The 45,638-nt window shown below is 71.8% G+C and carries 42 protein-coding genes and 1 tRNA gene; 18 read left to right on the forward strand and 25 right to left on the reverse strand.

Annotated elements, in window-relative coordinates:
- Window positions 1–202: 202 nt before the first annotated feature.
- Both ACFVDP_RS31095 and ACFVDP_RS31100 read right to left on the reverse strand, forming a co-directional pair.
- On the reverse strand, window positions 203–499 hold the full coding sequence (locus tag ACFVDP_RS31095; RefSeq protein ID WP_383496971.1) for a hypothetical protein: 297 nt from the start codon (window positions 497–499) through the stop codon (window positions 203–205).
- A gap of 17 nt (window positions 500–516) precedes the next feature.
- Window positions 517–2,202 (reverse strand): sodium:solute symporter family protein, encoded by a 1,686-nt coding sequence (locus ACFVDP_RS31100; RefSeq protein WP_383496974.1) that lies wholly within the window; start codon window positions 2,200–2,202, stop codon window positions 517–519.
- A 230-nt stretch (window positions 2,203–2,432) separates the two neighbouring features.
- On the opposite strand from ACFVDP_RS31100, the gene galT reads away from it, so the two are divergent.
- Genes galT through galK form a run of 3 tightly spaced genes read left to right on the forward strand, consistent with a single transcriptional unit; the run spans window position 2,433 to window position 5,663 of the window.
- Entirely contained in the window at window positions 2,433–3,506 is a 1,074-nt protein-coding gene (galT, locus tag ACFVDP_RS31105; protein WP_383496977.1) for a galactose-1-phosphate uridylyltransferase, read from the forward strand.
- Window positions 3,506–4,486 carry a UDP-glucose 4-epimerase GalE gene (gene galE / locus ACFVDP_RS31110; RefSeq protein ID WP_383496980.1) on the forward strand — a complete coding sequence of 327 codons (981 nt, stop codon included), beginning with the start codon at window positions 3,506–3,508 and terminating at the stop codon, window positions 4,484–4,486. Before galT ends, galE begins: the two co-directional genes overlap by 1 nt.
- A gap of 13 nt (window positions 4,487–4,499) precedes the next feature.
- Window positions 4,500–5,663, forward strand: coding sequence for a galactokinase (gene galK, locus ACFVDP_RS31115; protein ID WP_383496984.1), 1,164 nt, complete (start codon window positions 4,500–4,502; stop codon window positions 5,661–5,663).
- A 97-nt stretch (window positions 5,664–5,760) separates the two neighbouring features.
- On the opposite strand, the gene ACFVDP_RS31120 is transcribed toward galK, so the two are convergent.
- The gene (locus tag ACFVDP_RS31120; protein WP_383496988.1) at window positions 5,761–6,207 is read right to left on the reverse strand and encodes a GNAT family N-acetyltransferase; all 447 of its coding nucleotides are present in this window, start codon (window positions 6,205–6,207) and stop codon (window positions 5,761–5,763) included.
- 299 nt (window positions 6,208–6,506) lie between these two features.
- Between ACFVDP_RS31120 and ACFVDP_RS31125 the strand changes: the two genes are divergently transcribed.
- Complete coding sequence (locus ACFVDP_RS31125; protein ID WP_111665963.1) at window positions 6,507–7,256, forward strand: response regulator transcription factor; 750 nt, start codon at window positions 6,507–6,509, stop codon at window positions 7,254–7,256.
- Between the two features lie 290 nt (window positions 7,257–7,546).
- On the opposite strand, the gene ACFVDP_RS31130 is transcribed toward ACFVDP_RS31125, so the two are convergent.
- Window positions 7,547–8,044, reverse strand: coding sequence for a MarR family winged helix-turn-helix transcriptional regulator (locus ACFVDP_RS31130; RefSeq protein ID WP_383496991.1), 498 nt, complete (start codon window positions 8,042–8,044; stop codon window positions 7,547–7,549).
- 89 nt (window positions 8,045–8,133) lie between these two features.
- Between ACFVDP_RS31130 and ACFVDP_RS31135 the strand changes: the two genes are divergently transcribed.
- Both ACFVDP_RS31135 and ACFVDP_RS31140 read left to right on the forward strand, forming a co-directional pair.
- Window positions 8,134–8,949: a trans-aconitate 2-methyltransferase gene (locus ACFVDP_RS31135; protein WP_383496995.1), complete on the forward strand. Its 816-nt coding sequence runs from the start codon at window positions 8,134–8,136 to the stop codon at window positions 8,947–8,949.
- Window positions 8,946–9,305: a glyoxalase gene (locus tag ACFVDP_RS31140; protein ID WP_383496998.1), complete on the forward strand. Its 360-nt coding sequence runs from the start codon at window positions 8,946–8,948 to the stop codon at window positions 9,303–9,305. The genes ACFVDP_RS31135 and ACFVDP_RS31140 overlap by 4 nt, the downstream gene beginning before the upstream one ends.
- 123 nt (window positions 9,306–9,428) lie before the next feature.
- Here the strand turns inward: ACFVDP_RS31140 and ACFVDP_RS31145 are convergent, their stop codons facing one another.
- Entirely contained in the window at window positions 9,429–10,112 is a 684-nt protein-coding gene (locus ACFVDP_RS31145) for a TetR family transcriptional regulator (RefSeq protein WP_383497001.1), read from the reverse strand.
- Between the two features lie 12 nt (window positions 10,113–10,124).
- Window positions 10,125–11,114: an acyl-CoA desaturase gene (locus ACFVDP_RS31150; protein WP_383497004.1), complete on the reverse strand. Its 990-nt coding sequence runs from the start codon at window positions 11,112–11,114 to the stop codon at window positions 10,125–10,127.
- Window positions 11,115–11,473: 359 nt separating this feature from the next.
- Here ACFVDP_RS31150 and ppc point away from each other — a divergent pair, with 359 nt between their 5' ends.
- On the forward strand, window positions 11,474–14,212 hold the full coding sequence (ppc, locus tag ACFVDP_RS31155) for a phosphoenolpyruvate carboxylase (RefSeq protein ID WP_383497007.1): 2,739 nt from the start codon (window positions 11,474–11,476) through the stop codon (window positions 14,210–14,212).
- A gap of 15 nt (window positions 14,213–14,227) precedes the next feature.
- On the opposite strand, the gene ACFVDP_RS31160 is transcribed toward ppc, so the two are convergent.
- The 6 genes from ACFVDP_RS31160 to ACFVDP_RS31185 all read right to left on the reverse strand — a co-directional run bounded on the left by ACFVDP_RS31160 (window position 14,228) and on the right by ACFVDP_RS31185 (window position 18,913).
- The gene (locus tag ACFVDP_RS31160) at window positions 14,228–14,692 is read right to left on the reverse strand and encodes a hypothetical protein (RefSeq protein ID WP_383497011.1); all 465 of its coding nucleotides are present in this window, start codon (window positions 14,690–14,692) and stop codon (window positions 14,228–14,230) included.
- A gap of 33 nt (window positions 14,693–14,725) precedes the next feature.
- Entirely contained in the window at window positions 14,726–15,319 is a 594-nt protein-coding gene (gene pth, locus ACFVDP_RS31165; protein ID WP_383497014.1) for an aminoacyl-tRNA hydrolase, read from the reverse strand.
- A gap of 84 nt (window positions 15,320–15,403) precedes the next feature.
- Window positions 15,404–15,988: a 50S ribosomal protein L25/general stress protein Ctc gene (locus ACFVDP_RS31170; RefSeq protein WP_383497017.1), complete on the reverse strand. Its 585-nt coding sequence runs from the start codon at window positions 15,986–15,988 to the stop codon at window positions 15,404–15,406.
- Between the two features lie 177 nt (window positions 15,989–16,165).
- A complete protein-coding gene (locus tag ACFVDP_RS31175) occupies window positions 16,166–17,143 on the reverse strand; it encodes a ribose-phosphate diphosphokinase (RefSeq protein WP_164301432.1) in 978 nt (325 codons plus the stop codon).
- A gap of 120 nt (window positions 17,144–17,263) precedes the next feature.
- On the reverse strand, window positions 17,264–18,721 hold the full coding sequence (glmU, locus tag ACFVDP_RS31180; RefSeq protein ID WP_383497021.1) for a bifunctional UDP-N-acetylglucosamine diphosphorylase/glucosamine-1-phosphate N-acetyltransferase GlmU: 1,458 nt from the start codon (window positions 18,719–18,721) through the stop codon (window positions 17,264–17,266).
- Window positions 18,722–18,841: 120 nt separating this feature from the next.
- A tRNA-Gln gene (locus ACFVDP_RS31185) sits at window positions 18,842–18,913 on the reverse strand.
- A 216-nt stretch (window positions 18,914–19,129) separates the two neighbouring features.
- On the opposite strand from ACFVDP_RS31185, the gene ACFVDP_RS31190 reads away from it, so the two are divergent.
- A complete protein-coding gene (locus tag ACFVDP_RS31190; protein WP_383497024.1) occupies window positions 19,130–20,467 on the forward strand; it encodes a sensor histidine kinase in 1,338 nt (445 codons plus the stop codon).
- A gap of 442 nt (window positions 20,468–20,909) precedes the next feature.
- Here ACFVDP_RS31190 and ACFVDP_RS31195 read toward each other — a convergent pair whose 3' ends face one another.
- Complete coding sequence (locus tag ACFVDP_RS31195) at window positions 20,910–21,395, reverse strand: SUKH-3 domain-containing protein (protein ID WP_383497027.1); 486 nt, start codon at window positions 21,393–21,395, stop codon at window positions 20,910–20,912.
- Window positions 21,395–21,943 (reverse strand): YwqJ-related putative deaminase, encoded by a 549-nt coding sequence (locus ACFVDP_RS31200; RefSeq protein ID WP_383497030.1) that lies wholly within the window; start codon window positions 21,941–21,943, stop codon window positions 21,395–21,397. The genes ACFVDP_RS31195 and ACFVDP_RS31200 overlap by 1 nt, the downstream gene beginning before the upstream one ends.
- A gap of 243 nt (window positions 21,944–22,186) precedes the next feature.
- Between ACFVDP_RS31200 and ACFVDP_RS31205 the strand changes: the two genes are divergently transcribed.
- The 9 genes from ACFVDP_RS31205 to def all read left to right on the forward strand — a co-directional run bounded on the left by ACFVDP_RS31205 (window position 22,187) and on the right by def (window position 32,962).
- Entirely contained in the window at window positions 22,187–23,185 is a 999-nt protein-coding gene (locus ACFVDP_RS31205) for an SMI1/KNR4 family protein (protein WP_383497033.1), read from the forward strand.
- 7 nt (window positions 23,186–23,192) lie between these two features.
- A complete protein-coding gene (locus ACFVDP_RS31210; RefSeq protein ID WP_383497036.1) occupies window positions 23,193–25,625 on the forward strand; it encodes an SUKH-4 family immunity protein in 2,433 nt (810 codons plus the stop codon).
- 237 nt (window positions 25,626–25,862) lie between these two features.
- Window positions 25,863–26,801: an LCP family protein gene (locus ACFVDP_RS31215; RefSeq protein WP_383497115.1), complete on the forward strand. Its 939-nt coding sequence runs from the start codon at window positions 25,863–25,865 to the stop codon at window positions 26,799–26,801.
- 157 nt (window positions 26,802–26,958) lie between these two features.
- On the forward strand, window positions 26,959–27,891 hold the full coding sequence (locus tag ACFVDP_RS31220) for a cellulose-binding protein (protein ID WP_383497039.1): 933 nt from the start codon (window positions 26,959–26,961) through the stop codon (window positions 27,889–27,891).
- 110 nt (window positions 27,892–28,001) lie between these two features.
- Window positions 28,002–28,652, forward strand: a complete 651-nt coding sequence (locus ACFVDP_RS31225; protein ID WP_383497042.1) for a response regulator — start codon at window positions 28,002–28,004, stop codon at window positions 28,650–28,652.
- Complete coding sequence (locus tag ACFVDP_RS31230; protein ID WP_383497045.1) at window positions 28,649–29,758, forward strand: sensor histidine kinase; 1,110 nt, start codon at window positions 28,649–28,651, stop codon at window positions 29,756–29,758. Before ACFVDP_RS31225 ends, ACFVDP_RS31230 begins: the two co-directional genes overlap by 4 nt.
- Window positions 29,759–29,859: 101 nt before the next feature.
- Window positions 29,860–30,744, forward strand: coding sequence for an ABC transporter ATP-binding protein (locus ACFVDP_RS31235; RefSeq protein WP_383497048.1), 885 nt, complete (start codon window positions 29,860–29,862; stop codon window positions 30,742–30,744).
- The gene (locus ACFVDP_RS31240) at window positions 30,741–32,354 is read left to right on the forward strand and encodes a hypothetical protein (protein ID WP_383497050.1); all 1,614 of its coding nucleotides are present in this window, start codon (window positions 30,741–30,743) and stop codon (window positions 32,352–32,354) included. The genes ACFVDP_RS31235 and ACFVDP_RS31240 overlap by 4 nt, the downstream gene beginning before the upstream one ends.
- Before the next feature lie 5 nt (window positions 32,355–32,359).
- Window positions 32,360–32,962, forward strand: a complete 603-nt coding sequence (gene def, locus ACFVDP_RS31245) for a peptide deformylase (protein ID WP_383497053.1) — start codon at window positions 32,360–32,362, stop codon at window positions 32,960–32,962.
- Window positions 32,963–33,008: 46 nt separating this feature from the next.
- Here the strand turns inward: def and ACFVDP_RS31250 are convergent, their stop codons facing one another.
- Together ACFVDP_RS31250 and ACFVDP_RS31255 are read right to left on the reverse strand one after the other, a co-directional pair.
- Window positions 33,009–35,555, reverse strand: a complete 2,547-nt coding sequence (locus tag ACFVDP_RS31250) for an FtsX-like permease family protein (protein ID WP_383497056.1) — start codon at window positions 35,553–35,555, stop codon at window positions 33,009–33,011.
- Window positions 35,552–36,439: an ABC transporter ATP-binding protein gene (locus ACFVDP_RS31255; protein ID WP_383497059.1), complete on the reverse strand. Its 888-nt coding sequence runs from the start codon at window positions 36,437–36,439 to the stop codon at window positions 35,552–35,554. Before ACFVDP_RS31255 ends, ACFVDP_RS31250 begins: the two co-directional genes overlap by 4 nt.
- 210 nt (window positions 36,440–36,649) lie before the next feature.
- Between ACFVDP_RS31255 and ACFVDP_RS31260 the strand changes: the two genes are divergently transcribed.
- Complete coding sequence (locus tag ACFVDP_RS31260) at window positions 36,650–37,171, forward strand: CAP domain-containing protein (RefSeq protein WP_383497062.1); 522 nt, start codon at window positions 36,650–36,652, stop codon at window positions 37,169–37,171.
- A gap of 7 nt (window positions 37,172–37,178) precedes the next feature.
- Here ACFVDP_RS31260 and ACFVDP_RS31265 read toward each other — a convergent pair whose 3' ends face one another.
- From ACFVDP_RS31265 to ACFVDP_RS31305, 9 genes are all read right to left on the reverse strand, one after another.
- On the reverse strand, window positions 37,179–37,904 hold the full coding sequence (locus ACFVDP_RS31265) for a phosphotransferase family protein (RefSeq protein WP_383497065.1): 726 nt from the start codon (window positions 37,902–37,904) through the stop codon (window positions 37,179–37,181).
- A gap of 5 nt (window positions 37,905–37,909) precedes the next feature.
- Window positions 37,910–38,350, reverse strand: coding sequence for a hypothetical protein (locus ACFVDP_RS31270; protein WP_383497068.1), 441 nt, complete (start codon window positions 38,348–38,350; stop codon window positions 37,910–37,912).
- Between the two features lie 104 nt (window positions 38,351–38,454).
- Window positions 38,455–40,242, reverse strand: a complete 1,788-nt coding sequence (locus ACFVDP_RS31275; protein WP_383497071.1) for a WD40 repeat domain-containing protein — start codon at window positions 40,240–40,242, stop codon at window positions 38,455–38,457.
- Window positions 40,239–41,066, reverse strand: coding sequence for a nucleic acid/nucleotide deaminase domain-containing protein (locus ACFVDP_RS31280; protein WP_383497074.1), 828 nt, complete (start codon window positions 41,064–41,066; stop codon window positions 40,239–40,241). The genes ACFVDP_RS31275 and ACFVDP_RS31280 overlap by 4 nt, the downstream gene beginning before the upstream one ends.
- A 14-nt stretch (window positions 41,067–41,080) precedes the next feature.
- On the reverse strand, window positions 41,081–41,602 hold the full coding sequence (locus ACFVDP_RS31285) for an SUKH-4 family immunity protein (protein ID WP_383497077.1): 522 nt from the start codon (window positions 41,600–41,602) through the stop codon (window positions 41,081–41,083).
- Window positions 41,603–41,641: 39 nt separating this feature from the next.
- Entirely contained in the window at window positions 41,642–42,472 is an 831-nt protein-coding gene (locus tag ACFVDP_RS31290; RefSeq protein ID WP_383497080.1) for a nucleic acid/nucleotide deaminase domain-containing protein, read from the reverse strand.
- On the reverse strand, window positions 42,469–43,131 hold the full coding sequence (locus ACFVDP_RS31295; protein ID WP_383497084.1) for a hypothetical protein: 663 nt from the start codon (window positions 43,129–43,131) through the stop codon (window positions 42,469–42,471). Before ACFVDP_RS31295 ends, ACFVDP_RS31290 begins: the two co-directional genes overlap by 4 nt.
- 204 nt (window positions 43,132–43,335) lie before the next feature.
- The gene (locus tag ACFVDP_RS31300) at window positions 43,336–44,940 is read right to left on the reverse strand and encodes a cation acetate symporter (RefSeq protein ID WP_383497118.1); all 1,605 of its coding nucleotides are present in this window, start codon (window positions 44,938–44,940) and stop codon (window positions 43,336–43,338) included.
- 29 nt (window positions 44,941–44,969) lie between these two features.
- Window positions 44,970–45,320: a DUF485 domain-containing protein gene (locus tag ACFVDP_RS31305; protein WP_383497087.1), complete on the reverse strand. Its 351-nt coding sequence runs from the start codon at window positions 45,318–45,320 to the stop codon at window positions 44,970–44,972.
- Window positions 45,321–45,638: the final 318 nt, after the last annotated feature.

Below are 45,638 nucleotides of genomic sequence, written 5' to 3' on the forward strand. Positions count from 1 at the left end.
GTACGGGGGGGTGGGGGGGGGGGGAGGGGAGGGGGTGTTGGGGGTGTTGGAGGGGGAAGGAGGGGAGGTGGGGGAAGAGGGAGGCGGGGGGCGGAGAGGTAGAGGAAGCGTGGGGGGGGGGGAGAGGGGAGGGGGGGATGCCCCCCCCCTCGGGGTTTTCCCCCCCGGCCCGTTCCGGTTGCGCGGTGACGCGGTTACCCGGTCACGCGTCGTCGTCCTGCGCCGGCGTCGGCGGCGCCGTGGGGCGCAGCTTCAGCCAGATCAGGAAGAAGAGGCCGAGGGCCAGCATGCCGATGCCCGCCCACAGGTTGATGTTGATGTCCTGGGCCTTCTTGAGGTCCGCGTCGGATGCCGTGATGCCCGCGATCGTGACGATGATCCCGTACACCACGAAGAGTCCGCCGATGATGCGGCGCACGTCGAAGAGGTGGGCGGCCGTCGCCGACTTGGCCTCCAGCTCCTTCACCTCGTCCACGTGGCTGTTCGTGTGGTCGCTCATGTCGTGTACCTCGGACCTCAGAAGGAGAACGGGATGTAGCAGATGGCGGCGAGGACGATCGCGCCCCAGCCCAGCAGGGCCGGCTTGCGGTACCAGGCGTCGTCACCCTCGGCGGGCGGCTCTTCCATGCCCGGGGACTTGGTGCCGTAGACGAGACCGGCCAGTTCCTCGGCGGGCTTGGACTTGGTGAACATCGTGACCACGAACATCACGACTCCGCCGACCACGAACGCGACGATCGAGGAGACGAAGTTGGCGCCCTGGTCCGAGGGGATCGAGATGACGCCCTGCTTGTAGAACCAGAAGTAGTTGACCATCGCGGCCACCGTGCCGGACAGCAGGCCCCAGAAACCGGCCGCGGCCGTGGTGCGCTTCCAGAACATGCCGATGATGAAGACCACGAACAGCGGCACGTTGAAGAACGAGAACAGCGTCTGCAGGTAGTTCATGATGTTGCTGAAGCTGCCCGCGATGAACGCCGTGCCCATGCCGATGAACACGCCGACCGCGGTCACGACCCGGCCGGTCTTCAGGTAATACCCGTCGCTGCGGCCCTTCTTGACGTACGCGCCCCAGATGTCGTTCGTGAACACCGTGTTGAACGAGGAGACGTTGGCCGCCATACCGGCCATGAACGCGGCCAGCAGACCGGTCACCGCGATGCCGAGGACACCGTTGGGCAGCAGGTCGCGCATGAGGACCGGGATCGCGTCGTTGTACTGGAGCCCGTCCTTGCCGCCCTTGCCGAGCGAGGGCTCCATCACCAGGGCGATCAGGCCGGGGACGACCACGACCATCGGGATGAGGATCTTCGGGAACGCGGCGATCAGCGGCGTGCGCTTGGCGGCGGAGAGGTTCTTCGCGGACAGGGCGCGCTGCACCTCGGCGAAGTTGGTCGTCCAGTAGCCGAAGCTCATCACGAAGCCGAGGCCGAGCACGATGGTCAGCCAGTTCGCGCCGAGCGGGTTCGAGGAACCGATGCCGGTGCCCTGCCACGCCGTCATGAACGAGTCGCCCTGCGAGTGCGACAGGGAATCGGTGATGCCGTCCCAGCCGCCGACGCGCTTGAGGCCCACGATGGTCAGCGGGATGAGCGCGGCGAGGATGACGAAGAACTGAAGGACCTCGTTGTAGATCGCCGAGGACAGGCCGCCGATCGTGATGTACGCGAGGACGAACAGACCCGCGATGACGATGGCGAGCCACTGCGGCCAGCCGAGCAGCGCCTGGAGCACCAGGGCCATCGCGTACAGGTTGACGCCCGCGATCAGCACCGAGGACACGGCGAAGATGATCGAGGACAGCAGGTGGGAGGAGGGCCCGAAGCGGTGCAGCAGGAACTCGGGGACCGAGCGGACCTTCGACATGTAATAGAAGGGCATCATGACCAGGCCCAGGAAGACCATGGCCGGGATGGCGCCGATCCAGTACCAGTGGACGGTGTAGACGCCGTACTGCGCGCCGTTGGCCGCCATGCCGAGGATCTCGGTGGCGCCCAGGTTGGCGGAGACGAAGGCGAGACCCGTGACCCAGGCGGGCAGGGAGCGCCCGGAGAGGAAGAAGTCGAGGCTGGTCTTCACCGAGCGCCGGGCCGCGAAGCCGATGCCGAGGACGACGACGAAGTAGATCGCGAGGATCGCGTAGTCGAGCCCGTTGGTCGGCAGCCGTAGCTCTGCCGCGAGCGTGTTTGTGGGGGACAGCATGAGTACTCGCTTCGTTGCGCGAACTGAAACAGTCCGGAACCTACGCCTCCGCCTTCAATAAGTGAACACTTATCGTGATGTTCTTTGTTGGATTGTGATCGAGGCCTCTGGACTGTGCGGGATCCTGCGGGTTCCCGCTTGATCGCGTTGCATGCCTTGACGCCTGTGTTGCCTTATGCTTTGTTGTGTTTGGTTATGTTTGTTTGTTGGTGTGATGAGGAGCATCGGACGTGAAGAAGACGTCGACCCGGCTCGCCGACGGTCGTGAACTGATCTATTACGACTCTCGGGACGACGTCGTGCGCGATGCCGTGGACCGGCGTCCCCTCGATCCCACGGTCACCACCTCCGAGATCCGCCGGGACCCGCTGCTCGGCGACGCGATCGCCGTCGCCTCGCACCGGCAGGGCCGCACCTACCACCCGCCGGCCGACGAGTGCCCGCTGTGCCCCTCCCAGGGCGAGCGGCTCTCCGAGGTCCCCGACTCGTCGTACGACGTCGTCGTCTTCGAGAACCGGTTCCCCTCGCTGGCCGGGGACGCGGGCCGCTGCGAGGTGGTCTGCTTCACCTCGGACCACGACAAGTCCTTCGCCGACCTCAGCGAGGAGCAGGCCGGGCTCGTCCTGGAGGCGTGGACCGACCGCACGGCGGAGCTGTCCCACCTCGACTCCGTCGAACAGGTCTTCTGTTTCGAGAACCGCGGCGCCGAGATCGGCGTCACCCTCGGCCACCCGCACGGACAGATCTACGGCTACCCCTTCACCACTCCGCGCACCGCGCTGATGCTGCGCTCCGCGGCCCAGCACAAGGAGCAGACCGGCGGGCGGAACCTCTTCGCCGACGTCGTCGAGAAGGAGATCGAGGACGGCAGCCGGATCGTCCTGGAGGGCGAGCACTGGGTGGCCTTCGTGCCCTACGCCGCCCACTGGCCCTACGAGGTCCACCTCTACCCCAAGCGCCAGGTCCCGGACCTGCTCGCGCTGGACGACGCCGCGCGCACAGAGTTCCCCAAGATTTATCTGGAACTGTTGAGGCGCTTCGACCGGATCTTCGGTGAGGACCAGCCGGTGACGCCGTACATCGCCGCGTGGCACCAGGCGCCGTTCGGCTCGCTGGACGAATTCGACGGGGGCGCTGCCGTCACCCGTGACGACTTCGCGCTGCACCTGGAGCTTTTCACCATCCGCCGCACTTCCGGCAAGCTGAAGTTCCTCGCGGGCTCCGAGTCCGGCATGAGCGTGTTCATCAACGACGTGCCGCCGGAGTCCGCGGCCGAGCGACTGCGAGAGGTAGCGAGCAAGTAATGGGCAAGGCCGAATCTCGGAAGTACATGGTCACGGGCGGCGCCGGATACGTCGGCAGCGTCGTCGCGCAGCACCTGCTGGAGGCGGGCCACGAGGTCACCGTCCTCGACAACCTCTCCACCGGCTTCCGCGAGGGCGTCCCCGCCGGGGCGGCCTTCGTCGAGGGCGACATCCGCGACGCGCACAAGTGGCTGGACTCCACCTACGACGCCGTGCTGCACTTCGCCGCCTTCTCGCAGGTCGGCGAGTCCGTCGTGAAGCCCGAGAAGTACTGGGACAACAACGTCGGCGGCACCATGGCCCTGCTCGCCGCGATGCGCTCGGCCGGCGTGAAGAAGCTCGTCTTCTCCTCCACCGCCGCCACCTACGGCGAGCCGGTCAGCACCCCCATCACCGAGACCGACCCGACGGCGCCCACCTCCCCCTACGGCGCCTCCAAGCTCGCCGTCGACCACATGATCAGCGGAGAGGCGACGGCCCACGGTCTCGCGGCCGTCTCCCTTCGATACTTCAACGTGGCGGGCGCGTACGGCAGTTGCGGCGAGCGGCACGATCCCGAGTCGCACCTCATCCCGCTCGTCCTCCAGGTCGCACAGGGCCGCCGCGAGGCCATCTCCGTCTACGGCGACGACTACCCCACCCCCGACGGCACCTGTGTACGCGACTACATCCACGTCGCCGACCTCGCCGAGGCCCACCTGCTGGCCGTCGAGGCCGCCCGCCCCGGCGAGCACCTCATCTGCAACCTCGGCAACGGGAACGGCTTCTCGGTCCGCGAGGTCATCGAGACCGTCCGCCAGGTCACCGGCCACCCGATCCCCGAGGTCGGCGCCGCGCGCCGGGGCGGCGACCCGGCCGTCCTGGTCGCCTCCGCGGCCACCGCGCGCGAGCGCCTCGGCTGGAACCCGTCCCGCGCGGACCTCGCGGGAATCGTCGCCGACGCCTGGGAGTTCGCCCAGGCGCGCCAGCAGGAGAAGTAGGGGGCCCCGCGCCATGTCCATCGCCGCGCAGTTCAGTGATCTGTACGGGTACGAACCCGCCGGGGTGTGGGCGGCCCCCGGCCGCGTGAACCTCATCGGTGAGTACACCGACTTCAACGAGGGCTTCGTGCTGCCCCTCGCGCTGCCGCACACCGCGGTGGCGGCCGTGGCCAAGCGGGACGACGGCGTGCTGCGGCTGCACTCCGCCGACATCGACGCCCCCGTCGCCGAACTGCGCGTCGACGAGCTGACCCCGCTCAGCAAGTACGGGCAGGGCGGCTGGGCCGCGTACCCGGCCGGAGTGGTCTGGGCGCTGCGCGAGGCGGGCCACACCGTCACCGGCGCGGACCTGCACCTCGCCTCCACGGTGCCGACCGGGGCGGGCCTGTCCTCCTCCGCGGCCCTGGAGGTCGTCACGGCGTACGCGCTCAACGAGCTCTTCGGGTTCGGCCTCACCACGCCCGAGCTGGCCGTCCTCGCGCAGCGCGCCGAGAACGTGTTCGTCGGCGTGCCCTGCGGGGTCATGGACCAGATGGCGTCGGCGTGCGCGCAGGAGGGGCACGCGCTGCACCTCGACTGCCGCGACCTGTCGATCCGGCAGGTCCCGTTCGACCTGACCGACCACGGGCTCCAGCTCCTCGTCGTCGACACCCGCGTCAAGCACGAGCTGGGCGACGGGGCGTACGCGGAGCGGCGGGCCGGCTGCGAGGAGGGCGCCCGGGTGCTCGGCGTCTCGCACCTGCGCGACGTCCCGTTCGCCGGGCTCGACGACGCCATCGCCACGCTGGAGCGGGCCGGGGTCGACGAGAAGGTCGTCCGCTACGTCCGGCACATCGTCAGCGACGACCACCGGGTGGAGCGGGTCATCGAGCTGCTCGACGCCGGTGACGTACGCGGGATCGGGCCCGTCCTCGACGAGGGGCACGTCTCGCTCCGCGACGATCTGCGGATCTCCTGCCCGGAGCTGGACCTGGTCGTCGGTACCGCGGTCGCCGCCGGTGCGGTGGGGGCGCGGATGACCGGGGGCGGGTTCGGTGGGTCGGCCGTGGTGCTGGTCGAGGCCGGGGACGTGGAGGCTGTGACCAAGTCTGTGCTGGGTGCCTTTGAGGGGGCCGGGTTTACGGCGCCGCGGGTGTTCCCTGCGGTTCCCTCTGCGGGGGCGCGGCGGGTGGGGTGAGGTTGGTGTGGGGTGCGCGGCTGCCGGGTTCGTCGTGGCTGGTCGCGCAGTTCCCCGCGCCCCTGGCGGGGCGCAGATGCTCCCCGTGATCGAAAGGTCAGGCCAGTTTCTTGGTGAGGGTGAACTCCTTTGCTCCCGGGGGGTAGTCCGGGATGACTGATACGACCTCGTAGCCGTGCTGGCGGTAGAAGCCCGGGGCCTGGAAGTCCCAGGTTTCCAGGCGGGAATTGGCGCATCCGTGGTGTTCGACCGCGAGATTTTCGGCCTCGGTGAGCAGGTGGGAGCCGAGGCCCGCGCCGCGGTGACGGTCCGCGACCCACAGCAGGTCGACGTGGAGCCAGGTGGCCCAGACGTGGGCGTCGAGACCGCCGGCCAGTGAGCCGTCGGCGGGATCGAACGCCCATACCTGCAAAGGCAGTTCGCGCTCGTCGGAGGTGCCGCGCAGGGCCCGGATCGCAGGTGATGCCGCGGTGTTGGTCTCCCTCAGCAGCGAGCGGAGCAGAAGGGCGCGCTCTTTGTCGACTTCTGTCTCGAAACGAAACATGTGCCCCACGATAAACGCGCTGGACAGTCGCCGGTCAGTCAACTGGGAACCAGTTCTGTGAATTGCCTTCCCCTCGGGGCGCGCAGCCCTAGTCTGATGGACAGCACCGGTGGGGGCCGGTGTTGATCAGGGGGCGAGACAGCCGGGTACGACGCCCGGAGTGGGGGTAGCGGTTCCAGCGCGGCGGCGGCCGTGCGGCTGCGGTGACCCGAAGCTCCGGGCGCCGTACCTGCGTTGGTCATCCTCCGGCCATGGGGCATCCCCTGCTCTCTATGAAGAGCTTGGGGAAGGGGGTTTCAGTGGTACGTATTCGGGTTCTGGTCGTCGACGACCATCGCATCTTCGCCGAGTCCCTCGCAGCGGCGCTCGCCGCCGAGCCGGACGTCGACGTGTCGGCCGCGGGCAGCGGTCCCGCCGCTCTGCGCTCGCTGGAGCGGGCGGCCGCCGAGGGGCGCAGGTTCGACGTGCTGCTCGTCGACGCCGACCTGGGGGCCGCGTCCTTGCAGGGCATGCGGCCGCCGACCGTGGTGCCCGAGGGTGGTGCGCAGGACGGGCTCGTGGACGGTATCTCCCTTGTCGCGGGCGTCCGTTCGGGGCAGCCCGCGGTGCGGACGGTGGTGCTCGCCGAGCGGGACGATCCGCGTCGGGCCGCGCTTGCCCTGCAGGCCGGCGCTTCCGGGTGGGTGGCCAAGGACTGTTCGCTGTCGCGGCTGCTGAACGTCATCCGGGGTGTCCTGCGCGACGAGACGCATCTGCCTCCGGCGCTGCTGACCGGGGTGCTGCGGGAGCTGACCGCGGCCCGTAAGCACCGCACCGAGTCGGAGCGGCTGGTGGAGTCGCTCACTCCCCGGGAGCGGGAGGTGTTGCGGTGCATGGTCGCCGGGCTCGGGCGCAAGGCCGTTGCCGAGCGGCTGTTCTTGTCGCCGCACACCGTTCGTACTCATATGCAGAATGTGCTCGGGAAGCTGGGGGTGCACTCGACGCTTGCCGCGGTGGCGCTCGCGCGGCGGGCCGGGGTCGGGCCTGTGGACCTTGAGGCCGCCAGCTGAATCGCCGGGTGACGCTTTCGCCGGGGCTGGTCGCGCAGTTCCCCGCGCCCCTTATCGGGTTGTCGTTCGTCTGACGGCCGGTGGCCGCTTCTCGCGCAGTTCCCCGCGCCCCTGGAGTGCGCACTTCGTGCGGCATCTCCATCAGGAGGCGCGGCGGAGCCGCAGCCTCAAGGGGAGGCTGCGCGCAGCGCACGCCTCAGGGGCGCGGGGAACTGCGCGAGAAGCGGCCACCGGCCCGCACCCGACCGACTACCCAGGGGCGCGCCACGACGAAAGCGGTACTCGACCGACTACCCCGGGATGTTGTCGAAGGGGGCCGTCAGCTGGCGGAGCAGGGAGGCCAGTTCGGCCCGGTCGCCTCGGGAGAGCTCGGCGAGGATGGCGCGCTCCTGGGCGAGGAGGCCGGCCAGCGCCTGGTCGGCCCGGTCCCGGCCCACGGCGGTGAGCCGGACCAGAACGCCACGGCGGTCACTGGGATCGGGCAGCCGCTCGACGAGGCTCTTCTTCGTGAGCCGGTCGATGCGATTGGTCATCGTGCCCGACGTCACCAGCGTCTGCGTGAGCAACTGCCCGGGCGAGAGCTGATACGGCGCACCGGCCCGCCGCAACGACGTCAGGACGTCGAACTCCCACGGCTCCAACTGATGCTCGGCGAAAGCCAGCCGGCGGGCCCGGTCGAGATGGCGCGCAAGCCTGCTGACCCGACTGAGCACCTCCAGGGGCTCCACGTCGAGGTCGGGGCGCTCCCGGCGCCACGCTGCGACCAGACGGTCGACCTCGTCCTCCATGGCGATCAGTGTAGAGGGTGTGTCGACATGAAGTCTCTTGAAGTCGAGTCTCTTGACATCAAGATACATTCGGCGAGAGCCTGGACGGCATGACGACGAGCTCACCCACCTGGGACCCGCAGCAGTACCTCCGCCACGCGGACCACCGCGGCCGCCCCTTCGCGGACCTCCTCGCCCGCGTCCCGGACCTGCCCCGCACCCCGCCCCGCGTCGCCGACCTGGGCTGTGGTCCCGGCAATGTCACCACCCTGCTCGCCGACCGCTGGCCCGACGCGCACATCACGGGCTTCGACAACTCACCGGACATGCTCGCCAGGGCCGAGGAGCACGCCGGCCCCACCGCGGGCGGCGGCCGCATCGACTTCGCGCACGCCGACGCCGCGCACTGGGCGCCCACGGAGCCGTACGACCTGATCGCCTCGAACGCGACCCTGCAATGGGTCCCCGGCCACGTCGACGCCTTCCCGCGCTGGCTGGACGCCCTCGCCCCCGGCGGCACCCTGGCCTTCCAGGTGCCCGGCAACTTCGACGCCCCCAGCCACGCCCTGATGCGGGAACTCGCCGGTTCCGCGCGCTGGAAGGACCGGCTCGGCGGAGTGCTGCGGCACGGCGACGCGGTGCTCGACCCCGCCGGATACCTGGAGCGGCTCGCCGGGCTCGGCTGCGAGGTGGACGCCTGGGAGACCACGTATCTGCATCTGCTGGAGGGCGCGGACCCGGTGCTCGACTGGGTGAAGGGAACCGGGCTGCGGCCCGTGCTCACCGCGCTCGCCGACGACCCCGAGGAGCGGGACGCGTTCGTCGCCGCGTACCGGGACCTGCTGCGGGACGCCTATCCGGCGACCTCGTACGGCACCGTGCTGCCGTTCCGCCGGATCTTCGTGGTGGCGGTGAAGCCCGCGTGATCGAGGCCCTCGACCATGTGCAGCTCGCCGCGCCCGAGGGCAGCGAGGCGCTGCTGCGGGCCTTCTACGTGGATGTCCTCGGGATGACCGAGATCGCCAAGCCGCCGGGGCTCGCCGCTCGCGGGGGGTGCTGGTTCGTGGCCGGGGGCGTTCAGCTCCATCTGGGGATCGAGCGCGATTTCCGTCCGGCCCGGAAGGCGCATCCCGGGCTGCGGGTGCGGGGCATCTCCGAGTTCGCTCGGGGGTTGTCCGCGTGGGGCGCCGAGGTCGTCTGGGACGACGGTCTCCCTGGCCATCGCCGTTTCTACAGCACCGATCCCGTGGGCAACCGCCTCGAGTTCCTGGAGCCCCGATAGGGGCGCGGGGAACTGCGCGAGCAACCACGACGAAAGCCGCAGACGCGTCTGCTCGGTGCATGAGCAGATGCGTCCGCGGCTTTTCTATGGCTGAGCGCGCAGTTCCCCGCGCCCCTGGCGGGGCTAACTCTTCCGGTGCCCTATCAAGCGGGGCTTCGGCTCCAGCCCGTCCAGGCCGTGCCAGGCCAGATTGACCAGGTGGGCGGCCACCTCGGCCTTCTTCGGCTTGCGGGCGTCCAGCCACCACTGGCCGGTCAGCGCCACCATGCCGACCAGCGCCTGCGCGTACATCGGCGCCAGCTTCGGGTCGAAACCCCGGGCCTTGAACTCGCGGCCCAGGATGTCCTCCACCTGCGTGGCGATGTCCGAGATGAGGGAGGCGAAGGAACCCGTGGACTGGGGGATGGGGGAGTCGCGGACCAGGATGCGGAAACCGTCCGTGTACTCCTCGATGTAGTCGAGGAGCGCGAACGCCGCCTGCTCGCACAGCTCGCGCGGATGCCCGGCCGTCAGGGAACTGGTCACCATGTCGAGGAGCTGGCGCATCTCACGGTCCACGACGACCGCGTACAGGCCCTCCTTGCCGCCGAAGTGCTCGTACACCACCGGCTTGGAGACCCCGGCCTTCGCCGCGATCTCCTCCACCGACGTGCCCTCGAACCCCTTCGCGGCGAACACGGTGCGGCCGATCTCCAGCAACTGCTGACGGCGCTCCGCCCCCGTCATCCGCGTACGGCGCGCACGCCGTGGCTTCTCGGGCCTGTCACTGCTCGGGGTGCTTGAGTCGGTCGCCACGTCATCCATCATGCCGTGCCGGGGTCACGCGGCGTCGGCGGCATCGACCTTGCGGCGCGAGGCGATCCGGTCCTTGGACGGCCAGCGCACGTCGTACGCCCAGCCCGCCCGCTCGAACCAGCGGATCAGCCGGGCCGAGGAGTCGACCTGGCCGCGCATCACCCCGTGCCGCGCCGACGTCGGGTCCGCGTGGTGCAGGTTGTGCCAGGACTCGCCGCAGGACAGCACGGCCAGCCACCACACGTTGCCCGAGCGGTCGCGGGACTTGAAGGGGCGCTTGCCGACCGCGTGGCAGATCGAGTTGATCGACCAGGTCACGTGGTGCAGCAGCGCCACCCGCACCAGCGAGCCCCAGAAGAACGCCGTGAACGCGCCCCACCAGGACATTGTCACCAGACCGCCGATCAGCGCGGGCAGGAACAGCGAGACGAGCGTCCACATGATGAACTGGCGCGAGATCGCCCGGATCGCCGGATCCTTGATCAGGTCGGGCGCGTACTTCTCCTGCGGCGTCTGCTCCTCGTCGAACATCCAGGCGATGTGCGCCCACCACAGGCCCTTCATCAGGGCCGGCACCGTCTCCCCGAACCGCCACGGCGAGTGCGGGTCGCCCTCCGCGTCGGAGAACTTGTGGTGCTTGCGGTGGTCCGCGACCCAGCGGACCAGCGGACCCTCCACCGCCAGCGACCCCATGACCGCCAGCGCGATCCGCAGCGGCCGCTTCGCCTTGAAGGAGCCGTGCGTGAAGTACCGGTGGAAGCCGATCGTGATGCCGTGGCAGCCGATGTAGTAGAAGACCACCAGCAGGCTCAGATCCAGCCAGCTGACACCCCAGCCCCAGGCCAGCGGCACCGCCGCGACCAGGGCCAGGAACGGCACGGTGATGAACAGGAGCAGCGTGATCTGCTCCAGCGACCGCTTCTGCTCACCGCCCAGCGTCGCCGACGGCAGCCCGGCGGCATCGGAGGACGTCTGTCGGGGGGCGTCGTCGATCACATCGGAACTTGTGGCCATGGGGGCGTCCCTGAAGGTCGAGGGGTGAGATGAATCGTCGAGGGGTGAGATAAATCAAGGATTGAGAAGGTCCTGGACGGGTCAGGAGATCCTCCGGGGTCCCACGGGATCCGCGGGAGCCACCGAGACCGCCGACGGCGCGTCGATGCCATGCCTACGGGTCCGTAACCTACGGCGTCGTAAGTATGGCAGCGCGCTGACAGGCGGCAAGAGGCCCCGGCCCGCGCCATGAGCACGGGCACATATCCTGGGGAACGGTCGGACAGCGCGGTCCGCTTCGAATCTCCACCCCGGACTAGTACCCGGTTCAGGGGATCCTTCCCTCCAGACGTGCTTCACCACTGCAAGGAGCCGCACCTGTGAGCAGTGCCGACGATCAGACGACTGCGACGAGCACCAGCCCCGAGCTGCGCGCCGACATCCGCCGCCTCGGAGACCTCCTGGGCGAGACGCTCGTCCGCCAGGAGGGGCCCGAGCTCCTCGATCTCGTCGAGAAGGTCCGCCGCCTGACGCGTGAGGACGGCGAGGCCGCCGCCGAACTGCTGCGAGGCACCGAACTGGAGACCGCGGCCAAGCTGGTCCGCGCCTTCTCCACGTACTTCCACCTGGCCAACGTAACGGAGCAGGTGCACCGTGGCCGTGAGCTGCGCGCCAAGCGCGCCGCCGAGGGCGGACTGCTCGCCCGCACCGCGGACCGGCTCAAGGACGCCGACCCGGACCACCTGCGCGCCACCGTGCAGAACCTGAACGTGCGCCCGGTCTTCACCGCCCACCCCACCGAAGCCGCCCGGCGCAGCGTCCTCAACAAGCTCCGCCGGATCGCCGAGCTCCTGGAGACGCCGGTCCTGGAGACCGACCGCCGCCGCTACGACACCCGCCTCGCCGAGAACATCGACCTGGTGTGGCAGACGGACGAGCTGCGCGTCGTACGCCCCGAGGTCACCGACGAGTCGCGCAACGCGATCTACTACCTCGACGAGCTGCACGCCGGCGCCGTCGGCGACGTCCTGGAGGACCTCACCGCCGAGCTGGAGCGCGTCGGCGTCAGCCTCCCCGACGACACCCGCCCGCTCACCTTCGGCACCTGGATCGGCGGCGACCGCGACGGCAACCCGAACGTCACCCCCGCGGTGACCTGGGACGTCCTGATCCTCCAGCACGAGCACGGCATCAACGACGCGCTCGACATGATCGACGAGCTGCGCGGCTTCCTCTCCAACTCCATCCGCTACACGGGCGCGACCGAGGAACTGCTCACCTCCCTCCAGGCCGACCTGGAGCGCCTCCCGGAGATCAGCCCCCGCTACAAGCGGCTCAACGCCGAGGAGCCCTACCGGCTCAAGGCCACCGCGATCCGGCAGAAGCTGGAGAACACCAAGGAGCGGCTCGCGCGGAACACTCCGCACGTCGACGGCCGCGACTACCTCGGCACCGCCGAGCTGCTGCACGACCTCACCCTCATCCAGACCTCGCTGCGCGAGCACCGCGGCGGCCTCTTCGCCGAGGGCCGGATGAACCGCACGATCCGGACCCTGTCCGCGTTCGGCCTCCAGCTCGCCACGATGGACGTCCGCGAGCACGCCGACGCCCACCACCACGCCCTCGGCCAGCTCTTCGACCGGCTCGGCGAGGAGTCCTGGCGCTACGCCGACATGCCCCGCGACTACCGCGGCAAGCTGCTCGCCAAGGAGCTGCGGTCCCGGCGTCCGCTGGCCCCGACCCCGGCGCCGCTGGACGCCGCCGGCGAGAAGACCCTCGGTGTCTTCCACACCATCACGCGGGCGCTCGACGTGTTCGGGCCCGAGGTCATCGAGTCGTACATCATCTCGATGTGCCAGGGCGCCGACGACGTCTTCGCCGCTGCCGTGCTGGCCCGCGAGGCCGGACTCATCGACCTGCACGCGGGCTGGGCGAAGATCGGCATCGTGCCGCTCCTGGAGACGACGGACGAGCTCAAGGCCGCCGACACGATCCTGGAGGACATGCTCTCCGACCCGTCCTACCGGCGCCTCGTCGCGCTCAACGGGGACGTGCAGGAGGTCATGCTCGGCTACTCCGACTCCTCCAAGTTCGGCGGCATCACCACCTCCCAGTGGGAGATCCACCGCGCCCAGCGCCGGCTGCGTGACGTCGCCCACCGCTACGGCGTCCGCCTGCGCCTCTTCCACGGCCGCGGCGGCACCGTCGGCCGCGGTGGCGGCCCCTCGCACGACGCGATCCTCGCCCAGCCCTGGGGCACCCTGGAGGGCGAGATCAAGGTCACCGAGCAGGGCGAGGTGATCAGCGACAAGTACCTGGTGCCGTCCCTGGCCCGCGAGAACCTCGAACTGACCGTCGCCGCGACCCTCCAGGCCTCCGCGCTGCACACCGCGCCGCGCCAGTCCGACGAGGCCCTCGCCCGCTGGGACGCCGCCATGGACGTGGTCAGCGACGCGGCGCACGCCGCCTACCGCGGGCTCGTCGAGGACCCGGACCTGCCCACCTACTTCGTCGCGTCGACGCCCGTCGACCAGCTCGCCGACCTGCACCTGGGCTCCCGGCCCTCGCGCCGCCCCGGCTCCGGCGTCTCGCTCGACGGCCTGCGCGCCATCCCGTGGGTGTTCGGCTGGACCCAGTCGCGGCAGATCGTGCCCGGCTGGTTCGGTGTCGGCTCCGGCCTGAAGGCGCTGCGCGAGGCGGGCCTGGACACCATGCTCGACGAGATGCACGAGCAGTGGCACTTCTTCCGCAACTTCATCTCCAACGTCGAGATGACGCTCGCGAAGACGGACCTGCGCATCGCCCGCCACTACGTCGACACGCTCGTCCCGGACAACCTGAAGCACGTCTTCGACGTCATCGAGGCCGAGCACGCGCTGACCGTGGCCGAGGTCCTGCGCATCACCGGAGGCGCCGAGCTCCTCGACACCCAGCCGGTGCTCAAGCAGACGTTCGCCATCCGCGACGCCTACCTCGACCCGATCTCGTACCTCCAGGTCGCCCTGCTCAAGCGACAGCGCGAGGACGCCGAGGCGGGCCAGGAGCCGGACCCGACACTGGCCCGCGCCCTGCTGCTCACCGTCAACGGAGTCGCGGCCGGCCTGCGCAACACCGGCTGATCCTCGACACAAGCCCTAGAAGCTCAAGGTGGCCCAGGCCGCCGACAGCAGTACCGCCCCGGCGCCTCCCGTGATCCACGCGAGGCGCCGGTGGCGCATCCCGCCCGCGATCACCACCGACGCGAGCAGCAGCGCCCCGCCCAGCGGGATCCACGCCTTGAAGAAACCGGCCGCACCGGTCCGCACGGCCTGCGCCGAGTCCGGCTTGATCACCACGGGCAGCCGGGTGCCCTTCTTCTCGCCTACCGAGCCGCTGAGCGTCACCTTCGGAGTCCGCACGGGACCCTCGGTCGCGGGCACGAAGGACCCCGTGCACGTGCCGTCAGCGCACCGGTCCACGATCATGTGACCGTGCTCGTGCCCCTTCGCCAGCACCACGTGCTGGGCCGTGCCCCAGGACGCCCAGAACCCCGCGACCAGCAGAAGCAGGGCAAGAGCCGCCGACACGACCTGCCGCGAGACCGACACCGCTGAGACCATGGCCGGGATCCTTGGCCATGAACCCATCAACGGTCAACTGTTGTAGGAGGACTGGGCACGCTCAAGACCTTCGGTGACGAGCGCCTCGACCGCGTCGGCCGCCCGGTCCACGAAGTAGTCGAGCTCCTTGCGCTCCGTCGAGGAGAAGTCCTTCAGCACGAAGTCGGCGACCTGCATCCGGCCCGGCGGCCGGCCGATCCCGAACCGCACCCGGTGGTAGTCGGGGCCCATCGCCTTGGTCATCGACTTCAGCCCGTTGTGCCCGTTGTCGCCGCCGCCCAGCTTCAGCCGCAGCACCCCGTAGTCGATGTCCAGCTCGTCGTGGACGGCCACGATGCGGTCCGTCGGCACCTTGTAGAAGTCACGCAGCGCCGTCACCGGACCGCCGGAGACGTTCATGTACGACATCGGCTTGGCGAGGATCACCCGGCGGTTCGCGGGTCCGGGCGGACCGATCCGCCCCTCCACGACCTGCGCCTGTCCTTTGGTCGCCCGCTTGAACTTGGCGCCCATACGCCGCGCGAGCAGGTCGGCCACCATGAAACCGACGTTGTGCCGGTTCATCGCGTACTCGGGACCGGGATTGCCCAGCCCGGCGATGAGCCAGGGGGCGTTGTCGTCGGACATCCGCATTCCTTGGGTAGAGAGAGCGGTACGGGGTGGTGGGCCGAGCCCACCACCCCGTACGGAGCGTCGAAAAAGCTAGACGGCTCAGGCCTCCGCGGCGGCCTCGTCGCCCTCGGCCGGGGCCTCTTCGGCCTGCGCGGCCAGGACCTGCAGCACGATGGCGTCCTCGTCGACGGCCAGCGTGGTGCCGGCCGGCAACTTGACGTCCTTGGCGTGCACGGCGTCACCGGCGGTCAGGCCCGCGATGGAGATCGTGACCGACTCGGGGATGTGCGTGGCCTCGGTCTCGACGGCCAGCGTGTTCAGCACGTACTCGAGCAGGTTGGCGCCCGGGGCGAGCTCGCCCTCGGCGACGATCGGGAGCTCGACGGTGACCTTCTCGCCGCGCTTCACGAGGAGCAGGTCGACGTGCTCCAGGAAGCCCTTCAGCGGGTCGCGCTGCACGGCCTTCGGGATCGCCAGCTCGTTCGTGCCGTCGATGTCCAGGGACAGCAGGACGTTCGGCGTACGCAGGGCGAGCTGGAGCTCGTGGCCCGGAAGCGTGATGTGGAGGGTGTCGCCACCGTGGCCGTAGACGACCGCGGGAACCTTGTTCTCACGGCGGATGCGGCGGGCGGCGCCCTTGCCGAACTCCTTGCGGGTCTCAGCGGCGAGCTTGACCTCGGACATGTGCTCTCAACTCCTCGTAGAACTCAGGGGAAAGGTCACCCGGCCACGAACGGCCTGCTACGAAGAGCGCGTCGATAACGGACAGCCGTACAAAAAAGTACGGCCTCCCTCGCCGAGCAACTTCGACAGTTTACTCGCAGAGGAAGGCCGTACCCAAATGGATCTTCTAGCGCATGGTTACGCTTCGCCCTCGAAGAGGCTGGTGACCGAGCCGTCCTCGAAGACCTCGCGCACCGCGGAGGCGATCGTCGGGGCGATCGACAGGACCGTGATCTTGTCGAGCTCCAGCTCGTTCGGCGTCGGGAGCGTGTTCGTGAAGACGAACTCGCTCACCTTCGAGTTCTTCAGACGGTCCGCGGCCGGACCCGACAGCACGCCGTGCGTCGCCGTCACGATGACGTCCTCGGCGCCGTGCGCGAACAGGGCGTCGGCGGCGGCGCAGATCGTGCCACCGGTGTCGATCATGTCGTCGACCAGGACGCAGACGCGGCCCTTCACGTCACCGACGACCTCGTGCACGGTGACCTGATTGGCGACGTCCTTGTCGCGGCGCTTGTGGACGATCGCCAGCGGCGCGCCCAGACGGTCGCACCAGCGGTCGGCGACACGCACCCGGCCGGCGTCGGGGGAGACCACCGTCAGCTTGTTCCGGTCGACCTTCGCGCCCACGTAGTCCGCCAGGATCGGCAGCGCGAACAGGTGGTCCACCGGGCCGTCGAAGAAGCCCTGGATCTGGTCCGTGTGCAGATCGACGGTGAGGATGCGGTCCGCACCGGCGGTCTTCATCAGGTCCGCGATCAGACGCGCCGAGATCGGTTCACGTCCACGGTGCTTCTTGTCCTGCCGCGCGTAACCGTAGAACGGCACGATGACGGTGATGGAGCGGGCCGACGCGCGCTTCAGCGCGTCGATCATGATCAGCTGCTCCATGATCCACTTGTTGATCGGAGCCGTGTGGCTCTGGATCAGGAAGCAGTCGGCGCCGCGAGCGGACTCCTGGTAGCGGACGTAGATCTCGCCGTTGGCGAAATCGAACGCCTTGGTGGGGACGATCCCGACACCGAGCTGGTGTGCGATCTCCTCGGCAAGCTCGGGGTGGGCGCGGCCAGAGAAGAACATCATCTTCTTCTCGCCCTGCGTCTTAAGCCCGGTCACAGCACTAGTCTCCTCAGACGAGTTCGTCCGCCGCAGCTGCCCGCGCGTCCCTATAGCAGCGAGCCAGGCGAATCGTGAGCAACTATCACGGTACGCCGTGTCGGACGCACCTGTTTCCGGTCAGCCCTCGCTGTCCGGTTCCCGAGCAGCCGCTTCGGCCGCCTTCGCGGCCGCGCTCCCGGGACGCTTGCGGGCCACCCAACCCTCGATATTCCTTTGCTGGCCCCGGGCCACGGCCAGCGAACCGGCCGGTACGTCCTTCGTGATCACGGAGCCCGCGGCGGTGTAGGCACCGTCCCCGACCGTGACAGGCGCCACAAACATGTTGTCCGAACCGGTCTTGCAGTGCGACCCCACCGTCGTGTGGTGCTTGCTCTCGCCGTCGTAGTTCACGAACACGCTCGCGGCACCGATGTTGGTGAAGTCGCCGATCGTCGCGTCACCCACGTAACTGAGGTGCGGAACCTTCGTGCCGTCGCCGATCGTCGCGTTCTTGGTCTCGACGTACGTACCGATCTTGGACTTCACACCGAGGCGGGTGCCCGGACGCAGGTACGCGAACGGGCCGACCGACGCCTGCGGGCCGATCTCCGAGTCGAAGGCCACCGTGTTGTCCACCCGGGCGCCGGCGCCCACCCGCGTGTTCGTCAGCCGGGTGTTCGGGCCGACGACCGCGCCCTCGGCGAGATGCGTGGTGCCGTGCAGCTGCGTGCCGGGCAGGATCGTGGCGTCCCGCTCGAACGTCACCTCCACGTCGACGAAGGTGGACGCCGGGTCGATCACGCTCACGCCGTCCAGCATCGCCTCGTGCAGCAGCCGGTCGTTCAGGATCCGGCGGGCCTCGGACAGCTGTACGCGGTTGTTGATACCGGCGATCTCGCGGTGGTCGCGGGCGATGGACGCCCCGACCCGGTGACCGGCCTCGCGCAGGATGCCGAGGACGTCGGTGAGGTACTCCTCGCCCTGGCTGTTGTCGGTGCGGACCTTCTTCAGGGCGTCCGCCAGGAGGCGGCCGTCGAAGGCGAAGACACCCGAGTTGATCTCGCTGATCGTGCGCTGCGCCTCGGTGGCGTCCTTGTGCTCGACGATCGCCGTCACCGCGCCGCTGCCGGTCTCGCGCACGATGCGGCCGTAGCCGGTCGCGTCGGGGACCTCGGCGGTCAGCACCGTCACGGCGTTGCCGTCCGCGGTGTGGGTCGCGGCGAGGTCGGTCAGGGTGCCGCCGGTGAGCAGCGGGGTGTCGCCGCACACCACGATCACGGTGCCGTCGAGGGAGCCGGCCGGGTCGATGCCCTCCAGGCCCATGCGGACGGCGTGCCCCGTCCCGTTCTGCTCGTGCTGGATCGCGGTGCGGGCCCCGCTGTCGATCGTGCTCACGTGCGCGGTGACCTTCTCGCGCTCGTGACCCACGACCACGACGAGCCGCTCCGGGCTCAACTCCCGGGCGGCGGCCAGCACGTGGCCGACCAGTGAGCGGCCACAGAGCTCGTGCAGGACTTTGGGGGTGGCCGACTTCATGCGGGTGCCCTCACCCGCGGCGAGAACGACTACGGCGGCCGGGTTCGTGGCGCTGCTCACGGGGGTGCCCTTCGGCTCTGGATGCGATGTGGGGTGGACATTCGCAGGATACCGGGGGGTTTCTGGGGGGAAATAAGGGCGGGGCCCGACCGCCTGGGTCAGGCCCCTCTTCGAGCACAGCTCCCCCGCCAGGACTCGAACCCGGACAGATGGCACCAAAAGCCACAGTGCTGCCAATTACACCACGGGGGAATATTTCGACCTGAAACCAGACATTGCGTCAGGTCCTCGGCCGGGCTCCCAACACTATGCCGCACCAAGAGCCTTCGACGCGACGGTACAGGTCGGCTCCCTGCCGCACCCGGACCGCCGGGGTCGGTTTCGCCTCTGTTCGAGACGGGGGCGCGGTGTGGGCCAGTCCGCAAAAGTCACCGGAAAACCGTTGCGCGGCGCCCGTAGGGTGGAGGTATGACCACGACGGGGGAAGTTCACCGAGCCACGGCCGGGGGGCCGTGGTGGTGGGATCGGCGGCGCAGCGCGCTGTTCGACGGGGGGCTGGGGGTGCTGTCGGCCGCGGAGTGCGCGGTCGAGGGAGTTTCGTTCGCGCACAAGGCCGGGCTGCCGGCCGCGGTCGGTGTCGTCTTCGGCGTGCTCGCCGGGGCGACCCTGGTGCTGCGACGGCAGTGGCCGATCGCGGTGGTCCTGGTGTCGGTGGCGATCACACCGGCCGAGATGGGCGTCCTGATGACCGTGGTCGCCCTGTACTCCCTGGCGGCCTCCGAGATGCCCCGGCGGATCATCGGCGCGCTCGCGGCGATGTCGTTCGCGGGGACGCTGATCGTCACGGTCGTACGGGCGCAGCAGGACGCGGCGCGCGGTGTCGACGCCTTCCAGGTGGGGAGCTGGCTGGTTCCCTTCATCGCGATCACGACGGCGCTGGGTGTCACCGCTCCGCCGTTGCTGCTCGGCATGTACGTGGGGGCGCGCCGTCGCCTGATGGAGAGCCTGACGGAGCGCAACGAGTCGCTGGAGCGGGAGCTGTCGCTGCTCGCGGAGCGGGCCGAGGAGCGGGCCGAGTGGGCCCGGGGCGAGGAGCGGACCCGTATCGCGCGGGAGATGCACGATGTCGTCGCGCACCGGGTGTCGCTGATGGTGGTGCACGCTGCGGCGCTCCAGGCGGTGGCCCGCAAGGACCCGGAGAAGGCGGTGAAGAACGCCGCGCTCGTGGGCGACATGGGCCGGCAGGCGCTGACCGAGCTGCGGGAGATGCTCGGGGTGCTGCGTTCCGGTGAGGCCGTGCCGCAGCGGGTGCCCGAGGTGCCGCTCCAGGCGGTCGGGGTGGCCGCCGCGGCGGCCGCTTCGCGGGCCGAGGCCGAGGCCGACGGTGAGGGCGGGCCCTCGCTGGCCGAGCTGGAGGAGCTCGTGGGGCAGTCGCGGGCCGCCGGGATGGTGGTCGAGATGCTCGTCGAGGGGGACGTACGGGGGTACGCGGCCGTGGTGGAGCAGACCGCCTACCGGGTGGTGCAGGAAGCGCTGACCAATGTGCACAAGCATGCGGCGGGCGCGAAGACCTATGTGCGGCTCGCGCATCGGGGCGCCGAAGTGGCGATGCAGGTGGAGAACGAGCCGCCGCCGGTTCTCTCCGTCGGTTCCGTGGAGTTGCCGTCCGGGGGGAACGGGCTGGTGGGCATGAAGGAGCGGGTGGCCGGGCTCGGCGGTGTCTTTGTGTCCGGGCCCACCGACGCGGGGGGTTTTCGGGTGTCGGCAGTGCTGCCTGCGCAGGGTCCCGGGCAACTGGCCGGGTAGTTCCCCGGGCCTCTGGGGTGTTCCTCGTCTGCGGGCCGGTGGCCGCTTCTCGCGCAGTTCCCCGCGCCCCTGAGATGCGCACTTCGTGCGCCATCTCATCAAAGGCGCGCCACCCACCCTTCAGGAGAGGCGCGCCCCTGGCCAAGGTGGAGGCACGCCCCCTGCCCAAGGTGGAGGCGCGCCGCCCCGGCCCTCAGGAGAGGCGCGCGAAGCGCAGCCTCAGGGGGAGGCGGCGCGAAGCGCCTGCCTCAGGGGCGCGGGGAACTGCGCGACCAGCCACGACGAGACCCGCACCCGACCACAAGGGGCGAGCGCAGCTCGCTTCAGGGGCGCGGGGAACTGCGCGAGAAGCGGCCACCGGCCGTCAGCCGACAATGGACCCAGGGGCGCGGGGAACTGCGCGACCAGCCCCCACCGGTCGTCAGTCGGCTGACTGCGGGGGCTAGGCCGCCTGGAGGCGGGGTGGTTGGAGGCCGGTGATCAGGGTTTCCAGGGCCTGGTCGATGGTGGGGCCCAGGTACCAGTCGCCGCTGTGGTCGAGGGCGTAGACCCGGCCCTCGGTGTCGATGGCGAGGAGCGCCTCGGTGCCGGATTCGGCGCCGAGCGGGCACACCTCGGTGTCGAGGGCGCGGCCGAGGTCGCCGAGGGTGCGGGCCATGTGCAGGCCGTGCAGCGGGTCGAGGTGCGGCTGGGAGGGGGCTATGTGCCGGCCGGGACCGGTCGGCGTGACGTGCAGGCCGCCGAACTCGGCCCAGGCCTCGACCGCGGCGGGGAAGACGGCGTGCCGGTGGCCCGCGGGGGAGACATGGGTGCGCAGGGCGTCGGCCCAGAACTCGGCCTGCTTGATGTCCCAGCGTCCGGGCTGCCAGCCGGCGGCGCGCAGGGCCGCGTCGGCGGCGGTGGTGAAGCGGGTGGGGGCGTCGGACATCAGCGGGCGGCCTCGTCGGAGTCGTCGGTCGGATCCACCACGCGGACGCCGAAGTGGGCCGTCAGCGCGGCGCAGGCGCGGCAGGGCCGGGCGAAGCCGCCGTGCAGCGGGTCGCCGTCCTCGCGGATCCGGCGGGTGGTGAGCTTGGCGTGCTTGAGGGCCTTGCGGGCCTCGCTCATCGTCATCGGTCTGCGGCGGGCCCGCTTCGACTTCTCGGTGCGCTCGCTGTCCGTGGAGGCGAGGTGCCGGGAGATGAGGATGGCCTCCGCGCAGCGCCCGGTGAAGCGGTCGCGCTGGGTGGACGTCAGGGTGTCGAGGAAGTCCTGGACCAACGGGTGCAGCGCGGGCGCCTGTTCACCGCGGGCCGCGGTCGAGGTGAGTGTGGTGCCGCGCACCGACAGGGCCGCGGCGACGGTCGGCAGGATGCCGTCGCGGCGGCCGCGAAGTGCCGGGGCGGGGGCGGTGTCCGTGGCGCTCCAGCCCACGCGTGGGTCGGCACCCACCTCGCTGTCGGTGGGTGTGACGGACTGAGCCGTGCCGCTGTTCATGTGGTGCTTCCCCTCCTGCGGTCGCCCGCTGCAAACCCCCGGGTTGCCTGGACAGAGTGCCAAATGGGGCGGGCGGTGCGGAAGTCGGTCCCCCGCGACACGCCCGATCGTCACGGGGTGGTGACAGTGGGGTGACTGCTGGTCATGGAACCGGAGGCCCGATGACCGGTGTCGTACAACCGCATAGGCTGTCATGACGGGGAACCATCAACATCGTCCACACTGCCGCAGGGGGCAACCGCCATGACGACAGGTCGGCTCGGGCAGCAGGCCGCGCCGCCGAACGCGGCCTATGCCGGGCAGGTAGTGCACTTCCCGGATCCGGTCCGCGCCGCCCGCCACCCGCGAGGAGTGCGGGTCGACGGTGACGGCTATCCGGACTTCTCCGCGTACGCGCGCGCGGCGGCCGAGATCGCCGAGCCGCCGCAGGGGTTCGGTGTCGATGAACTGCGGCTGACGGACTATGTGTCGGCGAACGCCGTGCAGGCGGCGGCGGGGCACGAACTGTGGGACACCATCCCGCCGGTGGCGACGCCGCACGGCTGGACGTGGCACCACGTGCGCGGTTCGCGGCGCCTGGAGTTGGTGCCCGTGGAGGTGAAGGCGCTGTTGCGTCATCACGGCGGGCTCGCCACGGCCGCGGTCGACCACCACAAGCGGGGCACGCGCTCCTTGCAGGACACCCGGCCCGCGCACTTCGGCCTGCCGAAGTCGGCGGTGGCGGTGACCGAGCAGCAGGTGCTCGGCGCGGAGGAGGACCTGGGGTACCGGCTGCCGGGCGGGTACCGCTCGTTCCTGAAGGCGGGCGGCGGGTGCGCCCCGGTGGGGGCGGCGCTGGACGCCGAGTTGGGGCTGCTGATCGACCAGCCGTTCTTCACGGTGCGCGACGAGGCGGCCGTCAACGACCTGGTGTACGTCAACAAGTGTCTGCGCGATCACCTGACCAAGGACTATCTGGGGATCGCCTTCGTGCAGGGCGGGATCCTGGCCGTGAAGGTGAAGGGCGAGGCGTCCGGATCCGTGTGGTTCTGCGCGTACGACGACGTGCGCGACGGCGGCGAGACGGCGCACTGGTCGGTGCCCGAGCGGGTGGAGCGGCTGCTGCTGCCCTGCGGTGACGACTTCGACGACTTCCTGTCCCGGCTCGCGGGCAATCCGCCGGAGCTGGAGACGGTGGCGAACCTGATGGTGGACGGCGGTTTCGCGCACGCCGTCCCGACCGATGCGCCGGACGAGGGGTGAGGGTCCGATGGTGACGTTCGCACAGGCGCAGGAGCGCGCCGAGGAGTGGATCAACGGCGATGTGCCCGCGTATCAGCACCGTGAGGTGCGGGTGCGGGAGTTCGAGCTGGGGTTCGTGGTGTGGGCCGAGGACCGCGAGGGCGGTGCGGTCTCCGGCGGCGGCCGGCAGCGGCTCGTGATCGCGCGGGACTCCGCCGAGGCGACGCTGTGGCCCGGGCTGCCGGTGGGCGAGGTGATCCGGCGGTACGAGGAGGAGTACGGGCTGCCGGAGGCACCGGCGGGGCCCGCGGCGCCGCGGCCGCCGGAGCGCGTGGACCTCAATCAGACGTCGTTCCTGCTGTCTCCGCCGGAGTGGTTGCAGGAGGCGGCGGACAAGCTGGGGATCGCCGGTGGCGGCGCGTCGGACGGCGCGGACGAGCCGCAGGACGCGGTGCCGGCCGCCGCGTCCGCCCCGCCACCGCCACCGCCTCCGCCCGCGCCGGTGCCCGCCGACGCGACGCCGTGGGCCGGTACGGACACCAATGGGATGGGCGACGAGAACGACCGGCTCGTCCCGCTGCCCGACACGGTGTTCTCGCCGCCGCCGGCCGAGGACGCCAAGCCCGATCCGGCTCCGGCCGGCGGCCAGTTGCCGCCTCCGCCGCCCCCGCCGCCTGCGAACGGTTTTCCGCAGGCCGGGTCCAACACGCCTCCTCCGCCCGCGAGTTCGCCGCCTCCGCCGCCCGTGGCGGGGCCGGTCGGTGCGCCGCTGCCGCCGCCGGTTCCGGGGACCGCCGTGCCGGTCACGCCGCCGCCGGGCGCCGTGTCCGCGTACGGGTATCCGCAGGGCTCCGCGCCCGCCCCGGGCCGCGACGCCGCCGGGCGGCCGCTCGCGCCCGACGCGGAGGACATCGCGAACGCCGCCACCAGCAAGGCGCAGCCGCCCCGCAAGAGTGGCGCGCAGACTCCGCCGCCGCCCGGCAGTCCGGGTGTGCCCGGCGGCGGTTACGTCCCGACGCAGATGCTGTCCGCGCCCGGTGCCGGGCAGCCGGAGCCGCCGGCCGCGCCGCAGCCACCGCCGCCCGGCGCGGGGGTGCACCACGCCGCGACCATGCTGTCCGGTCCGCCCGTCGCGGGCCCCGGCGCTCCCGGCACCCCGCCGCCGCCCGGTCCGCCCGGCCCCGCCGGTGGTCCCGGCATGCCGCCGCCGCCCGGCCCGCCCGGTCCTCCGCCGCCCCCGGCGCCGTCCGGTGACGCGGTGCACCACGCGGCCACGATGCTCTCGGGCCCCGGCCCGCAGGCGCCCGGCGGAATGCAGCCGCCGCCCGGCGCGATGCAGCCCCCGCCACCCGGCGCCATGCAGCAGCCCGGCGGGATGCCGCCCGGTGCGATGCCGCCGCCGGTGCCCGGGCAGCAGATCCCGGGTGGGCCGCCGCCCGCGTACGGATATCCGCAGACGGCTCCCGCTCCGGGCCCCCCGGCCGGTCCGCCGACCGTGGGCCCCGGCTACCAGGCGGTGCTGCGCTACCGCGCGCCCGACGGCTCCGAGCAGCAGCTCATCCGCCGTTCGGCGCCCGGCGTCGCGCACCCGGAGTGGCAGATCTTCCACGAGCTGCGCGGCATGAACATCCCGCCGGACCAGGTCCTGGAGCTGCACACGGAGCTGGAGTCGTGCGCGCTGCCCGGCGCCTACTGCTCCCGCATGATCCAGGAGCAGTGGCCGCAGGCGCGGATCACGTCCATCGCGCCGTACGGCACCGATCACGCCTCCCGTCAGCAGGGTATGCAGCAACTGATCGCGCACCAGGGCGAGTTGCACCAGGTCGCCGACGGTCCGGCGCGTCCGGCGCCGGTCCGGGCGCCGCTGCCGCCCGCGCAGCCCGCGCCGCCGATCCCGCCGGAGGGCATCGCGCAGGAGCTGGCGGCGGCCTTCGGGCCCGGGGTGTTCCGCTTCGATCAGCGGGCGGTGTCGCGCCAGGGCGTCCCGGACGTCGTCGCGCACACGCTCGTCGTCGCGGGGCTGCCCGCCGACTTCGGGCCGTTCTTCTGGGCGCAGGCCCAGCCGGGCCGCCCGGTGCCGACGCTGGCCGAGCTGGCGCAGGAGCGCGGGGTGCAGCCGGCCCCGGACGCGGGCTCGTACCTGGTGATGGGCTCCGACTTCGGCAAGGCGCTCTGCGTGCAGTACGGGACGGCGAACATCGTGGCCGTGCCGGTGGAAGCCGGCCCCGGTGGTGCGCCGGTGCCGCCGCAGTTCGTGAACAGCGGGCTGCCGGAGTTCGCCCGGTCGCTGGCGCTGCTCGGCCGGATGTGGCGGCTGCGCTACGGGCTCAACCCGGAGCAGGCGGGCCGCTGGACCGTCGACTTCCAGGCCCAGCTCAGCGCGCTGGACCCGGCCGCGCTCGGCTCGCCCGAGACCTGGTGGTCGGTGTTGCTCGAACAGATGTGGGACGGCCTGCTGTAACCGTCGGCCGTTGGCTGAGCCGTGGGGCGATGCACCGTAAGGGTGCGTCGCCCTGCGGCTTTTCTGGTGCTGTGTCAGGTTCGTACCATGACGACGCCGCCAGACCAGCCGGAGCCGGGCCGGCCGGACCAGCCGCTGCCGCCCGCGAGCAGCACCACGGTGTACCGGGCGTCGGGCAGGCGTACCCGCAAGGGAACCAAGAGGAACGGAAAGAAGCGCCGGAGCCCGCTCAGGCGGATTCTGCTGGCGCTGCTCGTGGTGCTCGTGGTCGTCGTCGCGTACGCGGTCGGCGTCGGGATCTGGGCCGTGGGGCAGATCCAGCGGACGGACGCCCTGGGCGACTACAGCGGGCGGCCCGCCGCGGGCAAGGGCACGAACTGGCTGCTCGTCGGCTCCGACACCCGCAAGAACCTCACCAAGGAGCAGCAGCAGGAGCTGCACGTCGGCTCCGACTCGGGCGACGAGACGGACACGATCATCGTGCTGCACTACGGCGCGAGCGGCCCGTATCTGGTGTCCATCCCGCGCGACAGCTACGTGAGCATCCCCGGCCACGGCAAGAACAAGATCAACGCCTCGTACGCGCTCGGTGGCCCGGAGCTGCTGACGCGCACGGTCGAGGAGGCGACGGGGCTGCGCCTCGATCACTACGCCGAGGTCGACTTCGGCGGGTTCGTGGACGTCGTGGACGCGCTGGGCGGCGTCGAGGTCTGCGTGCCGAAGGATCTCAGCGACTCCTACTCGGGGGCCGACTTCAAGGCCGGCTGCCAGACGATGAACGGCACGCAGGCCCTGGCCTACGCCCGCGACCGGCACAGCTACGCCAACGGCGACCTGGGCCGTGTCCAGGCGCAGCAGCAGCTGATCGCGGCGATCGCGGACAAGGGTTTGAGCGCCGGCACGCTGCTGGCCCCGTGGAAGCTGCTGCCGTTCCTGGACGCGTCGCTGAACGCGCTCACCGTCGACCGGGGCGCGGGCCTGCTGAACCTCGGCAGGCTCGGCCTCGAAATGGATGACATCTCACACGGCGACGGGTCCACGACGACCGTGCCGATCGCGAGCGAGCCCTCTGTTCCCGGGGTCGGTGACGTCGTCGAGTGGAACGCGACCGAGGCCGCCGAGCTCTTCTCGGCACTCCGGGACGACACGACGATTCCGACTTTCGGCAGCAATTGACGCATCCTTGACCGAGTGGGTCATGCGGTGCGTCTCGTGTGTCGCGTTATGAGCGCTTCCGTCTGATCCATAAAGATGTGCGGCAATCACGCAGAACGTCGTGCGTCGGTCGGTCTGTCTGTCTGTCGCTGTGTCGGTGTGGAGAGGGGAACCCAGGATGAGCACTGTGAGCCCTGGCGGTGCGGGTGCGTCGGCTTCCGACGCCTCGGCGTACGGCTTCGTCGTCACGAGGGGCCGCGGTGTGCGCGGGTACCGCCCCGAGCAGGTGGAGGCCTTCGCCGCCGGGCTGTCCCAGGAGCGCGACGACGCGTGGGAGCGGGCCGCGCGGCTGACCGTGCTGCACAAGGAGATGGAGGCCGAGGCCGAGCGGCTGCGCGAGGCCGTCGACCGGCTGGCCCCGCAGACGTACGCCACGCTGGGCAAGCGCGCCCAGTACCTCCTGGAGCTCGTCGAGGAGGAGACCGCCGCGGTGCGGCACACCGGGCGCACCGACGCGCAGACCGTCACCGAGGCCGCCGAGCGGGCGGGCGGCGAGGCGCGCGACGCCGCGCAGGCCTACGCCGACGAGGTGCGCGGCGAGGCCGACGAGCGGGCCCGGCAGCGGGAGACCGCGACGCGGGCCGCCGCCGACGAGGTCCGGATCGCCGCCCGCCGCGAGGTGAAGGAGACGCGGACCGAGGCGCTGGAGGCGCTGCGCGAGATGCGCCGCCGCTGCGAGGGAGTCCTCGCGGACCAGGCCGAGGAGCAGGCCGAGCGGCTCGACGCGCTGGAGCGGGAGAGCGCCGGGCGCGAGTCCGCCGTCGACGAGTGGGAGGCCGCCGCCGTCGCCGAGGCCGAGGCGCGGCTCTCCGAGGCGAAGCGGGCGCTGGCCGAGGCCGAGGAGGCGGCGCGGCACCGGCAGGAGGACGCGGAGGCCTCCGGCTCGGAGCTGGTCGCGCAGGCGCGGGCGCGCGAGGAGCGGATCTCTCGGGAGACCGAGGGGGTGCTTCGGGAGCACACCGAGGCGCGGGACGAGATGCGGGCTCATATGGATCATGTGCGGAGTTCTTTGGCGGCGCTGACCGGGCGGGCGCCGGCCGAGTCGGAGTAAGCGTCCGCCTGGTGGGCACGTGCGGGTCTCGTCGTGGTTGCTCGCGCCCACGCGGCGGAGCCGCATATCGATACAGCCCCGCGCCCCTGACGGGGCGCGACACTGGTGGCATGGGGATACGCGTGGTGATCGCCGATGATCAGGTCGCTGTGCGGCGGGGGATGCGGCGGATGTTGGAGGCGCAGGGGGACATCGTCGTCGTGGGGGAGGCGGGGGACGGGCGGAGTGCGTTGCGGACCGTGCGCGAGACGCGGCCCGACGTCGCGCTCGTCGACATCCGGATGCCGTACGTGGACGGCCTTGAGGTCACCCGTCAACTGGCTTCTCCGGAGGCCGAGTTGCCGGTGAAGGTCGTGGTCGTGACGACCTTCGACCTCGACGAGTACGTATATCCGGCGCTGCGCCACGGCGCCTCCGGTTTTCTGCTGAAGCGGTCCGGGCCCGCGCTGCTCGTCGAGGCGGTGCGGGCGGCCGTCGCCGGGGACAGTCTGATCAGCCCGGAGGTGACGGTACGGCTGCTGCGCCATGTCACCGGGCCGCCCGCGCGTACCGTCGCCGCCCCGCGCGAGGCGCTGACCCCGCGCGAGACCGAGATCGCCGGGAAGGTCGCGCAGGGCCTCACGAACGCCGACATCGCCACCGAACTGTTCATCTCGCCCGGCACGGTGAAGACCCATGTCGCCGCCGTGCAGCGGAAGTTGGGAGTACGCAACCGGGTCGGCATCGCCGTGACGGCGTGGGAGCTGGGGTACGCGGGATGACCGTGCGGCGGTTCGTCGCGGGTGGCGCTGCCGTGCTGCTGTTCCTGCCCGCGTTCGCCGCGCCCCCGACCGCGCTGCTCCTCGCGGCCGCGGCGGCCGTTGCGCTCGGCGCGGCGGTGCTGCCGTGGTCGCCGGAGCGGCCCGGCCGGGCCGCGTGCGGGGCGTTCGCCGTGTCGTGGCTGGTGGACGCCGCGTACGCCGGGGAGCCCGGTCTCGTCCTGCTGTGGCTGCCCGTCGAACTGGCCGGGCTGCTCGTCCTCACCGGCCGGCTGCTGCGGTGTGCGCCGGGCCGCCGGGTGGCCGCCCTGGGCGCGCTCGCCGTCCTGACCTGCGTGGCCGCGCCGCTGCGCTTCAGCCTGCGGCATCCCCCGGATCTTCTGGGCGGCTCGGTGCTGATGGCGGCGGCGACGCTGTTCCCCGTCGGCTGCGCGGTCGGCGTCGGCTGTTATCTGCGCGCCCTGGACGAGCGGCGCCGGGCGGCCGTGCTGCGGGCCCGCCGCGAGCAGCGCCTCGCCGTCGCCGCCGATCTGCACGACTTCGTCGCCCATGAGCTCACCGGCATGGTCGTGGAGGCGCAGGCCGCGCAGACGGGACCGTACGACGAGAAGGAGACCCGCGAACTCCTCGCCCGGCTTGCGGAGTCGGGCAGTCGCGCCCTCGGCTCGATGGACCACACCCTGCGGGCCCTGCGCGCCGCCGAGGACGACGACGGCGCCGCCCTCGTCCGGCACGGACTGCACGAACTCCCCGATCTGGTCGGCAGGTTCGGGCATCCCGCGGTGCTCGACGTACGGGACGAGGGGCTGCGCCTGGCCCCGGCCGCCGACGACGCCGCCCACCGGGTCGCCGTCGAGGCCCTGACGAACGTACGCCGTCATGCCCCGCACGCCGGGCGGGTCACGGTGACGGTGGCACCCGGCGACGGCACGCTCACCCTGACGATCACGGACGACGCCCCGCCCCGCGCACGCGTACGCCGCACGGACGGCGGCACCGGCCTCGCGGTCCTCGCCGAACGGGTCCGCCTGTGCGACGGCACCTTCGAAGCGGGCCGCACCGCCGACGGCTGGACCGTAAAGGCGACCCTCCCCACGACCGCCCCGTAAGGGGCGCGGGGAACGGCGCGAGCAACCACGACGAAACCGGCACCCGCATATCTGCCGAACGGCAGATGTGTCACCCCCGGGCCCGCCCGAAAACTACCCCCATGCTCGAACTCACCGACATCACCAAGACCTACCGCGGCGCGGCCACGAACGCCGTGGACCGCCTCACCCTCCACCTGCCACCCGGCCTGACCGGACTGCTCGGCCCGAACGGCGCCGGCAAGTCCACCCTCATGCGCATCGCGGCGACCGTCACCCGCCCCACCACGGGCCAGGTCCGCATCGACGGCCACGACGCCGTCCGCCACCCCGGCCGCCTGCGCCGCCAACTCGGCTACCTGCCGCAGGACTTCGGTGTGTACCCGAACCTCAACGCCCGCGAGTTCCTGCGCTACCTGGCCGCCGCGAAAGGACTGACGGGCCGCTCGGCCCGGGCCCGCGTCGACGAACTCCTCGGTCTGGTCAATCTCACCGAGGCCGCGCACCGCCCGCTCGGTGGCTACTCCGGCGGCATGCTGCGCCGCGTCGGCATCGCGCAGGCGCTGCTCGCCGACCCGCGCGTCATCATCGTCGACGAGCCGACCGCCGGGCTCGACCCGGAGGAGCGCATCCGGCTGCGCAATCTCCTCGCCGGCCTCGCCGCCACCCGTGTCGTGCTGCTGTCCACGCACATCGTCTCCGACGTGGAGTCCGTCGCCGCCGAGATCGCCGTCGTCGCGGGCGGCCGGCTCCTGGCCCGCGCGACACCCGAGGAACTCATCGCGCGTACCAGTGGACGCGTCTGGGAAGTGACCGTCTCCCAGGCGGAGTTGGGTGAGCTGCACGCCCGGCACGTCGTCGGCTCCCTCACCCGTACGGCCACCGGGGTGCGGGCCCGCGTCCTGAGCGACGTACCGCCGCCGTACGCGCACTGCGCACCGGCCGAACCCGGCCTGGAGGACGCCTACCTCGCCGCCGTGCACACCGTTCCGGCGGCCGCGGCATGAGGGCGCTGCTGCCGCTCGCCCTCGGCGACTTCAGGCAACGGGCACGCAGGCCCGCCTACTTGGCGGTGCTCGCCGCCTCCGTCGGGCTCGCCGTGGCGGCCGTCCCGGCCCGGGACGCGCACTGGACGGTGCTCCAGTTCGGCGACTGGCGCGGCACGTACGACAGCGCCTACCTGGGGATGGTCGTGGCGCTCGCCGGGACGGTGTGGCTGTCGCTCGGCGGGTTCTACGCCGTGCGGGGCGCCGTCGCCCGCGACGCCGACAGCGGGGTGGGCGGGCTGCTCGCGACGACCCGGCTGCCCACGGCCGCGTACCTGTGCGCGAAGTTCCTGTCCTCGCTGCTCGTGCTGGCCTCCCTGCTCGGCGTGCTGGCCCTCGCGGCGCTCGCCCTGCTGTGGGCGCGCGGCGAGTCGGGCACCCTCGACGTGGTGGCGCTGCTCCAGCCGTTCGTGCTGATCGCGCTGCCGATGGTGGCGCTGACCGCGGCGGCCGCGCTGCTCTTCGAGACGATCCCGCTGCTGCGGGCCGGGCTCGGCAACGTGCTGTGGTTCTTCGTGTGGACGGTGCTCGTGCTCGGCGGGCAGTCGCCGCACGCCCCGCTGGGCGGGATCGGCGTCGCCGACGTCGTGCGGTCGCTGGGCGCCGCGCTGCGCGCCCAGGGCGTCGATCCGCACGGAGCGGGGGAGTTCAGCCTCGGCCTGACGTTCGTGGAGCGGCCGCTGCGCACCTTCGACTGGGACGGCTTCGAACCGACGACGGCGTACGTGGTCCAGCGGCTCGCGCTGGCGGGGATCGCGGTGCTTGTGGCGCTGGTCCCGGCGGTGTGGTTCGCCCGCGTCGACCCGGCGCGCGGCCACGCTCCCGCCCCGCGACAGAAGCATGTGGCACCGGCCGTGGTGGCGCCGCCCGCCGTGTTCGCCCGGCCGCCCGTGACCCCGGCCCGGACCGGCCGCACCGGGCTGCGGCTCCTCGCGGGCGAGGCGCGCGTCCTCGTACGGGGCACCGCCTGGTGGTGGTGGGCGGTGACGGCGGCCCTCGCGCTGCTCGCCCTCTGCGTCACCCCCGCCACCGGGGTGAGCCGGGTGCTGCTGCCGCTGTCCTGGATCTGGCCGGTGCTGCTGTGGTCGCGGCTGGGCACGCAGCGCGGGGAGAGCGGCGTCGACGCGTTCCTCGCCGGATACCCGCGTCCGGCGCGCAGGCGGTACGCGGAGTGGACGGCCGGGGTGCTGCTCACCGCCGCCGCGGGGGCCGGGGCGGGCCTGCGGGCGGCGGCCGGCGGTGACGGGCCGGGGTGCGCGGCGTGGGCCTGCGCGGTCCTGTTCATCCCCACCCTCGCGCTGGCCCTCGGCACCGTCTCCCGCACCCACCGGCTCTTCCAGGCCGTCTACCCGCCGCTGTGGTACCTGGTCGTGAACGGCTTCGCGCCGCTGGACTTCATGGGCGCGATCCGGGACGCGGACGGGCACCCGCAGGGCCTGTCGCCGACCACCCTGCTCCTCGTCACCGCGCTGCTCCTGGGGGTGATTCAGGCAGCCACGGCGAGGTGGCCTGCTACGTTGCCGGGGGCGTCGCCAAGAGGCGCCAAGTGGTCGGTACGAGACAGGGGTTGACGGTGATGGGTGAAGGGCGACTGCTGCCGGAGGTCGAGCGGGGGGACGTGCGGCGCATCACCGTGGTCGGCGAGGACGTACTGCGGCGGCGCTGCAAGCCGGTCACGCAGGAGCACTTCGGTACCCCCGAACTGACCCGGCTGATCGACGACATGTTCGCCACGAACCACATCGCGCACGGCGCGGCCATCGCCGCCAACCAGGTCGACGTGGACCTTCAGTTGTTCGTGTACGACATGGAGGACGACTGGGGAGTGCGGCACACCGGGGCCATCGCCAACCCGGTGCTCGACGAGGAGCCGCTCGCCGACCGGAGACTGGTCGAGGGGATGGAGGGCTGCCTGTCCGTGCCCGGCCCCTACAAGGCTGTCGCGCGCGCCGACCACGCGGTCGTCCGCGGCCAGGACAAGGACGGCGCCCCGCTGGTGGTGGAGGGCCGCGGCTACTTCGCCCGCTGCCTCCAGCACGAGACGGACCATCTCTACGGGCGCCTGTACCTCGACCGCCTCGCCAAGCGCGAACGACGGGACGCGCTGCGGGAGATGGAGGAGCTGCGGGACGGGGTGCTCGCGCGGCGGGCGGCGATGGCGGAGCGGCTGGGCAAGTGAGCGGGGGTGCGGCAGCCGTTGCCGCCGCACCCGGGACGCTCACTCGTCAGACGGTCGTCCCGTCGCCCGGGCGGGTGCGCAGGACCGCGCCCGCGGTGAGCAGGGTCGTCGCCACGGTCAGGCCCAGTGCGGCGGCGAGGACCGTGCCCAGGATCAGCGGGGAGCCGCTGGGGAGCGCCGAGTCCAGGATGCTGAGGCCCGCCGGGACCAGTGTGCAGGCCGCCACCAGGATGCCGAGCGCGATGCCGACCGTCGCGGTCAGTACGGCCTCCACCGCCGTCATCCGCAGGACCTGACCGCGGGTGGCACCGATCAGCCGTTGCAGACCGAACTCGCGGCGACGCTCCGTGGTGGCCAGGATCTGGGTGTTGACCAGCGCGATCACCGCGTAGCCGACAACGGACGCGAGCACCAGGTACGCCATCCACGCCTGGGTGTCGTCCTGTTCGGAGTAGGCGGCCGTGACGGCCTCCCGCGTCGTCACCGTCAGCCCCGGGCCGCTCGCGGAGCGGGCCGTGAGCGCGGCGGTGAGCGCGGCGCGGTCGGTGCCCCGGGCGGCGGTCACCATGATCTGGGGGATCAGACCCGAGTCGGTGTGGCCGAGCATGAGCGCGGCCGGGATCAGCGCGGTCTCGTAGCCGCGGCGGCCGTCCAGTGTCGCCACCAGCTTCAGGGTGACGGGGCTGCCGTCGCCGAGCCGGAAGGGGACCGGGTCGCCGATCCGGAGGCCCCGGCTCGTGGCGTCGGCCGTGGGAAGGGCGACCGTGTGCCCGCGCAGTGCGCCGAGGCTGCCGGTGGCGGCCCGGTAGGACGTCGTACGGTCCAGGCCCTCGACGGTGACGCCGCGCAGGGCCAGTTCGGTGGGCCGCGGTCCGGACGCCCCCTCCTCGCCGTCGCCCGTCCGCTCTGCCCGGGGGGTCTCGATGTAGCCGGTGCCGGGGATCTGCGCGGTGGCCGCCGCGACGCCGGGGGTCCCGCGGACCGCGGCCAGCGTGTCGGGCGTCAGCCCGCCGGCCTGCGAGGTGACCACCAGGTCGGCCCGCAGGCTCTCGTCGAACGCCCGCTCGGCGCCCGCGGATTCGGTGGTCTGGAGATAGGCCAGGGTCAGGGCGAGGCCCGTGGCGAGCATGACCGGCATGACGGCGGAGGCGAGCCGGGAGGTGCGGGCCCGCGCGTTGGCGGCGGCCAGCTGTCCGGCGAGCCCGGAGACCGCGCCCAGCGGTCGGCTCAGCAGGGCGGTGCAGGCCCGGGCGAGCACCGGTCCCAGGAGCCCGAACCCGGCCGTCCACACCAGCGCCGCCGGGGTGGCGACGCCGCCCGCGTCCGGCCCTGCCGAGCGGGCGGTGCCCAGCGCCAGCGCCGTGCCGCCGGCGAGGCAGAGCGCCCCCGTGACCGTACGGGCGATGCTGAACCAGCGCCGCTGGAGGCCCGATTCGGCGAGCGCCTCCGTCGGCCGGGTGCGGGCCGCGCCGTGGGCGGCGACCAGCGCCGCGCACACCGCGGTGAGCAGCGCGGTGCCGATCCCGACGATCAGCGGCACGGAACCCGCGCGGTACGCGATCGATCCGGGCACCACCCCGGCGTCCGCGAACGCCCCGAGCAGCCACCGCCCGGCGCGCGGTCCCGGCACGCAGGCGAGCGCGGTGGCGACGGCGGCGAGCACCAGCGTCTCCGCGACGACCATCCGCCGCAGCTGACCCGGGGTGGAGCCGACCGCGCGCAGCAGCGCCAGCTCCCGTTCCCGCTGCCGGATCGACAGGCCCAGGGTGCCGGCCACGACGAACACGGTGACCAGCACCGCGAGGCCGCCGAACGCCGCCGCGAGGGGGATCAGGTCGCCGCCGTCCGCGAGCACGGCCGGGTTCTCGGCCTGTCCCCGCGCGTCGCCGGTCAGCACGGCGAGCGGAGTGCCGCTGCCCGCCAGTGCCCGGCGCACGTCCCGGGCGAGCGTGGTGGGATCCGTGCCCGGGGTGGTCAACAGGCCGATGGAGTCGGCCTGTCGGGGGTGTCCCGAGGTGCGGGCCGCCTCCGTGTCGGAGAGGAAGAGGGCGTCGCCGTCGTCCGTGCCGCGGGCGATGCCGGAGACCTCGTAACGCTCGGCCGTGCCGTTCGTGAGGAGGCCGACGCGCGCGCCGACGCGCAGCCCGGCCCGGTCGGCGAGGGCGGCACCGACCACCACCTGGTCCGCTCCGGCGGGCGGGGCGCCTGCGGTGAGCCGGTACGGGGTGAGCGCGGCGGACGACCAGCCGTGGCCGGTGGCCCGGCTCCCCTCGCCGTTCAGGGTGACCGGGAACGACACGTCCGGGACGGCCTTTCGCACGCCCGGCACCGCGGCGAGTCGGTCGGCGAGGTCCGCGGCGGGCCGGATCCGCTCGGGGAAGACCAGTTCCTCGACGGTGTCGTGGTAGCGCTGGTCGCCGGTGACGACGACCGGCGCGGCCGCCAGCCGCTGCGGCGGGGCCGCGTGGTGGATGCCGGTCTCCAGGAGCCCGCCGCAGGCGATGACGAGCAGGGCGCCGAGGAACATGGCGAGGAACGAGGCGACGAAACCGCCCTTGTGGAAGCGCAGGGTGCGCAGCGCGAGCCCGGTCATCGCCGTGCCTGCGCGTTCTTCGGGGCCGACGCGGTCTGCGGGGCGGGCACGTTCTGCTGGTCGGGCACGTTCTGGCGGGCCAGTGCGTCCCAGGCGCCGAGCCGGGTCATCCGCTCGGCGACGGCGTCCACGGTCGGCCGTTCCAGGGCTCCCGCGATCCGGCCGTCGGCCAGGAACACCACCCGGTCCGCATGGGCGGCGGCCACCGGATCGTGCGTGACGATCACCACCGTCTGGGCGGTCCGTGTGACGGCCTCCCGCAGCAGCGCCAGGACCTCCCGGGCCGTCGTGGTGTCCAGCGCGCCCGTGGGTTCGTCGCCGAAGACCACCGCGGGCCGGGTCACCAGGGCCCGGGCGACCGCGACGCGCTGCTGCTGCCCGCCGGACAGTTCACCGGGGCGGCTGCGCTGGCGCCCGGCGAGGCCGACGCGCTCCAGGACCTGGTCCACCTCGGTGCGCTTGACCCGGCGGCCGGCGAGCCGCAGCGGCAGGGTGACGTTGTCCCGTACGGACAGCGCGGGCAGCAGGTTGTACGACTGGAAGACGAATCCCATGCGTTCGCGGCGCAGCCGGGTCAGCCGGCGCTCGCCGAGCTCGCCCAGCCGCACCCCGTCGAGCGTCACCGACCCCGAGGTCGGCCGGTCGAGCCCGGCCGCGCAGTGCAGGAAGGTGCTCTTGCCGGAGCCGGAGGGGCCCATCACGGCGGTGAACGAGCCCCGCCGCAGCCCGATGCTCACCCCGTCGAGGGCGGCGACCTGGGCGCGCCGGCCGCGCGCTGCGCCGTAGACCCGGCGCACGTCGTCGAGCCGCACGACGTCGTCCCGCACGTCGTCGCCGGTGCTCCCGGTGGCCCAACTCGCGTTGTCCGCAAAGGAATCAATCATGGGAGCAATGCTGTCCGGGGCGCCCCACGCGCCGACAGCCTCGCCCGGTGGAACTTGGGGTCCACCGAGTGGTGGACCCCAGGTTCCACCGCGAAGTTCCCGGGCCGCCCGCGGCATGTTGCGCAGCGCCGCGGCCCCTCCTCATCGGCAGACTGCTCGCAGCGCCCCCGGTGAACGGTCCGCGGGCGCGGTGCGACGAGAGGGACGAGTGTGAAGCGCAGGACGATGACGGGGGCGACGGTGGCTGTCTCCGTCGCCTTGCTGGCCGGAACCGTGGGCACGGCGGCGGCCGACGCCGCGGCCCCCTACTCCCCGGACGTCGACTGGATCACCTGCCAGGTCAACGAGGAGCGCGCCGCGCACGGGCTGCCGGGGCTGCGGCTGTCCGACACGGCGACCGAGGTGGCCACCGCCCACGCCGCCGACATGGCCGGCCAGGGGAAGCTCACCTCGACCGGAAGCGACGGCCGCGATCTGCGCGCCCGGCTGACCGACGCCGGCCTGTTCTCCGCGCACGCCGAGGAGTTCATGTACGCGGGCTACCACCACGACAGCTACTTCGCGGACACGATCACCGACCCGGACCCGGGCAACGACATCTACGAGTCCCTCATGAGCCCCGGGGTCACGGCCGTCGGCATCGGCTACGACCGCACGTACTGGGACGTGGACCTCCTGGGCCCGCACCGCAAACTGGTCACCCGGGCGCCGGTCTGCACGAAGCCGCGGTAGCGGACGTTCAGAGGTGGGCGGCGAGCGCTTCGCGGTGGGCGGTCACCCAGCGGCGGGCCGCCCGCACCTGCTCCACGACCCCGAGTCCGCGCAGCCGCACCATCGCCGGATCGCCCCGCCCGGCCGCCTCCGCGATCCCGCGCGAGCACCGCTCCTGCCACCACAGGACCGTCTCCAGGAGCTGCCCCCGGCCCGCCGCGTCCAGCCCGTACGCGTCACAGACCAGCCGCATCCGGCGTGCGGCCTCGTCCGTGTCCCCGGCGTCCGGACCGAGGTCCAGGTACTGCCAGCAGACGTGGGCGACATCCTCGATACGCCGCCCGGGCGCGGCCAGGTCCCAGTCGACGAAGGCCGTGGGCGTCCAGGTCCCGGAGTAGAGCGTGTTGCGCGGATCGAGGTCGTGGTGGCAGACGACGTCCTGGTTCCCGGCGAGCGCGGTGCCCGAGGTCATCTCATGGAACTCCCGCACCAGCGAGGCCACTTGCGCGAGCCCCGCGTCGCCGCGTGCGGCCCGCCGCTCGTCGGGCGTCAGGGCGGCCCGCCCCGGCAGATACGTGAACATCTCGCGCCCGTCGCCGTCCACGCCGAGGAACCGGGGCGCGCCCGGCCATCCTCGGCGCTCGAACAGGGCGAGCAGCTCGCGCACGTACCCGGACCGTGGCGTGGGCGCCCGCCGCACGGTGTCTCCCACCCGTACGACGCGGCTGACGTGCCCGCCGGGAAGTTCCTCCACGGAAATCAGTCTCCCGAGATCCCCCAGAAGTACAACTCGCTGGGCCGCCCGGCCCCGTCGTGCAGCACCGCGACCCGCCCGGACCAGCCCTCCTCGACCAGTGCCTCTATCACCTCGATGTGCTCGCGCGTGAGCACATCGGTGCCGGTGAGCCGGCAGGCCTCGTCGGGGTGGACGGGCCGCACCGCGCCGACACGGGGATGCTCGCCGGGCCGCAGCACCCGGTCCATGTCGAGGATCGAATGCGTCCCCTCTTCCTGAACCCCTTCGTCCTCCCACAACTCCTCGATCGTGGCGGGCCGGGGCACGGGATCGTCCTCGCTCAGCGGATGGTCCCCCGACCAGTAGTAGTCCTGCTCCCGGAAGACGCGCGCCTGCAACTCCTCCAGAGCCGCCGCCACATCCTTCTGGTACGGGACGTAGTACTCCCACCCTGACGCGCCCACGATGCCCATGTCCTCCGAACTCGGTTTCGCTGTCCATGTGTTCGAGGGAACGTAGCAGGCGGGTGTGGCTGGGCGGGGGTGCGGCCGGGTGGGCTGCGGAGGTGTCAGGTGACCGGCTCGTCCCACAAGCGTGGTGCGTCCAGGCGTAGTGCGTAACTGCCGTCGGGGCCCGCGATCGTGAGCCGTAGGTCCGGGGAGAGGGCGAGGGCCCGGCAGCGGGTGAGGAGGGGGAGGGCGCGTACGCGGCCGGTGGCCAGGTGCCACAGGTGCAGCCTCGCGTCGTTCCAGGCCACGGCCAGGATCGGGCCGTAAGCGCTGTGCGCCGAGGCCAGGGCCGTGACGAAGGCCGGGCGTTGCTCGACCGGGTCCGGGAGCGGGTCGGCGGAGGTCGCCCAGAGGCGGACCGTGCCGTCCAGGGCCGCGCTCATCACGAGGGCGTGCCGGTCGCCGGGAGGCGTCAGGCAGGTCACCGCCGTGATCGGGGCCTTGTGCAGGGTCTGCGAGCGCGGGTTCGGGTGGTAGGTGTCCAGGGTCCAGAGGTGCACGCTGCCCTGTTCGTCGCCCAGGACCGTGGTTCCGCTGTGCGGGCACTGGCCCAGGGCTGTCGGGCGGAGAGACGGGTGACGGAGCGTCAAGTGACCGTGGTGGGAGGCGATGTGGCCGAGGACGACCGCCGCCGTTCCCTCGGATTCCGGGGTCACCGGTTGCAGGGCGCCCGTGTCGGTGAGGAGGAGCAGCGAACCGTCACGGCGTACGGCGACGCCGTCCGGGCGCACGCTCCTCGGCGAGTCGACGGCGGCGGTGTCGGCGCCGGTCTCCGGATCGAGGAGGGTGAGCGCGCCCAGCGGATCGGCGGCGAGCAGCTGTCCTTGGTCGCCGGGCGTCTGCGTCAGGGCGGTGACCGGCGCGTCCGGACGGGCCCAGGCGGCCGTGAACAGGTGCTGGTCGGCGAGAGGGCGCAGGTAGCGGGCGAGGGTGGGGCTCGCTCCCAGGGCGGCGGTGTGGAGGAGGGCCGCGCGCTGCGTGGTGCTGTGCGCGGTGTCGGACAGCTGCGGGGCGGCCGCCCGCCAGACCTCCCGCAGGCCCGGCGGCGTGAGGATCCGCTCGTCGGCCAGACAGGCCGCGACGGACACGGCGGAACCGTGGACGAGGAAGCCCGGGTCGGTGAGCAGCGCGCGCACGGTGTGGGCCGTGTCCGGGGACAACAGCGCCTGATCCAGGGCGTGTTCGCGGGCCGGCTCGGGGGCCAGGTCCCAGCGCGGGCGGCCGTCGTCGCTGCGCGGGACCAGCGCGGTGAGGTCCTCCGCGCAGAGGGCTCCGGCCGGTGGGACGTAGCCGTCGTGGGGTGTGTCGCCCACGTCGATGGACTCCGTGCCCGGCCAGGCGTCGAGGAGGTCCGTGTCGCCGACCTCCACCACGGCGCGCGTCTGCGGCAGGCGCAGGAGGGGGACGAGCAGGTCCCGGACCAGGACCGACGGCTGGGCCGACGGCCGGTCGGCGGGGCCGCGGCCGGCCAGGTGCAGGTCCGGTACGAGGAGCAGCAGCGGGCGCGGATCGGCGGTGAGGCGCTCCAGCAGCCGGTCCGGGGCGAGCGGGCCGTAGCCGAGCTGTCGGCCCAGCTCCCAGGCGAAGGCGTCGGTGAACAGCCCGGCGGAGGGGATCGTGGCGTGCGGCGTGGTGCGGGCGTGGCCGGTCGGGCCGAGGAGGAACCAGGTCAGCAGATGGCTCTTGCCGCTGCCCCGGGCCCCGCGGAGCAGGCAGACCCGGGGACGGCCGGCGGAGGTGTCGGCCGCCCAGTCGAGCAGCGCGGGCCCGTGCGCCGCGCTCACCCCTTCCCGCGGCGGCCAGGCGGCGAGGTCGGGAGGCTCGTCGAGGGCGGGCGCCGGGCTCACCGGCCGGCCTCCGCGGTCTCGCCGAGCAGCCGGATGCCCTCCGCGCGGGACGCGGCCGACTCGCCGTAGGGGAAGTGGTGCGTCAGCTGGGCGTCCGGGAACACCTGCGCCAGCCACAGGGAGCAGTAGTGGCCGGGCAGGAAGCAGGGGGCCAGGTCGGTGTGGATGCGCAGGACCTGATCCGGCTCGACCCCGGCCGCGCGCAGCGTGTTCCACAGCCGCTCCTCGGGGTGCAGGCCGATGGCGCCGGACTGGGTGACGATCTGCTTGGCGCCCAGACCGTCGACGTATTCGAAGGCCGCGTACGAGGCGGCGGCCGCGGTGTCGTGGATGTCGTCGAGCACCAGCGGCCACCAGCTCTCGCGCTCGGCGAAGGCGCGCGGATCCTGCGTACGCAGCCGCTCCCCGAGCCGGTCGAAAGCGGCCGAGGCGGTCTGCGGCCGGTCCGTGCTCAGGATGGTGCGCAGGGCCTCACGAGCTTCCGCGAGACCGGCGGCGAACGCCTGGGGGGAGGAGCTGACGAACCGGTCCGGCTCGTCGAAGTCCAGCAGCACGGCCCGCACCGGCCCCTCGGGGTCCACGCACAGCTCGTAGCCGCCGTCGCTGCCCAGCCGCGTCCACTGCGCGCACTCCTGGCGGGAGACGCGGAGCCCGTGCGCGTCGGCGTACTCGCCCAGGGGCACCGGGTCGTCGTGGCCCGTCATGAAGTACGGGCCGACCTGTACCGGCACGGAGATCCCGGCGGACCCGGCAAGCTCGAAGGTCCGCATCTGTCCGTCGCCGGTTCCGTCGCCGGATCCGCCGCCAGTTCCGTCGTCAGTCACCGGGTCCGTGCTCCTCACTCGAAGTGGTGTTCAGGATCCACAAGGTACGTGAGGACATCGAACCAGCGGGATTCCGGATTCTCCAGAGCGGCCGGATCGATGGAAGTCATCGTTTCCCGGATGCGCTGCCGCACCTCTTCCCGCTCCGCCTTTCCGTGAGTTTCGAAGTCGTAGTTCGGGCTCTCGGACTTGAGGAGGTACAGGAAATGCACAAAAGACCGCAGCCCGCTGTTCAGCAGATAGGTGTCCCCGTCCTGCGGAAGGCAGTGGACCTCTCCGGTCTTCGGGTCGAGCGCGATGTCGTCATAGGGGATCATGCCGAGGATGATCCAGCCGTCCTCGGCCGGTTCGAGATGCTCGCCGATCCCGTCGTCCAGGTCGAACCACGGGTTCTCCCAGACCGGAATGCCCAGCGTCGCCAGAACGTCCCTGGCGTCCGCGTCCGACACGGGACCGAGGATGCTCTCCGGTGCGGTGATCAGCTCGTCCGGGGCGAACACGGCGTCGAGCATGCCGCGATCGAGGTTGCTGCTCATGTGCTCTCATCCCGCCAAAATTGGATAATCCGTCGCATCTTATCTATTCAGTTTCAGCTGGTCAAGATAGGTTTTCATGGCGGTATTCCCGCGCGCTCTCGATGCCGCGTCGCTGCCGTATTCGATGCTGTGGGTAACGGTCGTTCCCGGGAATCTCTCCGCCATCCATGAACTGCAATTGGCCCCGGTGCTGCAAGGTTCTCTTTCTGTATAGAGGTCCCGTATCCGGGATGGTTCTCCCTCTCTCAGGAACGGTGTTCCGATCATTCGTTCCGAGTGTCTGAACCCATTGCTGCGGCCCACGAGGATGAAGTCTCCGCTGCCGTCCGCGCCGGTCACTCTCGCGGACGCGTAATTGTTGCTCGTGAATTCGCCGTCGGGGCTCCGGGTGCCGTAACTGCGATCCGCGTGGCGGGCGAGCTGGGTGGCCTGGGAGAGATCGGTGGTGCCCACCCCGACCTGCGAGGAGGAGGCCGTCGGGCGTGGATCGGTGCGCCCCTCGCTCTTGTTCTTCAGCTTGGCGTGCTGCTCGCCCGGTTTCGGGCGGCCGATGGACGAGCTGTCGAGCCCGAGCTTGGCCCGGTCGGCGTCCGTCAGCTCCGCATGCGTGCGGTCGGGGTTCAGCCGGCGGATGTTCCCGTCGTCGGCCATGTGGTAGACGGGCGTCGACTCGGTTCTGGGGCGTTTGGCGAGTCGCTCCATCTCCACCGCGTGCTTCGCGTCGTTCTCCGCGTGGTTGTCCGCGACCCGCTTCAGACGCTTTCCGGTGTCGTGGTAGAGATCCTTGACGGCCTTGCCGACGTCTTCCCCGACGGCCTTGCCCGTCCGCTGCGCGGCGTGCTCAAGCGCCTTGACGATCTGGTTCGTCACTCGAAGGTCACCCCCGACAGCCTGGACGTGAACTCCTCGGCGTGCGCGGCCACCTTCTCCGCGTGGCCGTGCATCAACTCGGCGCGGGCGTGCACCTGTTCCGGGTCGATGGAGAAGCCGGTCCCCGCACCGCCCCCGCCGGCGGGCACGCCCGCCGCCGACTCCGCCGCCTGGAACACCAGCCCGCTGACCGCCCGGCCGACCGTCTCCACCAGCGGTTCCACGGCCGCCTCGATGACCTGCCCGATGATGTACTGCTCGAGCTGCTGCTCCAGGTAGTCCATCAGCTTCTCGGCGGCCTCCACGACGAGCACCTCGGCCGCCTCCGCGAGTCCGAGGGTCAGCACCGCCGCCGCCTGGTCGGCCACGAACGTCGCGGCCAGCACCACCAGTTCGGCGATCGCCTCGGCCTTCATGCCGACGATGACATCCGCCGCGACATCCAGGGCGGTCGCCACCGCGTGGCAGGCCGTCAGCAGTTCGGACATGTGGTCGGAGGACATCTGGGACCACTTCGCCAGCAGCGCCTCGTAGGAGGCGCCCTGGTACACGTCGGCCATCTTGGTCAGCGTCGCCGAGGAATCCTGATGCGTCTCGTCCAGCTTCTCCGCGAAGTCCCGCACATGGGAGGCGAACTCACGGACCTTGTCCTCATTCACGTTCGGCCAGTTCACCCCGATGAACTGGAGAAAGGAAACGACTTCTTCAGGCAGCTCAATAGCCACAGCGCCCCCGCCCGGCGACAGCGAAACACCAGCTCCGCACGCTAGTTCGGCGACGGCAACGGTAGGGCAAACGCTGACTGCGGAAAGCTTCAACGGGGCTTAAGAGATGGTCACAGGGCCTGGGGGACGGTCACGGGTTCAAGGGGCGGTCCTCCGGTCCGTGCCCGGCACCGGCTCGCTCGCCCCCGCCAGGATCCAGCCCTCCACCGCCTCGTACTGGCGCTGCTGCTGCGCCGCCTTCCTGGGCGGGGTCAGGACCGTGCCCAGCCAGCCGAAGAGGAAGCCCAGGGGGATCGAGACGATGCCGGTCGTGGTGAACGGGAACCAGTTGAAGTCGTGGCCGGGGAAGGCCGCCGTCGGGGAGCCCGAGACCAGGTTGGAGCCCGTCATCAGGATCAGGCAGGCCGTCGTCCCGCCGAGCAGCGTCCACAGCAGACCCGCCCTCGTGTAGCGGCGCCAGAACAGGCTGTAGACCAGGGCGGGCGCCAGGGCGGAGGCGCCCAGACAGAAGGAGAGGGTGGACAGGGGCTGGAGGTTGCGGTGCTGGACCAGGGTGGCCAGGACGATGGCGGGCCCGCCGACGGCGAGGGCCGAGATCCGGGCCACCGTCAGCTCCTTGCGCGGGGTCAGCTCCCGCCTGCCATACGCGAACACGTCGTGGGCCAGCGAGTTGGCGCAGGCCAGGATCATGCCCGCCACGGAGGCGAGCAGCGTCAGGAAGATGGCCGTGGTGACCGCCGTGAAGAGCAGCGCCTCCGCCGTGGACAGGGTGGCGCCGAACGCCGCGCGGGCGCCGAGCAGGAACGCCGTGTTGCCCTGCGCGCTGTCCGCCACGATCCCCGTACGTCCCACCAGCGCCGCCGCCCCGAACCCGAACACCGCGATGATCAGCACGAAGACCCCGACCGCGGACACCGCCCAGGACATCGAGCGGCGCACCTCGCGGGCGTTGCGCGCCGTGTACATGCGCATGGTGACGTGCGGGAGCGCGGCGCCGCCGATGACCACGGTCAGCTCCGAGCTGATCATGTCCAGGCGGGGGAAGCCGCTGCCGGTGAACTGCAGGCCCGAGGTCAGATACGCGCGGCCCGCACCGCTGCGGGTGGCCGCCTCGGCGAGCAGGGCGCCCGGGTCCCAGTCGAAACGGTGCAGGATCACCGCCGCGACGGCGATGCCCGAGCCGAGCAGCATCACGATCTTGAAGATCTGGATGACGGCGGTGCCCTTCATGCCGCCGATCGCCGCGTAGCTGATCATGAGTCCGCCGACCCCGATCACGCAGACCGTCTTGAAGGTCTGGTTGCTGAAGCCCAGCAGGAACGCCAACAGGTCGCCCGCGCCCGAGAGTTGGACGAGCATGAGCGGGATGAGCGCGGCCAGGGTCACCGCGCAGGCCGCCATGCGCGCCGCCCGGCCCGGCATCCGGCGTGCGAGGACGTCGCCCATGGTGAACAGGCCCGCGTTGCGCAGCGGTTCGGCCAGCAGGAACATCAGCAGCATCAGCGACAGCGCCGTGCTGAGGGCCAGGACCACACCGTCGTAGCCGACCAGCGCGATGATGCCGGTGGTGGACAGGACGGTCGCCGCGGAGATGTAGTCGCCGGCGATGGCCAGCCCGTTGCGCATCGGCGTCAGCCGGCCGAAGCCCGTGTAGAACTCCTCCAGGTCGTCGCGCTCGGGGCTGGTGACGATGCACAGCAGCAGCGTGGCCGTCGCCACCGCCGTGAAGGCGGCCAGCGACATGGACTCGGCCGAGGTGTCCACCAGCGCGTTCACTTCCGGCCGCCGATCCGGCGCAGCCGGTGGGCCAGCGGGTCGACGCGGCGCCGGGCCGTGCGCTCGTAGAGGATCAACGCGACGCAGGTGACGGGGAGTTGGAGCAGGCCGATGAGCAGTCCCGAGGAGAGGCCGCCGGTGACCGAGCGGCTCATCAGGCCGGGGGCGAACGCCGACAGGAGCAGGAAGAGCGTGAAATAGCCGAGCGCGGTGAGCGTGGCGACGCGGCGCTGCCAGCGGTATGCCGTGCGCAGGAGGCGCAGGTCGCCGGTGGGGCCGGCGGGGGGCGGCAGGTCGGGATGTCGGGGGAGTCGGTGGGTGTGCGCCTGGGGTGGGCGGTACGGCATCCCGTTCTCCTTGCCGGCTCGGGTCCGCCGGGGTGGGCGGATCGCAGGGAGGGGTGTGGGGAATGTGGGGAGCCGGAACGTTACTCGTAGGTAGGCCTGTTGGGGGAGGGTTTGAACCAACCGGGAGTTCGTCGTCGGGTGCGGGTTGCGTCGTGGCTGGTTGCGCAGTTCCCCGCGCCCCTCGATGGGTTGTCGGTCGGCTGACGGCCGGTGGGGGCTGGTCGCGCAGTTCCCCGCGCCCCTGAAACGAGCTCCGCTCGTCCAGGGGAGGCGGCGCGTAGCGCCTGCCTCAGGGGCGCGGGGAACTGCGCGACCAGC

This window comes from Streptomyces sp. NPDC057694, assembly GCF_042799415.1.
Classification (GTDB): domain Bacteria; phylum Actinomycetota; class Actinomycetes; order Streptomycetales; family Streptomycetaceae; genus Streptomyces.

Excerpts from the sequence above, each read along its gene's own strand:
- ACFVDP_RS31095 (WP_383496971.1), bottom strand. The coding sequence starts at position 499 with ATGAGCGACCACACGAACAGCCACGTGGACGAGGTGAAGGAGCTGGAG.
- ACFVDP_RS31100 (WP_383496974.1), bottom strand. The coding sequence starts at position 2,202 with ATGCTGTCCCCCACAAACACGCTCGCGGCAGAGCTACGGCTGCCGACC.
- galE (WP_383496980.1), top strand. The coding sequence starts at position 3,506 with ATGGGCAAGGCCGAATCTCGGAAGTACATGGTCACGGGCGGCGCCGGA.
- galK (WP_383496984.1), top strand. The coding sequence starts at position 4,500 with ATGTCCATCGCCGCGCAGTTCAGTGATCTGTACGGGTACGAACCCGCC.
- ACFVDP_RS31120 (WP_383496988.1), bottom strand. The coding sequence starts at position 6,207 with ATGTTTCGTTTCGAGACAGAAGTCGACAAAGAGCGCGCCCTTCTGCTC.
- ACFVDP_RS31130 (WP_383496991.1), bottom strand. The coding sequence starts at position 8,044 with ATGGAGGACGAGGTCGACCGTCTGGTCGCAGCGTGGCGCCGGGAGCGC.
- ACFVDP_RS31135 (WP_383496995.1), top strand. The coding sequence starts at position 8,134 with ATGACGACGAGCTCACCCACCTGGGACCCGCAGCAGTACCTCCGCCAC.
- ACFVDP_RS31145 (WP_383497001.1), bottom strand. The coding sequence starts at position 10,112 with ATGATGGATGACGTGGCGACCGACTCAAGCACCCCGAGCAGTGACAGG.
- ACFVDP_RS31150 (WP_383497004.1), bottom strand. The coding sequence starts at position 11,114 with ATGGCCACAAGTTCCGATGTGATCGACGACGCCCCCCGACAGACGTCC.
- ACFVDP_RS31160 (WP_383497011.1), bottom strand. The coding sequence starts at position 14,692 with ATGGTCTCAGCGGTGTCGGTCTCGCGGCAGGTCGTGTCGGCGGCTCTT.
- pth (WP_383497014.1), bottom strand. The coding sequence starts at position 15,319 with ATGTCCGACGACAACGCCCCCTGGCTCATCGCCGGGCTGGGCAATCCC.
- ACFVDP_RS31170 (WP_383497017.1), bottom strand. The coding sequence starts at position 15,988 with ATGTCCGAGGTCAAGCTCGCCGCTGAGACCCGCAAGGAGTTCGGCAAG.
- ACFVDP_RS31190 (WP_383497024.1), top strand. The coding sequence starts at position 19,130 with ATGACCACGACGGGGGAAGTTCACCGAGCCACGGCCGGGGGGCCGTGG.
- ACFVDP_RS31195 (WP_383497027.1), bottom strand. The coding sequence starts at position 21,395 with ATGTCCGACGCCCCCACCCGCTTCACCACCGCCGCCGACGCGGCCCTG.
- ACFVDP_RS31200 (WP_383497030.1), bottom strand. The coding sequence starts at position 21,943 with ATGAACAGCGGCACGGCTCAGTCCGTCACACCCACCGACAGCGAGGTG.
- ACFVDP_RS31205 (WP_383497033.1), top strand. The coding sequence starts at position 22,187 with ATGACGACAGGTCGGCTCGGGCAGCAGGCCGCGCCGCCGAACGCGGCC.
- ACFVDP_RS31210 (WP_383497036.1), top strand. The coding sequence starts at position 23,193 with ATGGTGACGTTCGCACAGGCGCAGGAGCGCGCCGAGGAGTGGATCAAC.
- ACFVDP_RS31220 (WP_383497039.1), top strand. The coding sequence starts at position 26,959 with ATGAGCACTGTGAGCCCTGGCGGTGCGGGTGCGTCGGCTTCCGACGCC.
- ACFVDP_RS31225 (WP_383497042.1), top strand. The coding sequence starts at position 28,002 with ATGGGGATACGCGTGGTGATCGCCGATGATCAGGTCGCTGTGCGGCGG.
- ACFVDP_RS31230 (WP_383497045.1), top strand. The coding sequence starts at position 28,649 with ATGACCGTGCGGCGGTTCGTCGCGGGTGGCGCTGCCGTGCTGCTGTTC.
- ACFVDP_RS31235 (WP_383497048.1), top strand. The coding sequence starts at position 29,860 with ATGCTCGAACTCACCGACATCACCAAGACCTACCGCGGCGCGGCCACG.
- ACFVDP_RS31240 (WP_383497050.1), top strand. The coding sequence starts at position 30,741 with ATGAGGGCGCTGCTGCCGCTCGCCCTCGGCGACTTCAGGCAACGGGCA.
- def (WP_383497053.1), top strand. The coding sequence starts at position 32,360 with ATGGGTGAAGGGCGACTGCTGCCGGAGGTCGAGCGGGGGGACGTGCGG.
- ACFVDP_RS31250 (WP_383497056.1), bottom strand. The coding sequence starts at position 35,555 with ATGACCGGGCTCGCGCTGCGCACCCTGCGCTTCCACAAGGGCGGTTTC.
- ACFVDP_RS31255 (WP_383497059.1), bottom strand. The coding sequence starts at position 36,439 with ATGATTGATTCCTTTGCGGACAACGCGAGTTGGGCCACCGGGAGCACC.
- ACFVDP_RS31285 (WP_383497077.1), bottom strand. The coding sequence starts at position 41,602 with ATGAGCAGCAACCTCGATCGCGGCATGCTCGACGCCGTGTTCGCCCCG.
- ACFVDP_RS31300 (WP_383497118.1), bottom strand. The coding sequence starts at position 44,940 with ATGTCGCTGGCCGCCTTCACGGCGGTGGCGACGGCCACGCTGCTGCTG.
- ACFVDP_RS31305 (WP_383497087.1), bottom strand. The coding sequence starts at position 45,320 with ATGCCGTACCGCCCACCCCAGGCGCACACCCACCGACTCCCCCGACAT.